55 protein-coding genes (1 of these 55 cut by a window edge) are annotated in these 55957 nt (G+C 65.1%); 15 read left to right on the top strand and 40 right to left on the bottom strand.

What is annotated here, in order from left to right; genetic code table 11:
• Nucleotides 1-457, top strand: partial view of an exodeoxyribonuclease III gene (gene xth / locus G8O24_RS31085; protein WP_188106075.1) — the 3' portion only. 341 nt of this gene lie to the left of the window's left edge; 457 of the gene's 798 nt are visible here — the last part of the coding sequence; its start codon lies off the left edge, out of view; the stop codon is at nucleotides 455-457.
• Nucleotides 458-603: 146 nt separating this feature from the next.
• Here the strand turns inward: xth and G8O24_RS31080 are convergent, their stop codons facing one another.
• From G8O24_RS31080 to G8O24_RS31070, 3 genes are all read right to left on the bottom strand, one after another.
• Nucleotides 604-1428: a tetratricopeptide repeat protein gene (locus tag G8O24_RS31080; RefSeq protein WP_188106074.1), complete on the bottom strand. Its 825-nt coding sequence runs from the start codon at nucleotides 1426-1428 to the stop codon at nucleotides 604-606.
• Entirely contained in the window at nucleotides 1415-3139 is a 1725-nt protein-coding gene (gene ilvD, locus G8O24_RS31075; protein WP_188106072.1) for a dihydroxy-acid dehydratase, read from the bottom strand. The genes G8O24_RS31080 and ilvD overlap by 14 nt, the downstream gene beginning before the upstream one ends.
• A gap of 410 nt (nucleotides 3140-3549) precedes the next feature.
• Nucleotides 3550-3900, bottom strand: coding sequence for a hypothetical protein (locus G8O24_RS31070; protein ID WP_188106070.1), 351 nt, complete (start codon nucleotides 3898-3900; stop codon nucleotides 3550-3552).
• Between the two features lie 170 nt (nucleotides 3901-4070).
• Here G8O24_RS31070 and G8O24_RS31065 point away from each other — a divergent pair, with 170 nt between their 5' ends.
• Nucleotides 4071-4349 (top strand): metal/formaldehyde-sensitive transcriptional repressor, encoded by a 279-nt coding sequence (locus G8O24_RS31065; protein ID WP_063706516.1) that lies wholly within the window; start codon nucleotides 4071-4073, stop codon nucleotides 4347-4349.
• A 4-nt stretch (nucleotides 4350-4353) separates the two neighbouring features.
• Nucleotides 4354-5424, top strand: coding sequence for a nickel/cobalt efflux transporter (locus G8O24_RS31060; RefSeq protein ID WP_188106068.1), 1071 nt, complete (start codon nucleotides 4354-4356; stop codon nucleotides 5422-5424).
• Nucleotides 5425-5443: 19 nt separating this feature from the next.
• On the opposite strand, the gene G8O24_RS31055 is transcribed toward G8O24_RS31060, so the two are convergent.
• The 10 genes from G8O24_RS31055 to G8O24_RS31010 all read right to left on the bottom strand — a co-directional run bounded on the left by G8O24_RS31055 (nucleotide 5444) and on the right by G8O24_RS31010 (nucleotide 12742).
• Nucleotides 5444-6223, bottom strand: a complete 780-nt coding sequence (locus tag G8O24_RS31055; RefSeq protein ID WP_188106066.1) for a CbtA family protein — start codon at nucleotides 6221-6223, stop codon at nucleotides 5444-5446.
• 10 nt (nucleotides 6224-6233) lie between these two features.
• The gene (locus G8O24_RS31050; protein ID WP_188106064.1) at nucleotides 6234-6440 is read right to left on the bottom strand and encodes a CbtB domain-containing protein; all 207 of its coding nucleotides are present in this window, start codon (nucleotides 6438-6440) and stop codon (nucleotides 6234-6236) included.
• On the bottom strand, nucleotides 6437-6733 hold the full coding sequence (locus tag G8O24_RS31045) for a hypothetical protein (RefSeq protein WP_188106062.1): 297 nt from the start codon (nucleotides 6731-6733) through the stop codon (nucleotides 6437-6439). The genes G8O24_RS31050 and G8O24_RS31045 overlap by 4 nt, the downstream gene beginning before the upstream one ends.
• A gap of 76 nt (nucleotides 6734-6809) precedes the next feature.
• Nucleotides 6810-7031, bottom strand: a complete 222-nt coding sequence (locus G8O24_RS31040; RefSeq protein ID WP_188106061.1) for a hypothetical protein — start codon at nucleotides 7029-7031, stop codon at nucleotides 6810-6812.
• 79 nt (nucleotides 7032-7110) lie between these two features.
• Nucleotides 7111-7368, bottom strand: a complete 258-nt coding sequence (locus tag G8O24_RS31035; RefSeq protein ID WP_188106058.1) for a hypothetical protein — start codon at nucleotides 7366-7368, stop codon at nucleotides 7111-7113.
• 38 nt (nucleotides 7369-7406) lie between these two features.
• Nucleotides 7407-8009 (bottom strand): cytochrome b, encoded by a 603-nt coding sequence (locus G8O24_RS31030; protein WP_188106057.1) that lies wholly within the window; start codon nucleotides 8007-8009, stop codon nucleotides 7407-7409.
• Entirely contained in the window at nucleotides 8009-8845 is an 837-nt protein-coding gene (locus G8O24_RS31025; RefSeq protein WP_188106055.1) for a fumarylacetoacetate hydrolase family protein, read from the bottom strand. The genes G8O24_RS31030 and G8O24_RS31025 overlap by 1 nt, the downstream gene beginning before the upstream one ends.
• A 25-nt stretch (nucleotides 8846-8870) precedes the next feature.
• On the bottom strand, nucleotides 8871-10178 hold the full coding sequence (locus tag G8O24_RS31020) for an MFS transporter (RefSeq protein WP_244646083.1): 1308 nt from the start codon (nucleotides 10176-10178) through the stop codon (nucleotides 8871-8873).
• Nucleotides 10179-10232: 54 nt separating this feature from the next.
• A complete protein-coding gene (mhpA, locus tag G8O24_RS31015) occupies nucleotides 10233-11804 on the bottom strand; it encodes a bifunctional 3-(3-hydroxy-phenyl)propionate/3-hydroxycinnamic acid hydroxylase MhpA (protein WP_311972556.1) in 1572 nt (523 codons plus the stop codon).
• A 41-nt stretch (nucleotides 11805-11845) separates the two neighbouring features.
• Nucleotides 11846-12742 carry a VOC family protein gene (locus G8O24_RS31010; RefSeq protein ID WP_188106050.1) on the bottom strand — a complete coding sequence of 299 codons (897 nt, stop codon included), beginning with the start codon at nucleotides 12740-12742 and terminating at the stop codon, nucleotides 11846-11848.
• Nucleotides 12743-12942: 200 nt separating this feature from the next.
• On the opposite strand from G8O24_RS31010, the gene G8O24_RS31005 reads away from it, so the two are divergent.
• The gene (locus G8O24_RS31005) at nucleotides 12943-13656 is read left to right on the top strand and encodes a GntR family transcriptional regulator (RefSeq protein WP_188106048.1); all 714 of its coding nucleotides are present in this window, start codon (nucleotides 12943-12945) and stop codon (nucleotides 13654-13656) included.
• Nucleotides 13657-13668: 12 nt separating this feature from the next.
• Here the strand turns inward: G8O24_RS31005 and G8O24_RS31000 are convergent, their stop codons facing one another.
• From G8O24_RS31000 to G8O24_RS30990, 3 genes are all read right to left on the bottom strand, one after another.
• On the bottom strand, nucleotides 13669-13881 hold the full coding sequence (locus G8O24_RS31000) for a hypothetical protein (protein WP_188106082.1): 213 nt from the start codon (nucleotides 13879-13881) through the stop codon (nucleotides 13669-13671).
• 229 nt (nucleotides 13882-14110) lie between these two features.
• Nucleotides 14111-14287: a hypothetical protein gene (locus tag G8O24_RS30995; protein ID WP_188106046.1), complete on the bottom strand. Its 177-nt coding sequence runs from the start codon at nucleotides 14285-14287 to the stop codon at nucleotides 14111-14113.
• Between the two features lie 105 nt (nucleotides 14288-14392).
• Nucleotides 14393-16129, bottom strand: a complete 1737-nt coding sequence (locus G8O24_RS30990; protein WP_188106044.1) for an adenylate/guanylate cyclase domain-containing protein — start codon at nucleotides 16127-16129, stop codon at nucleotides 14393-14395.
• 21 nt (nucleotides 16130-16150) lie between these two features.
• Here G8O24_RS30990 and G8O24_RS30985 point away from each other — a divergent pair, with 21 nt between their 5' ends.
• Entirely contained in the window at nucleotides 16151-16381 is a 231-nt protein-coding gene (locus tag G8O24_RS30985; protein WP_188106042.1) for a hypothetical protein, read from the top strand.
• Between the two features lie 74 nt (nucleotides 16382-16455).
• Entirely contained in the window at nucleotides 16456-18636 is a 2181-nt protein-coding gene (locus tag G8O24_RS30980) for a lytic transglycosylase domain-containing protein (protein WP_188106041.1), read from the top strand.
• Nucleotides 18637-18648: 12 nt separating this feature from the next.
• Here the strand turns inward: G8O24_RS30980 and G8O24_RS30975 are convergent, their stop codons facing one another.
• The 16 genes from G8O24_RS30975 to eno form a co-directional block, all read right to left on the bottom strand.
• Entirely contained in the window at nucleotides 18649-19620 is a 972-nt protein-coding gene (locus G8O24_RS30975) for a tripartite tricarboxylate transporter substrate binding protein BugD (RefSeq protein WP_188106039.1), read from the bottom strand.
• Between the two features lie 72 nt (nucleotides 19621-19692).
• Nucleotides 19693-20934, bottom strand: coding sequence for a threonine synthase (locus tag G8O24_RS30970; RefSeq protein ID WP_188106037.1), 1242 nt, complete (start codon nucleotides 20932-20934; stop codon nucleotides 19693-19695).
• A gap of 189 nt (nucleotides 20935-21123) precedes the next feature.
• Complete coding sequence (gene lpdA / locus G8O24_RS30965) at nucleotides 21124-22545, bottom strand: dihydrolipoyl dehydrogenase (RefSeq protein WP_188106035.1); 1422 nt, start codon at nucleotides 22543-22545, stop codon at nucleotides 21124-21126.
• Between the two features lie 118 nt (nucleotides 22546-22663).
• A complete protein-coding gene (locus G8O24_RS30960) occupies nucleotides 22664-24028 on the bottom strand; it encodes a pyruvate dehydrogenase complex dihydrolipoamide acetyltransferase (protein WP_188106033.1) in 1365 nt (454 codons plus the stop codon).
• Nucleotides 24029-24090: 62 nt separating this feature from the next.
• Nucleotides 24091-24543: a nucleoside deaminase gene (locus G8O24_RS30955; protein WP_188106031.1), complete on the bottom strand. Its 453-nt coding sequence runs from the start codon at nucleotides 24541-24543 to the stop codon at nucleotides 24091-24093.
• 2 nt (nucleotides 24544-24545) lie between these two features.
• Complete coding sequence (locus G8O24_RS30950) at nucleotides 24546-24848, bottom strand: DUF5076 domain-containing protein (RefSeq protein WP_188106029.1); 303 nt, start codon at nucleotides 24846-24848, stop codon at nucleotides 24546-24548.
• A gap of 3 nt (nucleotides 24849-24851) precedes the next feature.
• Nucleotides 24852-26234, bottom strand: a complete 1383-nt coding sequence (locus tag G8O24_RS30945) for a pyruvate dehydrogenase complex E1 component subunit beta (RefSeq protein ID WP_188106028.1) — start codon at nucleotides 26232-26234, stop codon at nucleotides 24852-24854.
• Between the two features lie 29 nt (nucleotides 26235-26263).
• Nucleotides 26264-27286 (bottom strand): pyruvate dehydrogenase (acetyl-transferring) E1 component subunit alpha, encoded by a 1023-nt coding sequence (pdhA, locus tag G8O24_RS30940; RefSeq protein WP_188106026.1) that lies wholly within the window; start codon nucleotides 27284-27286, stop codon nucleotides 26264-26266.
• A 170-nt stretch (nucleotides 27287-27456) separates the two neighbouring features.
• The gene (locus G8O24_RS30935) at nucleotides 27457-28854 is read right to left on the bottom strand and encodes a glycerophosphodiester phosphodiesterase family protein (protein ID WP_244646079.1); all 1398 of its coding nucleotides are present in this window, start codon (nucleotides 28852-28854) and stop codon (nucleotides 27457-27459) included.
• Between the two features lie 150 nt (nucleotides 28855-29004).
• Nucleotides 29005-30522 (bottom strand): aldehyde dehydrogenase, encoded by a 1518-nt coding sequence (gene adh, locus G8O24_RS30930; protein WP_188106024.1) that lies wholly within the window; start codon nucleotides 30520-30522, stop codon nucleotides 29005-29007.
• A gap of 314 nt (nucleotides 30523-30836) precedes the next feature.
• Nucleotides 30837-31796: a helix-turn-helix domain-containing protein gene (locus G8O24_RS30925; protein ID WP_188106022.1), complete on the bottom strand. Its 960-nt coding sequence runs from the start codon at nucleotides 31794-31796 to the stop codon at nucleotides 30837-30839.
• Between the two features lie 199 nt (nucleotides 31797-31995).
• Nucleotides 31996-32313, bottom strand: coding sequence for an FtsB family cell division protein (locus tag G8O24_RS30920; protein ID WP_188106020.1), 318 nt, complete (start codon nucleotides 32311-32313; stop codon nucleotides 31996-31998).
• Between the two features lie 106 nt (nucleotides 32314-32419).
• A complete protein-coding gene (locus G8O24_RS30915) occupies nucleotides 32420-32971 on the bottom strand; it encodes an NADPH-dependent FMN reductase (protein ID WP_188106019.1) in 552 nt (183 codons plus the stop codon).
• A 179-nt stretch (nucleotides 32972-33150) separates the two neighbouring features.
• Entirely contained in the window at nucleotides 33151-34146 is a 996-nt protein-coding gene (locus G8O24_RS30910; RefSeq protein WP_188106017.1) for an MBL fold metallo-hydrolase, read from the bottom strand.
• A 113-nt stretch (nucleotides 34147-34259) separates the two neighbouring features.
• Entirely contained in the window at nucleotides 34260-35399 is a 1140-nt protein-coding gene (locus tag G8O24_RS30905; RefSeq protein ID WP_188106015.1) for a zinc-binding dehydrogenase, read from the bottom strand.
• A gap of 51 nt (nucleotides 35400-35450) precedes the next feature.
• Entirely contained in the window at nucleotides 35451-36734 is a 1284-nt protein-coding gene (eno, locus tag G8O24_RS30900) for a phosphopyruvate hydratase (RefSeq protein WP_188106013.1), read from the bottom strand.
• Between the two features lie 112 nt (nucleotides 36735-36846).
• On the opposite strand from eno, the gene queF reads away from it, so the two are divergent.
• Entirely contained in the window at nucleotides 36847-37323 is a 477-nt protein-coding gene (queF, locus tag G8O24_RS30895) for a preQ(1) synthase (RefSeq protein WP_188106011.1), read from the top strand.
• Here the strand turns inward: queF and glsA are convergent.
• The 4 genes from glsA to G8O24_RS30875 form a co-directional block, all read right to left on the bottom strand.
• Nucleotides 37320-39194, bottom strand: a complete 1875-nt coding sequence (gene glsA / locus G8O24_RS30890) for a glutaminase A (RefSeq protein WP_188106009.1) — start codon at nucleotides 39192-39194, stop codon at nucleotides 37320-37322. The two genes, queF and glsA, sit on opposite strands and share 4 nt — an antisense overlap.
• Before the next feature lie 109 nt (nucleotides 39195-39303).
• Complete coding sequence (locus G8O24_RS30885) at nucleotides 39304-40515, bottom strand: MFS transporter (RefSeq protein ID WP_188106007.1); 1212 nt, start codon at nucleotides 40513-40515, stop codon at nucleotides 39304-39306.
• Entirely contained in the window at nucleotides 40515-41366 is an 852-nt protein-coding gene (gene kdsA, locus G8O24_RS30880; RefSeq protein ID WP_188106005.1) for a 3-deoxy-8-phosphooctulonate synthase, read from the bottom strand. The genes G8O24_RS30885 and kdsA overlap by 1 nt, the downstream gene beginning before the upstream one ends.
• 125 nt (nucleotides 41367-41491) lie before the next feature.
• Nucleotides 41492-41818: an NIPSNAP family protein gene (locus tag G8O24_RS30875; RefSeq protein ID WP_188106003.1), complete on the bottom strand. Its 327-nt coding sequence runs from the start codon at nucleotides 41816-41818 to the stop codon at nucleotides 41492-41494.
• Between the two features lie 194 nt (nucleotides 41819-42012).
• On the opposite strand from G8O24_RS30875, the gene G8O24_RS30870 reads away from it, so the two are divergent.
• From G8O24_RS30870 to G8O24_RS30860, 3 genes are all read left to right on the top strand, one after another.
• A complete protein-coding gene (locus G8O24_RS30870; RefSeq protein WP_188106001.1) occupies nucleotides 42013-42687 on the top strand; it encodes a response regulator transcription factor in 675 nt (224 codons plus the stop codon).
• Nucleotides 42684-44060, top strand: coding sequence for a sensor histidine kinase (locus G8O24_RS30865; RefSeq protein WP_188105999.1), 1377 nt, complete (start codon nucleotides 42684-42686; stop codon nucleotides 44058-44060). Before G8O24_RS30870 ends, G8O24_RS30865 begins: the two co-directional genes overlap by 4 nt.
• Nucleotides 44061-44163: 103 nt before the next feature.
• Nucleotides 44164-44799 carry a class I SAM-dependent methyltransferase gene (locus G8O24_RS30860; protein WP_188105997.1) on the top strand — a complete coding sequence of 212 codons (636 nt, stop codon included), beginning with the start codon at nucleotides 44164-44166 and terminating at the stop codon, nucleotides 44797-44799.
• Between the two features lie 33 nt (nucleotides 44800-44832).
• Here the strand turns inward: G8O24_RS30860 and pyrG are convergent, their stop codons facing one another.
• From pyrG to tpiA, 3 genes are all read right to left on the bottom strand, one after another.
• Nucleotides 44833-46464, bottom strand: coding sequence for a CTP synthase (gene pyrG / locus G8O24_RS30855; RefSeq protein WP_188105996.1), 1632 nt, complete (start codon nucleotides 46462-46464; stop codon nucleotides 44833-44835).
• Between the two features lie 167 nt (nucleotides 46465-46631).
• On the bottom strand, nucleotides 46632-47021 hold the full coding sequence (gene secG / locus G8O24_RS30850) for a preprotein translocase subunit SecG (protein WP_188105994.1): 390 nt from the start codon (nucleotides 47019-47021) through the stop codon (nucleotides 46632-46634).
• 159 nt (nucleotides 47022-47180) lie between these two features.
• Complete coding sequence (tpiA, locus tag G8O24_RS30845) at nucleotides 47181-47936, bottom strand: triose-phosphate isomerase (RefSeq protein ID WP_188105992.1); 756 nt, start codon at nucleotides 47934-47936, stop codon at nucleotides 47181-47183.
• 226 nt (nucleotides 47937-48162) lie between these two features.
• Here tpiA and G8O24_RS30840 point away from each other — a divergent pair, with 226 nt between their 5' ends.
• From G8O24_RS30840 to G8O24_RS30820, 5 genes are all read left to right on the top strand, one after another.
• The gene (locus tag G8O24_RS30840; RefSeq protein WP_188105990.1) at nucleotides 48163-50061 is read left to right on the top strand and encodes a SurA N-terminal domain-containing protein; all 1899 of its coding nucleotides are present in this window, start codon (nucleotides 48163-48165) and stop codon (nucleotides 50059-50061) included.
• Nucleotides 50062-50075: 14 nt separating this feature from the next.
• Nucleotides 50076-51089 (top strand): anthranilate phosphoribosyltransferase, encoded by a 1014-nt coding sequence (gene trpD, locus G8O24_RS30835; RefSeq protein WP_188105988.1) that lies wholly within the window; start codon nucleotides 50076-50078, stop codon nucleotides 51087-51089.
• A gap of 7 nt (nucleotides 51090-51096) precedes the next feature.
• A complete protein-coding gene (gene trpC / locus G8O24_RS30830; RefSeq protein WP_188105986.1) occupies nucleotides 51097-51918 on the top strand; it encodes an indole-3-glycerol phosphate synthase TrpC in 822 nt (273 codons plus the stop codon).
• A 16-nt stretch (nucleotides 51919-51934) separates the two neighbouring features.
• A complete protein-coding gene (gene moaC, locus G8O24_RS30825) occupies nucleotides 51935-52447 on the top strand; it encodes a cyclic pyranopterin monophosphate synthase MoaC (RefSeq protein WP_376708086.1) in 513 nt (170 codons plus the stop codon).
• Nucleotides 52448-52700: 253 nt separating this feature from the next.
• Nucleotides 52701-55457: a bifunctional diguanylate cyclase/phosphodiesterase gene (locus G8O24_RS30820; protein WP_188105982.1), complete on the top strand. Its 2757-nt coding sequence runs from the start codon at nucleotides 52701-52703 to the stop codon at nucleotides 55455-55457.
• Here G8O24_RS30820 and G8O24_RS30815 read toward each other — a convergent pair.
• Nucleotides 55454-55957: RNA polymerase sigma factor (locus G8O24_RS30815; protein WP_188105981.1), on the bottom strand; the 504-nt coding region annotated here is incomplete at its 5' end. The genes G8O24_RS30820 and G8O24_RS30815 overlap by 4 nt on opposite strands.

Below are 55957 nucleotides of genomic sequence, written 5' to 3'. Positions count from 1 at the left end.
CGGCAACCCTGTTGGCACCGAGAAATATCCCTACAAGCTCAAATGGATGTCGCGGCTTCTTGAGTATTCGAAGGAGCGTCTTAAGACCGAGGAGCCGCTGATCCTCGCAGGCGACTTCAACGTCATCCCGCATGCCCGCGACGTCCACAATCCCGCCGCCTGGACCGAAGACGCCCTGTTCAAGCCCGAAACGCGCGAAAGCTTCCAAGCCCTGCTCGGCCTCGGCCTGACCGATGCGCTGCGCGCCGTCACCGACGAGCCCGGGCTGTACACGTTCTGGGACTATCAGGCCGGCGCCTGGCAGAAGAACCAGGGCCTGCGCATCGACCATCTGCTGCTCTCGCCCCAGGCCAGCGACCGGCTCGCCAATGTCGGCATCGACAGCTATGTGCGGGCCTGGGAGAAGCCCTCGGATCACGTGCCGGTTTGGGCGGATCTGGATCTGGAGGCGGCGTAGGCTATACGCGGAGTTGGGTGCGGCAGTGGCGACTGCCGTAGGGTGGGCAAAGCGAAGCGTGCCCACGACTAGTTCCGATTGGAAAGAGATGGTGGGCACGGCGCAAGTGCGCCTTTGCCCACCCTACAAGATCGAGGTCGCCGCGCTTAGTCGCGGCGCCCCTGGACCCACTGCTCCAGCATTTGCAGGCACATGGCGCGGTCGTCGACCGAGGCCTTGGCGAAGGCGCGGTTGTAGTTTTCCTTGATCCAGATCTCGTCGGCGCTGGCGCTGTCGCGCGCCAGGGTCAGCCACATCAGGCCGCGCGCAGCCTGCCGCGGCAGGCGATCGCCGTTGAACAGCATCTGGCCGAGCAGCGCCTGGGCCTCGTGCTGGCCCTTCTGGGCGGCGAGGCCGAGCCAGCGCGCGCCATAGCGGAAATCCTCGCGCGAGGCATCCGGCGTCTTCAGATAGAGCCGGGCCAGATCGTACTGGGCGTCCGCATTGCCGAAATAGGAGGCCGCATAGGAGAACATCTCACGCGCCCTGTCAGGGTCCGGCTTGATCTTCGAGTTCGGGATGCCGTTGAGATAATAGCGGCCGAGCGCGACGAAGGCGTTGGCCACGACCTGCGCCTGCGGCGTCGAAGGCAGATCCTCGGCATGCGCGTTGGCGATGCGGCTGAAATATTCGAAGGCGCGCACGTCGTCCCGGGCCACACCATCGCCATTGGCGTACATGCGGCCGAGCATCCATTGCGCGACCGGGTGGCCCCCCTCGGCGGCATATTCCAGGGCGCTGACCGAGGTTTCCTGCGTCACCACCGGCGGCGCCGCCTTGCGCACCGTGCCGGAAGCACCGGGCAGAGTGGTCACGACGGGGATGGTCGCATCCTTCGGGTTGACGGGCGCGCCGTCGAAGGCGAGCGCCGGCGCGGCCAGCGCGGTAGCCCCCAACACAAACGCAACGATGGCACGCCTAGATGTCCGCATAGCACTGTTTCTCGTGCGCGCCGCCCGGATGGGTCACTGCCCCCCCGACCGCTGGTCCAACCTGCTGAGCATATTTCCAGAGCGCACCTGACGTATGGTTCGTCGCGCGAGCGCTCCATTTGGTCTTGCGCTGAGCCAGCTCAGCGTCACTCAATTTTACGTTAAGGGTACCGGCGTCGGCGTCGATCTCGATGACGTCGCCGTCCTCCAGGAGCCCGATCGGGCCGCCGACCGCAGCCTCCGGCCCGACATGGCCGATGCAGAAGCCGCGAGTGGCGCCGGAGAAGCGGCCGTCGGTGATGAGCGCAATCTTGCCGCCCATGCCCTGGCCGGTCAGCGCCGCGGTGGTCTGGAGCATTTCCCGCATGCCGGGGCCGCCCCTGGGGCCCTCGTAGCGGATCACGATGACTTCGCCTTCCCGATAGGTGCGGTTCTGGACCGCCGCGAACGCGTCCTCCTCCCGGTCAAAGCACCTGGCCGGACCGGTAAACTTGAGGTTGGACATGCCCGCGACTTTCACGATCGCACCTTCTGGCGCCAAATTGCCCTTCAGACCGACCACACCGCCCGTAACGGTGATGGGCTTGTCTGCCGGGTGCACCACGTCCTGGTGCGGATTCCATTTCACGCTCTTGAGGTTTTCGGCGATCGTTCGACCGGTGACCGTAATGCAGTCGCCGTGGAGAAATCCGTTGTCGAGCAGCGTCTTCATCAGAAGCGGAATGCCGCCAACTTCAAACATGTCTTTGGCGACATAACGGCCGCCCGGCTTCAAATCCGCGACATAAGGTGTCTTTTTGAAGATTTCGGCGACGTCGAACAGGTCGAACTTGATTCCGGCCTCGTGCGCGATCGCCGGCAGGTGCAGCGCAGCATTGGTCGAGCCACCGGACGCGGCAACCACGGCGGCAGCATTCTCCAGCGCCTTGCGGGTGACGATGTCGCGCGGCCGCAGGTTGGATGCGATCAGCTCCATCACCTTCTCGCCCGCAGTCATGCAGAAGGCATCGCGGATTTCGTACGGTGCCGGAGCACCGGCGGAGTAAGGCAGCGCCAGGCCGATAGCCTCGGAAACCGTCGCCATGGTGTTGGCCGTGAACTGCGCACCGCAGGCGCCCGCCGAGGGACACGCCACGCGCTCGATCTCGTCGAGGTCCTCGTCAGACATGGTGCCGACCGAGTGCTTGCCGACGGCCTCGAACATGTCCTGCACCGTGACCTGCTGGCCGCGGAAATTGCCGGGGAGGATCGAGCCGCCATAGATGAAGATCGAGGGCACGTTGAGGCGGACCATCGCCATCATCATGCCCGGCAGCGACTTGTCGCAACCGGCGAGCCCGACCAGCGCGTCGTAGGCGTGGCCACGCACGGTCAGCTCGACGGAGTCGGCGATGCATTCGCGCGACGGCAGCGACGAGCGCATGCCGTCATGGCCCATGGCGATGCCGTCGGTGACGGTGATGGTGCAGAATTCACGCGGCGTGCCGCCGGCGGATGCGACGCCCTTCTTCACCGCCTGCGCCTGGCGCATCAGCGCGATGTTGCAGGGTGCGGCCTCGTTCCAGCACGAGGCGACACCGACGAAGGGCTGGTGGATCTGCTCGGTGGTCAGACCCATGGCGTAGAAGTAGGAGCGATGCGGCGCGCGCGCAGGACCTTCCGTCACGTGACGGCTCGGCAGCCTCTGCTTGATGTTGGCCTTGGCGTCCATCGCGACCCGTTTCCTAAAGGTCCAGTTTCCCGGCTAACCCTTGTCAGTTCAGGAAACATCAGACCCAAGATTTGAATCGACCTTGGGATTTCCCGTCGCCTGCAAGGGACCAGCCCAGCCCCTGAAACATGACAGCAATTTTATTCATGGTCGGGTGTGGCCAAAAAGCGGCGCTGATGCGAACCACCGGTGATGAAGGTTAAATCCACCGTGAGTGTTGCCGTGGCAGCACAATCGTTACCGGGAAGACACGGGGTCGCCTACTGTAATACCTGCGCGAAGATGACAGGCCACAATCTGAGATTTCCAGGCATGGGGCGTACGACTGATTTTCCGATCGCGACAGCGAAACGCGACTGAGTCGGCGCTGCCGCGCGCGCCGCCACGGCGCGCAAACCAGCTTATGATTTTCAGAAGCCGCAATCGCGATATTGCTTGCTCGCCAGGCGGAAATGCGAGCCGACCTCGACGAAATCCACGTCGATGCATTGATGGCCGCGCCGAACCTCGGTGAGACCTTCGCAGCGGAGATATTCGATGTTGATACGCCAGCGCTTCTCGGCCGGAGAATAGGTCGCGAAGTCGTGCTGGGCACTGGCCGGTCCCTTGCACATGCCTGCGATGTACTGGCGGATTTCAGGAGGCAGGCTGCCGATATGCTCGGGATTCCAGGGATCGTCCCTGGACGGGGAGCTCCCCCGCGAATCCGCCGGCACTGCGCTCGCGACCAGAAGCGAGACGCCGAGAATGAATGCGCGCATCAACATCTTTGGCACCTCGCTTTGGGGAGGGCTGCGCTGAGATTAGTCCATTTCAGGCGCCGAGCAGCAACCAAAATTGATTCGCTGCTCCACCTCCGGTTACCGGCAGCGCCGGGATGCATCATCAGGCGCGCATTGACTCATATAGGGTACCCCCCTATCTTACCTGCATGTCGCACACCATCAAGCACAAGTCGAAGCTCATCGGCCGCGTCCGGCGCATCAAGGGGCAGCTCGAGGCCGTCGAACGCGCGCTGGAATCGGAGATCGGCTGCGCCGACGTGCTGATGCTGGTGGCTTCGGTGAAGGGCGCGATCAGCGGTCTCACCACCGAGCTCCTGGAAGACCACATCCGTCATCATGTCGTGGACCCCGCGCACGAGAAGGATCCGGAGAAGGCCAAGGGCGCCGCCGACCTCATCGACGTCGTCCGAACCTATTTGAAGTGAAGAGATGACCGACCTGTCGCACCTGCTCCAGCAGAGCAGCGCACATGCATGGCTGTTCGTGCCGAGCGCCATCCTGCTCGGCGCGTTGCATGGTCTGGAGCCCGGACACTCCAAGACCATGATGGCGGCGTTCATCATCGCCATCAGGGGAACGGTGCTGCAGGCCGTGCTGCTCGGCCTGTCGGCGACCGTCTCCCATACCGCTGTTGTCTGGGCGGTCGCGCTCGCGGGACTGTATTTCGGCCGTGAACTATCGGGCGAACGCAGCGAAGCCTGGCTGCAATTGGTGTCGGCCCTCATCATCGTCGGCATCGCCGGCTGGATGGTCTGGCGGACCTGGCGGGATCAGAACCACGCGCATGACCACGACCATCATCACGACGAACCACGCTCCGTTTCCCTCGCCGGCGCGTCGTTCGCGCTGGAGGTTTTCGAGGACGGCGTGCCGCCGCGCTGGCGGATCCGGAGCGAGACGGGCGCGCTTCCCCCGGCCGGCAACATCGCGGTGACCACGATTCGCGAGGACGGCACCGAGCAGAGCTTTGCGTTCGTCGCCCGCGACGGATACCTCGAAAGCATCGACGAGATTCCCGAGCCGCACGCGTTCAAGGCGCGCGTCGCCTTTGCGGGCGCCTCGACCGAACTCGTGTTTACGGAACACGCGCACGATGATGTCCACGTCGATCTCGGCGACGAGGATGACGCCCACGCGCGCGCCCACGCCGCCGACATTCGCAAGCGCTTCGCGGGCCGCCGCGTGACGACGACGCAGATCGTCCTGTTCGGCCTCACCGGCGGGCTGATCCCCTGCCCCGCGGCAATCACCGTGCTGCTGCTCTGCCTTCAATTGAAGCAGTTCAGTCTCGGCTTCGTGCTGGTGCTCTCCTTCGGCATCGGGCTTGCGATCACGATGGTCTCGGCCGGCGTGCTCGCAGCGCTGAGCCTGCGCCATGTCGAACGGCACTGGGGCGGCTTCAGCCGCTACGCCCACCGCGCCCCCTATGTCTCGGCAGCCTTGATCGTCTTCGTCGGCCTCTACACCGGATGGACGGGGCTGCACGAACTGATGTCGTGATGCCCTGCGGCTTGTTGCTTCACGTCCGCAGCGTCGCGCCGCGATCGAACCGCGCGAACACCGCACTGGTCAGCCCGCCGAGCAGGGTCCAGAACACCAGGCTTGTCACCGTCACCGCGGTGACGAACTGATGCATCAAGGACGACGGCACGTTGGTCTCGATGTTGGCGATTTCAGGCGCGCCGATCAGATGCGGCAGCGTCAGCAGGATCACGCCTGAGATCGCCGCCGGCACCGTGCGGCGGAAGACGATCAGAGCAAGCCCTCCTGAGGTCGCCAGCACGGCGGCCAGCCACCAGATCTGGCGCGACAGCAGCGGCGCGGAGGGCACGCCCGGCAGCTCGGGCGGCAGGCCGAGGCCGGGCGCCAGCGTGAAGACGGCAAAGCCCGCAAGGCCCCAGAGCAGACCTTCATGCCAGGACACGCTCGCGCCGGTGGCGCCGCTGCGCACGGCGAAGAAGCCGGCGAGCAGAAGTGCGAAGCCGATCGCGGTCAGGATATTGGCGGCGGCGGTGTAGGCGTTGCGCTCAAAGCCGTCGCGCGGCTCCCATGCCCCGACACCATGGTCGTGGTCGCCGTGGTCGTGCGCGGCATGGTCATGGTTGGCGTGGTCATGCCCGGCGGCGGCCGGCTGCGCGGCCACGGCAGCATCATGCGGGTGCATCTGCGCTGCCTTCTCGAAGACTTCCGCCTTCAGGATCAGGGGGACGGTGCCGAACTGCTGGACGACAGTGACGAGAAGACCGACGATGAAACCCGAAATGACCGACGCGAAGACGATCGCGCGAAACGTGCTCATGCCATCCGTATCAGTGGCAGGGAAACGCGTTCGAATGGCGGACGTCGTGGGCGGCATTGTGGACGACGTCGATGTGGGAGAAGCCGACCATGCCGACGACGAACACGCCGAGCACCATCGCCATCACGGCCTGCGACAGCCGTCCCACCTGCCCGGCGGAGACCGGAAGCGTGACCTGAGCCGAAACCTGGATATCGGCGAGCTGGGACTGGCTCATGTTCTATTCTCCATTGGCGATTTGGCGTCTTCTAGCAGCTTCCGGGCGATGTCGCGACTGGTAAGATGCAGACTTGTCCCGGGCAAAATGTCTCTGCGGACGATCTTGGCGCCGGCGGCGGCCCGAAAGGCGGCCTCGAACCGCTGGAAATAGGCAAGGCAGGCCTCCGGCGACGGCTCGGTGTCGAGCAATGTCCGGAAGGCGCCCCGGTGCACGGCGCAGATCGCGCCGTGGCCGGTGACGGGAAACACCAGCGAGGCGATGTCCTCGCGCCAATAGGCATCCTCGTTCAAGCTGTCGCGCCCCCGGAGCACAATGCCCGTGGCGGCGATCCTATCACGGCTGTCGATGGATTCCTGCAAGGCCCGATCAGGCCGGGCCCCGCTCTGCGCGTGTCCTGATCACGGCGCGCTCGCCGGCATCGACGAGCTGGCCGATGCCGGTGCGCCCCGAGAATGCGCAGCGGATGATGTTCTCGGCGACCGACCTGCGGAAGCCATGGTCCTCGCCATGGGGACGATGACGGCAGACCCGGTCCAGCGCCAGCTTCATGTTGATCCGTGTGCGGGTGTCGAAATGTTCGCTGATCATGCGTGCGATCTCGATGCGTTGTGTCGAGGCGGAAACGCACGACGAAGGACCGGGTTCCAGAACGGAGTAGCGCGACGCCTCAGGTTCGACCACGCGGACGCTGCGCCTGAACCCACGCCGCGGTCACCTCATGCGGGGGAATGTCCAGCCGCTTGATCGGTAACAATTGCCCTGACGCCGAGACGATCGCGGTCTCTTCGCGCCTGCAGCGCGGGCACACGAACCGAACCTCGTGCGGCTGCGCCGACCAGCTCGAGCGCTTCACATTGGCGGCCATCGGCCACGCCTCGCAATGCGAGCACGACACCAGAAACCGACCGGGATCAAGCATACCCATTCCATAGGACTCCGCGTCCTGCCGCCCTCCTCTAATGATTAATCCATGTGAATCGTTCCGGTGTCGGAGCACCGACGTGCTCCGCGCTCGCTATTCCCAGACCGGGGCCACATCCGCGCCAGTGTTCCATCTCGCACGACCAGCGCATGCCAGAACGTCGCCGCGATGTGCAGGGCCACGACGGCATAGACCAGCCAGGCCAGCGTGTCGTGCGCGACCTCGCCGGCATGAGCCGTCTGCGGATTGTCGGCCACCAGGCGCGGCCAGCTGAACGTCCAGAAATATTTCAGCGAATAGCCGCCGGCCGCGGAGAACGCGTAGCCGGTGAGCGGCATCGCGAACAGGATGAGATAGAGCGCGAGATGATTGAGCCGTGCGGCGAACCGCACCAGCGCACCGAGCGAGGCCGGCTCGACCGGTGCCCTCGTCGTCGCGCGCACCATCAGCCGCAGCACCGACAGGAACAGCACGGTCATGCCGAGCGATTTGTGCACCTCCAGCAGTTCGCGCCGTGGCGAGGTGCCCGGCGGCTGGAGACCGCAATAGAAGCCGATCAGCATGGCCGCGATGAAGAGCACCGCCGTTGCCCAGTGAATTGCGCGCAGCAGCGGCGGATAAGCCGTCGTGACTTCCGATGACATCAGGCTTCGTCGGCAATCCCGTTGCGAAGCAGGCCGACCTTGTCGATCTCGACCTCGACGATATCGCCGGCCTTCATCCAGAGCGGCGGAGTTCGCCTGGAGCCGATGCCTCCAGGCGTGCCGGTCGCGATGACGTCGCCAGGCTCGAGGCGGGTGAACTGCGAGCAATATTCGATCTGGCGCGGAATATCGAAGATCATCTGGTCGATCGTGGTGTCCTGCACCACCTCGCCGTTGAGCCGGGTTTGCAGGCGCAAGCGTCCGACATCGCCGACCTCGTCGGGCGTGACCAAATATGGGCCGAAGCCGCCGGTCGATGGAAAATTCTTGCCCGGCGTGAACTGATGGGTGTGCCGCTGATAATCGCGCACGCTGCCCTCGTTGTAGCAGGCATAGCCGGCAATGTGGCCCCAAGCCTCGCTCTTCTTGATGTAACGGCCGGGTTTGCCGATGATGATCGCGAGCTCACCCTCGAAGTCGAGCTGGGTCGAGACCTTCGGGCGGATGATGTCGGTGAGATGGCCGGTCTGGCTGTTGGCGAAGCGACCGAACACGGTCGGGTTCTCGACCTCGGTGCGGCCGGTCTCCTTGCGATGGTTTTCGTAGTTCAGACCGATGCAGAGGATCTTGTCCGGGTTCGGAATGACAGGCAGGAATTTGATCTTCGCCAGCGGATGACGCTTGGCGCCGGCGGTTGATTTGGCCGCCTCGGCAAGCGCGCCCGCCGCAATCGCCGATTTCAGGTCGGGATAGCGATTCCCAAGATCGGCCACGCTGTCGCCCTCCACCAGACCCCACGAGGCGGCGTTGTCGATTTCAAAGCTAGCGAATTTCATGTGGCGTCCTTGCGTTAGGGGTCGATCAGGTCGACGTGGCGGGAAGAATAGTAGCTGAGGATGATGGCGATGAGGTCTTCGCAAAACGCGCGATGGTCCGCTCCGGGAAGATGAGTGCGAACGCGGCAACCGCACCGACGATGAGAATGCCGGCGGTGAACGTCATGGCATGGGCATAGCCAAGCGCGCTGTTGCTACCCGCCTCGCCCACGATCCAACCGGTCAACGCATTCGAGAACAGCGCGGAGGCTGCATTTCCGGAATAAATCACGACGATCAGCCGGCCGCGCTGGGCCGCCGGCGCCACGGCGCCCAGCGCCACCGGGCCGAAGATCGTGGTCAGGCTCGGCGCGGCGAAGGCGATGGCCACACAGGCGAGCTGGAGCGCGCCCGAGGTTACGATGCTGAGCAGCAGTGCGCAGCCTGCGATCAGCAGCGCCAGCCCCGAAGCGTTGCCGAGACACGCGCGGAGACTCCAGCCCCGACGCTGAAGCACTTGCGTGATCCAGGAACCGCTGAGCAGCAGCGGCGACTGGAACATGTAGATGGCCGAGATGATCCAGCCGACATCGGTCGGCTTGTAGCCGAGCCCGAGTTGGAGGAACGGCGGCAGCCATGTCGCTGATATGCCGACGATCCAGTACGACATGGTCGACATGATGATGACGCCGATCACCGTCGGATCGCACCACAGCAGCCGCGCCGGCACGTTCGGCGACGCCGCAGGCGCATCCTGGCCAGCGCTCGCCGCGGCGTAGGGTCCCTCACCGCCGATGACGCTCCAGGCGATCATCCAGGCGATGCCGAGCAGGCCGCAAACCAGAAAGCCCGTGCGCCAGCCATGATTAAGGATCACATAGGTCAGCAGCGGGCCGCCGGCCAGAAGCCCGACGCTGATCCCCTGCAGAACCACCGCGCTCGGGACACTGCGCTTGTCGGCGGGAAACCAGTTGTAGCAGGCGTGCAAGGCCGTCGGCAGGCCCGGCCCCTCACCCGCGCCGAGCAGAATCCGGCACACGACCAGCACCGCGACGGAGCCCGAGAAGAACACCGGAAGCTGCGTCGCCGACCAGATGGCGGCGAGCAGCATCAGGATCCACTTCACGGGAAAGCGGCCGACGACGAACAACCCGACCGCCATGCCGGAAAGCGAGAACAGCAGAAAGAAGCTACTGCCGATCAGACCGAACTCCTTCGGGCTGAGCGACAGCTCCTTCATCATCGGCACCGCCGAGAGGCCGAAGACCAGCTTGTCGAAGAAGTTGATTGTCTGAAACAGAAACAGCATGACGAGAACCGCGTAGGCGCGCGCAGGCACCGTGGGACCCGTCATCAAGCTCGCCGATGATGGCATCATTTCCCCCGTTGAGTTTTATCGTTGTTGTGTTCATCGCAGCCGGGCCTCGAGACCAGACAGCATCGCCATGAGCCCGGCTTCGTCCGCTGCAACGCCGTAGACGTAATGATCAGGGCGCACGATCGCGGCCGCACAGGCGTGTCGTGCGAACCAAGCCGTCACCACGTCGCTCTCTTCCCGCAGAACGTCCGGCCCCTGATCGTGATCCGCCTTCGCGATGGCGATCAGGCGCAAGCCCATCTCCGCTGCGCGTGCCGCGATGGCGCGCGATCGGGCCAGGGCGCTGTTGCCCTTCAGCACCAGCCGCCAACCGGCCCCGCAGGCCGTGTCGAGCAATTGCCGGCCGCCGGAGGTCCGTATCCAAGGCTGGGGAAACAGCGTGCCGTTGGCGGCGTGCGAAGTGTCGGCGCGCAGGCCGCAGCTGAGCGGCGGCACGATCTCCTGGCGGGTGATGGTGCGCGGCACGCCGCCGCCTTCGGCGAGGATGCGAGCATCGCGCGTAGCGGCCGCTTCCGGATCGCGCTCGCAGATGACGTGGCCGATCGCCTTGATCCGCATCGTCAGCTCACGGACGTGAGCGCTGCGCTCTTCTTGATAGGTGTCGAGCAGCGCCGCCCCTGACTCTCCGCGCAAGACGCGCGCGAGCTTCCAGACCAGATTGGCGACATCGCGAACGCCCTGGCACATGCCCTGGCCGATGAACGGTGGCTGCTGGTGGGCGGCATCTCCGGCGAGGAAGACGCGCCCCTCGCGCCATTTGCTGGCGACGAGGGCATGAAAGCGATAGCTTGCCGCCCGCCACAGCGTCGCATCGTCAGGCGTGAGCCAGCGCGCCAGCAGCCGCCAAACCTGCTCGGGCTGCTCCATCGCGCGCGGATCCTCGCCGGGCAGCAGCATGATCTCGAAGCGCCGATGCGAGCCGGGTCCGACGATATAGGTGGTCGGCCGTGACGGATCGCAGAACTGCACTGCCGTGCGCGGCAGCTTGGCAAGTCCTGCATCATTGATCCTGAGGTCAATCACGAGCCAGGGCTCGTCGAAGACCAGATCGTCAAAATTGATCCCGAGCTGGCGGCGGATGGTGCTCGATGCGCCGTCGCAGGCGATGACATGGTCCGCGGTGACGTTGCGCGCTCCCCGGTCGCCGCTCAGTTCGAGCGTCACGCCATCAGGTGTCTGGCTGAGCTGGCGCAGCTCGGTGCCGAGCTCCACCACGACCGACGGCCAGGAGCGCGCGTGCGCGCGCAAAATCTCCTCGACCGGCGGCTGGGTGAACACCATGGTCGGGGTGTAGCCGAGCGGATAAGGCTCGCTCACCATGTCGATACGGCGGATCAACTGGCCGCGCGCGCCGAAATGTTCCGAAGCTGGAAACGGTGCGATATGCGGAGCGAGCTGGCCGGCAATGCCGAGATTGTCGAACAGGCGCAGGATCTCGTGATCGAGCGCAATCGCGCGCGGCTTGTCGTAGACCGCGCGGTCGCGGTCGACAGCCAGCGTCCGGATGCCTTGCGCGCCCAGCAGGCTGGCGGCGACGGCGCCTGACGGGCCGAAGCCGACGATGGCAACCTGGTACTCGTTCGCACTGGTCGATCCGGACACTGACCTCGAGACCTCGTTTACATGGTGATGAACGGTCGTGCTCACGTCCCGGCGTAGCGAACAGACAGTTGCGAGGCCTTGACGTGGTCCGCCTTGGGCGGCGCGATGCCCCATTGATCGGTACGGCCCGGCGGCCAGACCCAATGATCCGGGCCGCGCACGACGTAGCTGTCATCGACCTGCAGCACCTCGGCGGTGTATTCGATCACCGTCCCTACGGGATCGATGAAGTACGAGAACACATTGTCGCCGGGGCCGTGGCGGCCGACGCCCCAGGCAATCGGAAAGCCGTTGTCGATCATGCGTCCCGAGCCGCGCATCACCGCCTCCAGGCTCGGCATCAGGAAAGCGACGTGATTGAGGCCGTTGACCCTGGCGTCGGCAATCACGACTGCATGGTGGTCGCTGTTGCAGCGGACGAACGCCATCGTCTTCGAACGATCCGTGAGCCGAAAGCCGAGCGCCCGCTCGTAGAAGGTGGCGGAGCGATCGACATTCGTGCTGTTGAGATTGACGTGGGCCAGCCGCTCGGGCCGATCGCCTTGCGGTGGCTCCGGCACCTGAGTGATGTCGCCGTGAACGAAACGAAGGATGCCGCCTTCCGGCGCGCGAATGGCCATCATCACGCCGCCATCGGGCGCGTCGTTCGGCGTGGGACCGCGGATCAGTTCGGCGCCTTCGGCAACCGCGCCGGCAGCGACGGACGCAAGATCACCGACGCTCGCGACACGAAAGGTCACGGCGCCAAGCTCCGGCAGCTCGCTCTGATAGAGGGCCAGGACGTGATGATCGCTGCCGGTCGCGCGCAAATAAGCGACGCCGGCCGCTCGCGTGACGAGCGAAAGGCCCCAGACATCGCAATAGAACCTCACGGAGCGATCCAGGTCCGGTGTGCCGAGATCGACGCTGCGCAGCGCTACCACCGGAAACCGGGCCATGAAGCATTCCTCCGTCAGGCCACGATCCGATCGAACGGCGTGGCTGTCTTGGATCGCGACCGCACTTTCACGGCCAGCACCGTTCTTTTATTACACAAAACTGATACTGCAACATAAATTTATACATTTTTTGAAATCGTGATCAGATGTATATGATGACTGTCGTAAGCAGAATGAACAATGGAGGCTGAGCGGTGGAGATGACGGCGGCGTCGCCCTTGCCCGTGCCATCGACGCAGGCGAGCCATGTCTATGATCGGCTGCGCGAAGACCTGTTGTCTGGACGCCTCGCCCCGTCTCGCAAGCTGCAAATGCGGTTTCTGACGGAGACCTATCAGACCGGTCAAACGCCGCTGCGCGAGGCGCTTAACCGGTTGACCGCCGACGGACTGGTCGAGGTCCGCGAACAGCGCGGCTTCTACGTCAAGGACGTCAGCCGTGCCGAGCTCGCCGAGTTGACCAAGACTCGCTGCTGGGTCGAGGCGCTGGCGCTACGCGAGTCCATGGCAGCGTCGACGCCAGCCTGGGAGGAACAGCTCGTCCTGGCCCAACATCGGCTGAGCCGCGTGCCACGCTCGCTGAGCGCCACGGAGTTTGAGGACAATCCCGAATGGGAAAGGCTGCACCGCATCTACCATCGCACCCTGATCGGCCATTGTGGCTCGCAATCATTGATCGCGTTCTGCGGCCAGCTTGCCGACCAGCTCTACCGCTACCGTCGGCTATCGATCAGCAAGGCCTTTCCCTCGCGTCATGTCGGTGACGAGCACGCGGCCATCATGGAGGCCGTGTTGAGCGGCAATGCCGATCTGGCGGTGAAGCTACTCACGGCGCACTATCAGCGAACGGCCGACGTCATCCTTCAGGATGAGGCCATTTTCCCTGAATTGCGGGACAAGGCCGAACAGACCTAGCGCCCATCGTCTTCAATGCGCGCCCTTGAGCGTGCAGGAGGTGGTGCAGGTGACGGTGTTGCCATGGTCGCACGACTTGCAGGCGGCGACGCACTGGTTCATGTCGCGGGGATTGTAGGCGCTGTAGCTGCGCATCGGGCACAGCGGGGTCGAGCCGGTGACATCCTGCTCCTGGTTGCAGGCCGCCGTCATGAGCGCAAACATGATGACCGCAAGAAGACGCATGGCAAGAAGGCGCATGGGACGTGACCATCGCAGGAGCAACGTTGGCGGGGAACGTTGCATGGCAACCTTGCCCCAGGCATTCCCATCGCAGGGGACCGCAACGCGCGAATCCCCGCTGCCATCAAGGATGCGGCTCAAGCGTTAACAACGGATTGCGACCGCACGACCTCTCGCAAGGACACGGATGCTGAGCATCGTGCCTTGTTGGTGGCCGCGCCTGGTGCCGGCGTCAGGCGGCCGCCTTGGTCGCGATCGCCCGGCGCATGTCCACCGCGAGCTGGCGATACTGCTCCGAAAGCTTCAGGTAGAATTCGCGCTTGGTGCCGTCGGTGGCGAGCTTGGCAATCAGCTCGCATTCGGCGGTGAGCGTCTCGAACCGCTCCAGCCTGTCCTCGAGTTGTGTCATCGGCGTGTCCCCATTAAACGCCTCAAGGCAGCAAACCTAAGCCCGGAAAATGGGTCACGGCGAACATCGTTATGAGGTAGAATCAATTATTCCCGGCGGGGACAGTTATTTGCTGTCCATCCGCCAGGCGCCGTCCCAACCGGCCGCCGGCGGACTGGCCCCGAACGCGGCGATGCGCGCGAGCATCGTGCGCACGGGACCATCGCCCGGGCTGCTCTCCAGCGCGGCGTTGAACGCGGCACGCGCGTCGTCGAAGCGGCCGGCGCGATAGGCGGCAAGGCCTTCGGCATAGTGCTTTCGCAGGCCCTGCTGGGCCGCGCTCAGCGCCCCTGCTCTGCCCATCACCTCGAAGATCGCTTGCGGCGTGCTCTGGCCGGCCACGACAAGACGATCGATCTCGCGCAGCTCGAGCTTCGAGCCGATGGCGTCCGCCGTCGCCTGCGCGATCAGGATTCGAGTACCGTAGACCTTGTTGGCCAGTTCGAGCCGAGAGGCGAGGTTGACGGCATCGCCCATCACCGTAAAGCTCATCATCAGCTCGGAGCCGATGCTGCCGGTCAGGACTTCGCCGGTGGCGATGCCGATGCGCAGATCGCACGGCACCGGCATGGCGCGAATGCCCAGCAGGTCAGGCAACTGCTTCTGGAGCGCGGGCACCTGCTCGGCCATGTCGACGGCGGACAGCCCTGCCAGCGGCGCCTGCTCGTCCTCCTCGACGAAGGGCGGGCCCCAATAGGACATGATGGCGTCGCCGATATATTTGTCGATGACGCCGCGGTTGTTGCGGATCGGCGCGGACATCACCGTGAAGTAGTGGTTCATCACCTTGACGAGGCCGCGCGGGGTCATGCCCTCGCTCATCGCCGTGAAGCCGCTCATGTCGCAGAACATGATGGTCATCACCCGGCGCTGGCCGTCGATAGCGACCTCGGGCCGGTCGATCAGGCCCTGGACCACCTTCGGATCGATATAGCGGCCGAAGGTCTCGCGAATGCGCTCGTTGTGGCGCAGCTGTTCGATCATGCGGTTGAAGGCGGCGGCGAGCTCGCCGATCTCGTCCTGGGTCGAGACGGCAATGGTCTTGTCGAAACGCCCCGCCTCGACTTCCCTGGTGCCGGCGAGCAATAGGCGCACCGGCCGTGTGATGCCGCCGGAGACCAGTAGCGCAAAGGCAAATCCGACGATCGCCGCGAGCACGGTGACGATGCCGGAGACGATGATGGCCTGACGTTGGTGGCCGAGCACCGTCGACGTGCTGACATAGACCTGCTTGAGCATGTCGGCGCGGATCGCATCGATTCTCCGGTTGAACAGATCACGCGTGGCATCGATGTGTTCGAGTGTCCCGCGCGTCTCCGCCATCTGCTTGGCGTCCACCTGCTTGAGCAGTCTGGCGTGATCTTCGTTCATGTCGCGGCGCAGCTCGCTGACCGCGGTGTCGATGCGGGTGTCGATCCGCGCCAGCGCGGCGTTGTCCGAGGGCGTCCGGGTGTCGTCGATGATCGCGTTGATCAGCTTTTGCGCGCCCGACGTCTCCTCCTCGATCTTCCGGTCGGCCTCCTCGAACTCCTTCAGGCGCGCCGCATAGGCCTCCTCGTCCGAGGAGTCCTGCATCTTCATCATGACCATGCGCCGCAGCGCCACCGATCGCTCCAGCGAGCGAATATTGGCGCGCGCCAGGTCGCCATAGGCCGGGATGTAACGGTTGGTCAGCTCGTCCAGGAGAACCCCGACCTGGCTCGACATCACCATCGACAGGATCGAGGTGATCAGCATCAGGACGATCAATCCGAGGGCGATGCCGACGATTTTGCGCCGGATCGACTGATTGAAAAGCGGCATGGGCGCGGGGCAAAGGCTGCAATGAAGATCTATGGAACTCAATACACCGGATTTTCGCCGGGGAACACGCTCAAGCCGGCGATCAGTGGCGCCGAGGGCCGCCCGCCACCGTCGCGCGAGACCCATTCGTTAACAAAGATTAAGAGCCGCGTTCTATCCCCCGTTGCACAGGTTCCCGCGCTCCATCCGTATTTTGCCGCATTGTTGCGGCAGCGTCAGGAATGCGAAACGATGGCGTGTCACCGTTTTTGAAGTCGATTTGATTCTCGGGCCGCAGACGGATTGCGGACTTTGGTTTGTACTGGTTTCGCAGGGGGGACCACGGAATGAACCAGTGCCTACGCTCGCTCGCGTGTGTCGTTGCCATGGCCGCATTGGCGCTCCTTCCCACGGAGCTGGCAGCGAAGAGCAAGTCATCATCAGCACCGAAGAAAACGCACGAGGCCAAAGCGGGCAAGCATCGGCACGCCGCGGCCGGCAAGCACGGCAAACATGCCGAGGCCAAACGCAAGTCGAAGAAGCAGGACGACGAGCCCGCGGACAAGCCGGCACCACCGCCACTGACCGGCGACCTCGCCGCGCTGAAGGACGCGATCGACCTCGCGCGCAAGGGCAAGACCGACGATGCGACGGCGGCGCGCGATCGCATCGCCGATCCGGCCGGACAGAAGCTTGCCGACTGGTTCATGCTGCGCCACTCCGAGAGCACCGCGCCCTTCAAACGCTACGCCGCCTTCCTCGCCGCCAATCCGGATTGGCCGAGCAGCTCCCTGCTCCGCCGCCGTGCCGAGGCGCGGCTGTGGCAGGAGAAGAGCGACGCGGCCACCGTCCATGCCTTCACCATGGACCAGCCGACCAGCGCCAAGGGCAATTTCGCGCTCGCCCGCGTGCTGCTCGCCGAGGGCGACAGCGACCGGGCCGCGCGCCTCGTCCGCGCCGCCTGGCGCTCGGAGGAATTATCCGAGCGCAGCGAGGAGGATTCCTACGAAGCGTTCCACGATTTGCTGCGGCCTGAGGATCATCGCGCCCGCATGGACAAGCGCCTCGGCGCCAAGGACTATGCCGGCGCACGGCGCGCCGCCAAACGCCTCGGCGAGGACGCACTCGCGATCGTCAAGGCCTGCGCCGCCGTCAATGGCAAGGAGAACAAGGCCAAGGATTATCTCGACGACGTCGCGGCGGACGCGCGCCGCGACCTCGGCTACGTCCTGTGCCGCGCGCAATGGCACCTGCAGAAGGATCGCATCGACGATGCGGCCGAGGTGATCCTGGCTGCTGCTCCCGACACGATGGCGGCGCAGGACACCGACGCGTGGTGGCGCGAGCGCCGCCTGCTTGCGCGAAGGCTGCTCGACCAGGGCAAATTCCAGACCGCCTACGACGTCGTATGGGCTGCGGCAGTACCCGCGATGGAGGTCTATCGCGTCGACTATCACTTCATGTGCGGCTGGATCGCGCTGCGCTACCTCGACGATCCCAAGACCGCGATCATGCACTTCGCGTCCATCGACGAGGGCTCGCCCAATCCGCTGGCGCTGTCGCGAGGCCATTACTGGCGCGGCCGTGCGGCCGAGGCGATGGGGGCCGCAGCCGATGCGCAAGCGAGCTACCAGGCCGCCGCGCGCTATCCGACCGCCTATTACGGCCAGCTCGCCCGTGCAAGGCTCGGCCTCGAGGGCATCGAGCTGCGCGCGCCCTCGCCCGGGCTGGCCGCGGCCGATACGCCGGCCGCGGACGAGCGCGTGCGCGCCGCCGACATGCTGTACGCCATCGGCGAGCGCGATACCGTGTACTATTACGCCGAGGATTTCGCCAAGGAGAGCACCGACGTCGCGGCGCTGGCGGCGTTCGCCGAACTCGCCGGACAGCGCAACGATGCGCGCGTGATGTTAGAGGTCGGCAAATCGGCGCTGGCGCACGGGCTTGCGCTCGACCATTACGCCTTCCCCACCATCGGCATCCCCGAGCACAAGCAGGTCGCGCCCGCGATCGAGACCAGCGTGATCTATTCGGTGGCGCGCACCGAGAGCTCGTTCAACCAGCGCGACAAGTCGTCAGCCAATGCCGTCGGCCTGATGCAGGTGACGCCGGAAGCGGGCCGCGACACCGCCAAGCGCTTCGGCGTGACCTATGACTGGGACAAGATGGTCTCCGACCCGGTCTACAACACGCAGATGGGCGCGGCCGAACTCAGCGCACTGCTGTCGGAATATCGCGGCAACCAGATCATGACCTTCGCCGGCTACAATGCCGGCCGCGGCCGTGTGCGCGAATGGGTGCAGGCGCATGGCGATCCCAGAGACCCCAAGATCGATCCGGTCGACTGGGTCGAGCGCATCCCGCTGTCGGAGACGCGCAACTACGTCCAGCGCGTGATGGAGAACGTGCTGGTCTACCGCGCACGGTTCGAGGGCAGCGGCGCGGTCGCCGGGAAGACCGACCAGCGCGTGGTGACGCAGGATGCCAGCGCCAAGGCGCTGCCGGTGGGGTTCAGGGGAGCGGAGTGAGGGCGGACCGGTTCACTCCACCGTAATCTTCGCCGCCTTGATGATCGGCCACCACTTTGCGATCTCGGCTTTCTGCCTGATGCCGAGCGCCTCTGGCGTGAGCTGATCCTGCGGCGTCATTTCCAGGCCCTGGCTTTCGAGCTGCTTCTTCACGGCGGGATCGTTCAGCGCCTCCACGGCAGCCGCATTGAGTTTCGTCACGATCTCCTTCGGCGTGCCCTTCGGCACCCACATGCCGGACCACAGCGTCATGTTGAAGCCCTTCAGCCCGGCCTCGTCGGCGGTCGGGATATCGGGCGCCGAGGCGAGGCGCTTGTCGTCGGTGACGGCATAGGCGCGGATGGTGCCGGCACGGACCTGGTTGATGGAGTTGGAGGTCTGGTCGATGATGAGGTCGATCTGGCCGGCGATGAGGTCGTTCAGCGCCGGCGCGGTGCCGCGATATGGCACATATTGCAGCTTGATGCCGGAGACGCTCTCGAAATAGACGCCGGCGATATGGCTGCCAGATCCTGCACCGGCCGTACCCGCCGTCGGCGGCGTGGGGCGCGACTTCAGCCAGTCCAGCAGCTGCTTCAGCGAGGTCGCGGGCACCGCGTTCTTGCTGACCACGATCATCGGGTTGCTCGGCAGCAGCACCACCGGTTCGAGATCGGCGACGAGATCGTAATTGAACTTGTAGACCGCGCCGTTGGCGACGTGGGTGCCGAGATGGCCGAACGAGATGGTGTAGCCGTCAGGCGGCGAATGTACGGCGCGTCCCACCCCGATCGAACCGCCGGCGCCGGTGACATTCTCGATCACCAGCGGCTGGCCGAGCGAGACGCGCATCCGCTCGGCGAGCACGCGCGCCATCGCGTCGGACGGGCCGCCGGCCGCGAACGGAACGATGATGGTGATGGGATGCGAGGGGTAATCGTCGGCGCGCGCCGCGCCGGTGAGAGCGAGAATGCCGATCAGCCCAGCCTGAATGGCCTTTTTCATTGCGATCTCCCAACGACGTATTCTCGTTTTTCTTCGCCTCTCCCCGCCTGCGGGGAGAGGGAGAAGGATACGTCAGAACTGCGCGTAGTCGATCGGCTTGTGGCGATCGAGCGTGCGGGTGACCGGCGGCAGCGGGTATTTCAGGCCGGTGGCGCAGTTGAACAGCATCACGCGGTCAGTCTTGGCGACGCGGCCATCGGCGAGGCTTTGCTTGTAGGCGGCATAGGTCGCGGCGCCCTCCGGGCACAGCAGCAGTCCCTCCTCGCGCGCGACCTCGTTCAACGCCGACGAGATCCTGTCGTCGTCGACCGCAATCGCAAACCCCTTGCTCTCGCGCACGGCGCGCAGAATGAGAAAATCGCCGATGGCCTGCGGCACGCGGATGCCCGAGGCGATGGTGTGGGCGTCCTCCCAGCGCACCGCATGCTCGGTGCCGGCCTCATAGGCGCGCACCATCGGCGCGCAACCGGAGGCCTGCACCGCGACCATGCGCGGGCGCTTCGAGCCGATGAAGCCGATCTTCTCGAGTTCGTCGAACGCCTTCCACATGCCGATCAGGCCGGTGCCGCCGCCGGTCGGATAGAAGATCACGTCGGGCACGTCCCAGTTCAGTTGCTCGGCAAGCTCGAGGCCCATCGTCTTCTTGCCCTCGATGCGGTACGGCTCCTTCAAGGTCGAGGTATCGAACCAGCCGACTTTCGCCTTGCCCTCGCCGACGATCTTGCCGCAATCATCGATATAGCCGTTCACGCGATAGACCGTGGCGCCCTGCAGCTCGATCTCGCTGACATTCACCTCCGGCGTGTCGGCCGGGCAGAAGATCGTGGTCTTGATGCCGCAGGAGGTCGCATACGCCGCGAGCGCCGCACCGGCATTGCCGTTGGTCGGCATCGCCATGTGCTTGATGCCGAGCGCCTTGCCCATCGACACCGCCATCACGAGGCCGCGCGCCTTGAACGAGCCGGTCGGCAGCCGTCCCTCGTCCTTGACGATGATCTCGCCGCCGCCGAGCTTCGCAGCCAGCTTGGGCAGCCGGATCAGCGGCGTCGTGACCTCGCCGAGCGAGACGATGTCCCTGCATTTGCGCACCGGCAAGAGCTCGCGATAGCGCCACATGTCGGCGGGGCGCTGAGCCAGCGCATCCTTGGTCAGCGCCTTTTTCACGCCGGGAAGATCGTAGCGCACCAGCAGCGGCTTGCCGGCCTTGGAGAGGTTGTGGACCTGGTCGGCGGCGTAATGATCCCCCTCCATCGCGCATTCGAGATGCGTGACGAAGGTCGGGCGTTCGATGGTCAGGTTGTCGTTGTCGTGCATGGGTTCTTTCTTCTTGTTGTTCTGTGTCAAGTATCTGACCCGTCACCCTGAGGCGCTTTTCATGCGGCGCGCCGCATGAAAAGTCTCGAAGGGCGACGAGCCCGGCTGCTGCGGCTGGGCCGTTCATCCTTCGAGGCTCGCCGAAGGGGCGAGCACCTCAGGATGACGGGACTGCTGCCAGCGCGCGCCTCAAATATTCAGCACCCGGCCATACGCATCCAGCACGGCCTCCTTCATCATCTCCGACAGGGTCGGATGCGGGAACACGGTGTGCATCAGCTCTTCTTCCGTCGTCTCCAGATTCATGGCGACGACGTAGCCCTGGATCAATTCCGTGACCTCGGCGCCGACCATGTGGGCCCCTAACAGCTGGCCGGTCTTCTTGTCGAAGATCACCTTGACCAGGCCCTGGTCCTCGCCGAGCGCAATCGCCTTGCCGTTGCCGACGAAGGGGAAGCGGCCGACGCGAATCTCGCGGCCGCTCTCTTTCGCCTTGGCTTCGGTGAGGCCGACCGAGGCGACCTGCGGATGGCAATAGGTGCAGCCCGGGATCATCAGCTTGTCCATGGGATGCGGATGCAGGCCCTTGATCGCCTCGATGCAGATCACGCCCTCATGCTCGGCCTTGTGGGCCAGCATCGGCGGCCCCGCGACGTCGCCGATGGCATAGATGCCGGGGACGTTGGTCTTGCCGTAGCCGTCGATCACGATGCAGCCGCGGTCGGTCTTGACGCCGAGCTTTTCCAGGCCGAGATTCTCGATATTGCCGACGACGCCGACCGCCGAGATCACGCGCTCGAACTCGGTGGTGACAGGCTTGCCCTTGCCGTCGTCGATGGTGGCGACGACGCTGTCGGCCTTCTTCTCGAGCTTCGTGACCTTGGTCGAGGACATGATCTTGATGCCCTGCTTCTCCAGCCGCTTGCGGGCAAGGCCCGCGATCTCGGCATCCTCGACGGGCAGGATCTGCGGCAGCACCTCGACCACGGTGACGTCGGAGCCCATGGTGTGGAAGAACGAGGCGAACTCGATGCCGATCGCGCCGGAGCCGACCACCAGCAGCGATTTCGGCATCCGCTCCGGGACCATCGCTTCGAAATAGGTCCAGATCAGCTTCTTGTCGGGCTCGAGCCCCGGCAGCACGCGCGGCCGCGCGCCGGTGGCGACGATGATGTGTTTGGCCTGATAAGCCCCCTCACCCAGCGAGCCCTTGGGGCCCTCGACGTCGGACTTCTTCACGGTGATCTTCCCGGGCGCGTCGATCGAGGCGGCGCCCCAGATCACGCTGACCTTGTTCTTCTTCATCAGGAAGCCGACGCCGTCATTCAGCCGCTTGGAGACGCCGCGCGAGCGCTGCACCACCGCCTTCGGATCGAACGAGACCTTTTCAGCCGACAGGCCGTAGTCTCCGGCGTGCTGCATGTAGTGGTAAATCTCGGCGGAACGTAACAGCGCCTTGGTCGGGATGCAGCCCCAGTTCAGGCAGATGCCGCCGAGATAGGATTTCTCCACGATCGCGGTCTTGAAGCCGAGCTGGGCTGCGCGGATCGCGGTGACATAGCCGCCGGGGCCGGAGCCGATGATGATGACGTCGAAGGATGTGTCGGCCATTGCGGCTCCCCGAAGCTCGTAGGGTGGGCAAAGCGAAGCGTGCCCACCGCCTTCTCAAAGAAACGAGGTGGGCACGGCGCGATGCGCCTTTGCCCACCCTACGAAGTCGTTGCCCGCCTCACACCATCATCATGACGGGGTTTTCGATCAGCTGCTTGAACGCGCCGATCAGCTCGGCGCCGAGCGCGCCGTCGATGGCGCGGTGATCGCAGGACAGGGTCACGCTCATCATGTGCGCGATCTCGATCTTGCCGCCGCGCACGACGGGCCGCTCCTCGCTGGTGCCGACCGCGAGGATGGTCGCATGCGGCGGGTTGATCACGGCGGTAAAGTGGCTGATGCCGTACATGCCGAGGTTCGAGACGGCGGTGGTGCCGCCCTGATATTCCTCCGGCTTCAGCTTGCGCGAGCGGGCGCGCGCGGCAAAGTCCTTCATCTCGTTGGAGATGGTCGAGAGCGTCTTGGTCTCGGCCTTGCGGATGATCGGCGTGATCAGGCCGCCCGGCATCGCCACGGCGACGCCGACGTCGGAATGGTGGTGCTTGACCATGCCGCTTTCGGTCCAGCTAACGTTGCAATTCGGGATCTTCTGCAGCGCAACCGCCATCGCCTTGATGACGAAGTCGTTGACCGAGATCTTGTAGAGCGGCTTCTTCTCCTTGTCCTTGGGAGCAGCCGCATTGATCTCCTCGCGCGCGGCGAGCAGCTTGCCGATGTCGCAGTCGATGGTGAGATAAAAGTGCGGGACGTTCTGGATGGAGGCGGTCAGGCGCTGCGCGATGGTGCGGCGCATGCCGTCATGCGGGACGATGTCATAGGAGCCCGGCTCGAACAGCGACAGGATCTGCTTGTCCGACATGGTCGGTGCGATCGAAGGCGCGCCCGCGGGAGGCGCGGCAGCGGGTGCCTTGAGGCCCTTGCCGGACTTGGCCTGCTCGACGTCGCGCGCGACCACACGACCATGTGGGCCGGTGCCGGTGACCATGCCGACATCGATGCCGGCTTCCTTGGCAAGACGTCGCGCCAGAGGCGATGAAAACACGCGGCCGGTATGTCCGTTGCTCTGCGCAGCCGGTGCAGCAGCTTGCGGCGCCGGAGCGGCGGCAGGTGCCGGTGCAGCCTTGGGTGCAGCAGGCGCAGCAGCCGGCGCCGCAGCGGGAGCCTCAGTCGCCTTCTCGGCGGGCTTGGGCGGTGCGGCGGAAGCGCTGGGCTTGGCGCTGCCCGCGGCTTTCACGTCCTCGCCTTCGCCGGCAAGCACCGCGATCACGTCATTGACCGGGACATCCTGCGTGCCCTCGGGCACCAGGATCTTGGCGATCGTGCCCTCGTCGATGGCCTCGACCTCCATGGTGGCCTTGTCGGTCTCGATCTCGGCGATGACGTCGCCTGACTTGACCTTGTCGCCTTCCTTCTTCAGCCACTTGGCGAGGTTGCCCTTCTCCATCGTCGGCGAAAGAGCTGGCATCAGGATGTTGATGGGCATGCTGACCTCACGAAGAACTTCTCAAAACGTCGTCTCCGACAATGAAGACGAACTGACCAGTTTTAGTTGCCGATGTCGCCTTGCCAGAGGCGCTCATTGGCAGGGATGGAACGCCAATTCTTCATCATGGTGATGGAGCGATCGTCGGCAAGATCGATCCAGGGAATCCCGAACTTGTCGAGAATGTCCTTGGAGCCCTCGAAGGTGACGGACTCGCCGATCACAACGAGCTTGACCTTGAACAGGCCGAGCGCGCCGGCACACATCGAGCATGGCGACAGCGTGGTGTACATGACGGTGTCGTGGAACGAGATCGCGCCGGCCTCGCGCAGGCAGCTCATCTCGCCGTGCAGGATCGGATTGTTCTCCTGCACGCGGTTGTTATGGCCACGGGCGATGATCTTGTCGCCGCGCGTCAGCACGGCGCCGATCGGCAGGCCACCTTGCGCGATCGAGGCCTCCGCTTCGCGGATCGCCTCCAGCATGAAATCGTAATGGTGTTGTTCGATTGCCATACTCAGTGCCCCTTCCCGCGCGGCGTGGTGATGCCAGTGTCGGTCGGACGCTCGATCTCGGCCTGGAACATGTCGAGGATCCGGTTCAATGCGTCCTCCTCGGTATATTCGCTCTCGCGCGCATAGGCGCGCGCGGCGTGGCGGGCGAGATCGACCAGCAGCAGACCCCACATGTCGGGCTCCTCGAAGGCGCGCTGGAACGCCATCGACAGCCCGCCATCCAGCACGAACACGCGCAGGATCTCGACCGCGTCATCGCGGGTCATGACGTCGGGCGGCAGCGGCTGCTCCTTGGGGCCTGCCATGGCCTACCTGTAGCAGACGGCTTTGGCGGCCTCGACGACCTCCGCCGCCGACGGCAGCGCCAGCTTCTCCAGGTTCGCAGCGTAAGGCATCGGCACGTCCTTGCCGGACACGCGCGCGACCGGCGCATCCAGATAATCGAACGCGTTCTCCATGATCCGCGCGGCGATCTCGGCGCCGACGCCGCTCTGGGCCCAGCCCTCTTCCACCGTGACGGCGCGCCCGGTTTTCTTGACCGAGTTGATGATGGTCTCGGTGTCCATCGGCCGCAGCGTGCGCAGGTCGATCACCTCGGCCTCGATGCCCTCCTTGGCGAGCTCGTCGGCGGCCTTGAGCGCATAGGTCATGCCGTTCGACCAGGAGATGATGCTCACATGCGAACCGGCACGGGCGATGCGCGCCTTGCCGATCGGAACGATGAAATCGTCGAGCTTCGGCACCTCACCGGTGTGACCGTAGAGCACCTCGTTCTCGAGGAAGATCACGGGATTGGGATCGCGGATCGCGGCCTTGAGCAGGCCCTTGTAATCGGCGGCCGAGAACGGCGCGACCACCTTGAGGCCCGGGACGTTCGAGTACCAGGCCGAGTAATCCTGGCTGTGCTGGGCGGCGACGCGTGCGGCGGCGCCGTTGGGGCCGCGGAACACGATCGAGCAGCCCATCTGGCCGCCTGACATGTAGAGCGTCTTGGCCGCGGAGTTGATGATCTGGTCGATCGCCTGCATGGCGAAGTTGAAGGTCATGAACTCGACGACCGGCTTCAGCCCGGTCATGGCAGCGCCGACGCCGACGCCGGCAAAGCCGTGCTCCGTGATCGGGGTGTCGATCACGCGCCTCGCGCCGAACTCCTGCAGCAACCCTTGCGTGACCTTGTAGGCGCCCTGATATTCGGCGACCTCTTCGCCCATCACGAACACGTCAGGATCGCGGCGCATCTCCTCGGCCATAGCGTCGCGCAGCGCTTCGCGGATGGTCTGGGTGATCATCTCGGTGCCGGCAGGCACTTCCGGATCGGGCTCGGCGACAGCCTGCGGCGCCGGTGCAGCCTTCGGCGCGGGCACTTCAGCCTTGGCAGCGGCCGGCGGCGCAGACTCCGCAGCCTTCGCGGCCGGCGCGGGCGCTTTCGCCAGATCAGCGGCACTCTCGCCGTCGGCCAAAATGGTGGCGATCGGCGTGTTCACGGCAACGTCGGCGGTGCCCTCGGGGATCAGGATCTTGCCGAGCGTGCCCTCGTCGGTCGCCTCGACTTCCATGGTGGCCTTGTCGGTCTCGATCTCGGCGATGACGTCGCCGGACTTGATCGTCTCGCCCTCTTTTTTCAGCCATTTGGCGAGGTTGCCCTTTTCCATCGTGGGCGACAACGCGGGCATCAGCACTTGAATTGGCATATCTACTCCAAGGAAAGCTTGCGCGCGTTTTAGCGATAGACGTCGGTCCAGAGCTCGGCGGCATCCGGCTCGGGATCATGCTGGGCAAAATCGGCGGAGGCGTTGACGATGTCGCGCACCTCGGCGTCGATCGCCTTGAGGTCGGCCTCGCTCACCTTGGCGGCAAGCAACCGGTTACGCACCTGCTCGATCGGATCCTGGTCGTGACGAACCTTCTCCACCTCCTCGCGCGTGCGGTACTTGGCCGGGTCGGACATCGAGTGGCCGCGATAGCGGTAGGTCTGCATCTCCAGGATGAAGGGACCCTTGCCGGCGCGGCACCAGGCGGCCGCCTCGTCGCCCGCGGCCTTGACGGCGCGGACATCCATGCCGTCGACCTGCTTGCCGGGGATGTTGAAGGACACGCCGCGCCTGGAGAAATCCTGCTGCGCCGACGCGCGCGAGACCGAAGTGCCCATGGCGTAGCGGTTGTTCTCGATGACGTAGATCACCGGCAGCTTCCAGAGCTCCGCCATGTTGAAGCTCTCATACACCTGGCCCTGGTTGGCCGCGCCGTCGCCGAAATAGGTGACGCTGACATTGCCATTGCTGCGATAATTGTTGGCGAACGCAAGACCGGTGCCGAGCGAGACCTGCGCGCCGACGATGCCGTGGCCGCCATAAAAGTGCTTCTCCTTGCTGAACATGTGCATGGAGCCGCCCTTGCCCTTGGAATAGCCGCCGCGGCGTCCCGTGAGCTCGGCCATGACGCCGTTGGCGTCCATGCCGGTGGCCAGCATATGGCCGTGGTCGCGATAGCCGGTGATGACCTGATCGCCCTCCTTCAGGGCCATCTGCATGCCGACCACCACGGCCTCCTGGCCGATATAGAGATGGCAGAAGCCGCCGATCGCGCCCATGCCGTAGAGCTGGCCGGCCTTCTCCTCGAATCGCCTGATCAGGAGCATGTCGCGGAGCGCCTTCAGCTCCTGCTCTCTCGTGAATTCCGGAGGCGAACCGCCGTCGGTTTTGTCTTGTGGGCTGCTTGCGGCGGCTTTCTTGGGGGCGGCCATGAGAATTCCGGGTCAGAGAAAACTAAGCCCTCTCTAACCCAACTCATCAGCGTGTGAAAGCACCGCCGTGGCATGGCACGACTTTCATTATGCCGCACTGCAACGTGGCCCGAAATTTTGCAAAACCTTTAGGCTTGATCAGGCAACATTCGGCGCCCCCGATGCTCACCTCACCAGCCGAGCTCGCGCAGATATGCCGCGCGGGCGGCAACGCCGGTATGCGTGAAGTCGGTGAAGACCCCATCGACACCGAGCCGGAAGAATTTGAGATATTCCTGGGCGGGATCGGCGCGGTAGTCGGCGGCCAGATACTTCCTCTCGTTGCGGAACGTGAAGACGTGGACGAACAGGCCGAGCCGGTGCGCGTCGGCGATCAGGCTGGTCGCGTCCTGCGTCGAAGCTTCCGGCGTCGATCCCTTGTAGGGCGTGCCGTCGGCATTGGCGTCCTTCCATGGTGCGATCTTGAGCGGAACGATATAGGCCTTCCACGGACCGATGCCGTCGGCATAGGTCTTGATCTTGGCGAGGCCCTCGGGCGTCAGCATCGCATCATACAGGCGCGCGTCACCTGCAACCGTCCAGTCGAACGGACGTGAATTGGTGATGTTGTTGAGCAGGACCTTGCCGGTCCTGAAGTCGATGCCGTTGCCGTCAATGAGCTGGACCTGCCGGGTCTGAAGACCATGGCTGCGCATGTATTTCAGGCTGCCGGGCTCGAAGCTCTGAACCAGGATGGGAGCATCCTTGGAATTGAGGCCGTTATCCCCAATGATCTTGATGAGGGCATCCTCGAGCGGGTGGCTGCCCGGCGCGCCGCAGCCATTGGCGATCGCCTGGGCGTTGTTCCAAGTCGGGTTCTTGGTCTCCGGATAGACCAGGATGGGACGCCCCGTCTCCTTGCTCTTCGCCTTGGCGATGTCGAGGATGTCCTGGAAGCTGATGACAGGAAATTTGCCGTTGAAAACCTTCGGCCGTTCGTTGGCCGCGTCATAGGTGGTGCCGCCGATCCACGCCTTCAGCTCGGCCATGGTGAAGTCGGTGATCGACCAGTCGCCCGTGTGATCCTCGCCGTCGACGATCAGCGACTTCAGCACCGATTTGGGATCGGAGGGATCGGTGAGATCCGTAAGGTAGTCCGCAGGCACGCCCGCGGCAGAAGGCGCCTTGACGCGCACCCCTGATCCCGTGCGCTTGCGGGCGGCGACCGCCGGGTTGGTCTTCGCGACTTCGGCGACATTGGTGTTGTCGGCCAGCCAGGGGTTGTGGCGCGCAACCAGGAGGCAATCCTTGGTGAGGTGCAGATCTTCTTCGAGGGCGTCGGTTCCCAGCGCCGCGGCGAGGTCGTAGGACGGCTCGGTCTCTTCCGGCACCAGTCCCGGCACGCCGCGATGTCCGAGGATCAGCGGCGCCTTGCCGTCGACGGTCAGGAAGGGTTTTGCCCCTGACGGGGCCGACTGCGCAGCGGCGATCGACGGCGCAATCAATGCCGCGGCCGCCGCACACAGCAGCGTCGCTCCGACACGTATGTTCCGCAAGGCACGCATCTTCCGCAAGAAATGGTTCGTCATGGCCGCGCCTCCGTCTCTGCCTGGCATCGCAGCGTTGCGATCAAGCTGCCCGTCTTGTCTCAATTCTCTGACAGAGCGATGACGGCGGCGGCAGACATGCGCAGGCGGCGCCACGATGACGCCGCCTTCTTTTCGATCAAAATCCGCCGATCAGAAGAAGCCGAGCTTCTTCGGGCTATAGCTGACCAGGAGGTTCTTGGTCTGCTGATAGTGATCGAGCATCATCTTGTGGGTCTCGCGCCCGACGCCCGACTGCTTGTAGCCGCCGAAGGCCGCATGGGCGGGATAGGCGTGATAGCAGTTGGTCCAGACCCGGCCGGCCTCGATCGCCCGGCCAAAGCGGTAGCAACGGTTGGCGTCACGGCTCCAGACGCCGGCCCCCAAACCGTAGAGCGTGTCGTTGGCGATCGCGAGCGCCTCGTCGTCGGTCTTGAAGGTCGTGACCGAGACGACGGGGCCGAAGATCTCCTCCTGGAAGATCCGCATCTTGTTGTTGCCCTCGAACACCGTCGGCTGGACATAGAAGCCGCCGGAGAGATCGCCACCGAGCTCGGCGCGTCCGCCGCCGGCCAGCACCTTGGCCCCCTCCTGCTTGCCGATGTCGATATAGGACAGGATTTTTGTGAGCTGCTCGCTGGAAGCCTGCGCGCCGATCATGGTGGTGGCGTCGCGCGGGTCCCCCTGCTTGATCGCGGCAACACGCTTCAGCGCCCGCTCCATGAAGCGATCGTAGATATCCGCATGCACGAGGGCCCGGCTCGGACAGGTGCAGACCTCGCCCTGGTTCAGCGCGAACATGACGAAGCCCTCGATCGCCTTGTCGAAGAAATCGTCGTCCTCGGCGGTGACGTCCTTGAAGAAGATGTTCGGCGACTTGCCGCCGAGCTCCAGCGTCACCGGGATCAGGTTCTGGCTGGCATATTGCATGATCAGCCGGCCCGTCGTGGTTTCGCCGGTGAAGGCAATCTTGGCGATGCGCGGGCTGGATGCCAGCGGTTTGCCGGCCTCGAGACCGAAACCGTTGACGATGTTGAGCACGCCTGATGGCAGGAGATCGCCGATGATCTCGGCCCAGACCATGATCGAGGCCGGCGTCTGCTCGGCCGGCTTGAGCACGACGCAATTGCCGGCGGCAAGCGCCGGCGCAAGCTTCCAGCACGCCATCAGCAGCGGGAAGTTCCAGGGGATGATCTGGCCGACCACGCCGAGCGGTTCGTGAAAATGATAGGCGATGGTGTCGTGATCGATCTCGCCGATCGAGCCTTCCTGCGCGCGCACCACGCCGGCGAAATAGCGGAAGTGATCGATCGCGAGCGGGATGTCGGCGACGCGGGTCTCGCGGATCGGCTTGCCGTTGTCCCAGGTCTCGGCGATCGCGAGGCGTTCCAGATTCTCTTCCATGCGGTCGGCGATGCGATTGAGGATCGCGGCACGCTCGGCAACGCTGGTGCGGCCCCAAGCGCCCTTGGCGGCATGCGCCGCATCGAGGGCCGCTTCGACGTCCTGCGCGTCGGAGCGCGCGATCTTGCAGACGATCTGGCCGTTCACCGGCGAGGCATTGTCGAAATATTTGCCCGAAATCGGCGCGACGAACTTGCCGCCGATGAAGTTGTCATAGCGTTCGGCGAAGGGGACTTTGGTGACGCTGAGGAATTCCACCTTGTTCATTGATCACTCCCGATGTTGATGTTTTCGCAAATCGTCGTGTGTTCACGACTTGCGCAGACGATCTCGCGGGGGATGATTTCTGTCAGCCCTGGGGGATGCGATGGCGACGCGGACCTGTCGCAGAACTGCGACAGTCGCGGGCGAGGCAAGAGCGGGATGGAGCGCTTGCTGCCTCCCCACCGTCATTGCGAGCGAGGCGAAGCAATCCAGGCTGCCTCTACGGCGAGACTCTGGACTGCTTCGTCGCATCGGCGCAAAATTGCTACGCAATTTTGTCGCGAGCTCCTCGCAATGACGGCGGAGAGGTCTGTGCCCTAGTGCTTCAGCGCGAACTGCTTCAGCTTCCGGTGCAGCGTGGCGCGGCTGACGCCGAGGGCCTTGGCGGCGGCCGAAACATTGCCGCCGGCGCGAAGCAGCGCCCGCTGCACCACCGCACGCTGTCCGCCGGCCAGATGGTCCCGCGCAACATCGCCGCCGAGCAGGTCTGCCGCGGGAACCGGCTGCAGCGCCCGGCCTGGCGCGATCCCGAATCCCGCCCTCGCCGACCGGCTCGCACCGATGACGAGATCATCCGCATCGACCGCGACGAGGCCGATGGATTGGCCGTCCGGTCCTGGCGTCAGCACGATGCGCGCGTTAGCGAAGGCCCGGCGAAACAGATCGGCCTCGATGCGCCTCGCCGCCTCACCGGCCGCCAGCGCGATCAGGCTGGAGAAGGCATCGGTGCGGTCGGCGCGGCAGGAGGAGACGTCGAGCACGCCGACAAAGGCCGCCTCGTGGTCGTAGATCGGAACGGCGGTACAGCTCAGCAGCGTGTTGCGGGTGAAGAAATGCTGGTCGCGATCGATCGTCAGCGGTCGCTGCTCGACGACGCAGGTGCCGATGCCGTTGGTGCCCTCGTGCTCCTCGCTCCAGAGCGCGCCGGTCCAGAGGCCCCAGGACTGGAAGGTGGTGTCGTCGGCCGGCGTGCCGCGCCGGTCGACCGGCACGCCCTCGCCGTCTGCGAGCAGCACGCAACAGCCGCTCGCGCCGACCGCCTGATAGAGCCGATCCATGGCCCCTTGCGCGGCGGCCAGCAGCGGTGCGACGCGCTCGCGCGCCTGTCGCAGTTCGGCTTCACTCAGCCGCTGGGGCAGGCCGCGGCCGGCTGGGTCGAGATGATGCAATCGCGAGGAACGGCGCCACGAAGCCACGAGCGCGGACCGTGCCGCCTGGCCTGACGCGATAGCGGCTTCGACACGAGCCGCGTGATGCCGGGGCATCGACCCATCCATCACCATTTCCTCCGGAAAGCAGTCTAGGCGGGCGCCTCGACGACCCGATTGATCTCCGTCAAGCTTCGGCGGCACGGCGCCCGAACAAGCAATCTCCCCTCGTCCCGCCGCCGTCAAGGCGGCGAAATGGCCACGGCTCTACGACCTTCGGAATAGTCGGGGCGGCTTTCGCCGCCTGTTTCGAATGCGGCCGGAAGCGTTAGTTCTGTGGGATCATCCGAACGAGATCGTGCGGATTGACGTAGTCGAGCTGGAACCGGGCCCGCTCGTCCAGCATATCGGGATCGATCTTCTCGGTGCGCAGCAGCGACACGCGCTGCTCGCTCCGGACGCGCTCCCGCTTGAGCTGGGCGAGCTCGCTGGTCAGCGCGATGATCTCCTGGTCGAGCTCCTGGCGGGCATTGAGGCCGTATTTGCCGGTGTAGGCGTTGACGCCGAAATAGCCGACGATGGCGGCCGCCATCGCATAGAGGGCAAGGCCGGTCAGGATCGATTTGAGGCGGGCGCGAGAGACCATTTTGGCAAGATGGGCCAGCTTGGTTAAGGGAGTATTGACGCCCCTTCCAGGTCGTTGTCATTCCGGGGCGCGCGGAGCGCGAGCCCGGAATGACGAAATGAGCGGCTCAGCCGTGATGCTTGGCGACGTGCGCCGCGAAGGCGTCGATATAGGCCTGCAGCACGCCCTTCAGCGAGTCCTTGGTCAAATTGCCCTCGGCATCGAAGGCGTCGCCGACCGCGTTCAGATAGGCCTCCGGCTGCTGCAGGATCGGGCCGGAAATACCGGGCAGGATGTTCTGCAGCGTCTTGGCCGCGCTGACGCCGCCGAGCGGGCCCGGCGAGTTCGAGATGATGCCGACCGGCTTGCCGTTGAACGAGCTCTTGCCATAGGGCCGCGATGCGACGTCGATGGCGTTCTTCAGCACGCCCGGGATGGCGCGGTTGTACTCCGGCGTGACGAAGATGACGCCGTCGGACTTCTGCAGTTTCTCGCGGAAGGCCAGCCAGTCGGCCGGCGGCGCGCCCTCGAGGTCCTGGTTGAAGAACGAGATGCCCGCAGGCGTGATGACCTCGAGCTTGAGAGAGCTGGGTGCGAGCTTGGCGAGCGCATTGGCGATCTTCAGCGAGAAGCTGTCCTTGCGCAGGCTGCCGGCGATCACGACGATGTTGTAGGCCATGGTTTGTCCTTGAAACCTTGAGGGAAAGTGCCGGCGGCACTTAAGCGATCCGGGCGGTTCAATGCAAGTGCATGGACCGGACCAATTTGGAAACGCTAGGTTTCCTGGGAGCAGATGGTCGCCCAGAACAATCGGGCCGCCAAGGCGGCCCGATTTCTCCTGCGAATCTGGACATCAGCTCAGATCGTCGGATTCCACGCCGACGGGATCAGGCGATATTTCGCCCCGTCCTTCTCGACATGGCCGACCGAGGGGAACGTGAAGTGGAAGCCGATCACGGTCGCCTTCTCCGCCGCCGCCATGTCGTAGAATTTGTGGCGCGTCGCCTGCGCCATCGCACCGTCGGCGTCGAAGGCCACATGCCAGTCCGGATTGCGCAGGAACAGCTCCGGAATGTTGGTGACGTCCGACTGGATCAGCACCTTCTTGTCGCCCGAGGCGACCGCGAAGGAGGTGTGGCCGGGCGTGTGACCGGGCGTCGCGATCGAGGTAATGCCTGATACGACCTCCTTGCCCCATTCGTACTTCGTCACCTTGGATTCGAGACCGGCGAAGGTCTTCTTCACGTTGGCGAAGTAGTTCTTCATCATGTCTCCGGAGGCCCTCCCCGCGTTCTCCTCGCTGGTCCAGAACTCCCAATCCTTCACCGGCACCATGATCTCGGCATTCGGGAACGCCATCGCGCCGTCGGCCAGGCGGATGCCGTTGGTGTGGTCCGGATGCAGATGCGACAGCAGCACGATGTCGATGCTCTTCGCGTCGACGCCGGCGGCCTGCAGGTTTTGCAGGGTGCGGCCGACCGCGCCCTTGCTGGGCTCGAGATTGGCGACGCCGTTGCCGGCGTCGATCAGCACGAGCTTGGAACCGGTGTTGATCAGCTGCGGATTGAACGGCACCGTCACCATGCCCTTCGGCATGTAGGCGGCGTCGGCAGCGGCGAGCGCCTCCTCCTTGGGAACGTTGACGACGAATTTGTCAGGCATCGGGAAGCTGCGCGCACCGTCATTGATCGAGGTGCACTCGAAGCTGCCGACCTTGTAGCGGTAGAAGCCCGGCGCCTGGGCGCCGGCTTGCGGCACTGCGGCATTTGCCGTGAACGGCCGCAGGCCAGTCACGGCAGCGACGCCGACTGCTGCTGCGCCTGCGAGCAAATGGCGGCGATTGAGATCGGTCATGAAGTGTCCCCTTCTGAGCGCGCGCTTGCGGTTTTTCCGCTTTCAACGCGGCGGAATAATCTCCCGCTCGGCTCAGAAGGCAAGACGTCTTTTGGGTGATCTGCGCTCGCAGATCACGACAATTTATTCGGATTGATCAGGAATTTTTCGCCGGTGGCGCGTTTGGCGTACACCGCGATGTTGGCGGGATCGAGCGTCTCCTGCAGCGACACCACCTTGGTGTAGTGGCTGGCGAAGGTCGTCTTCAATTCACTCACGACGCGCTGACGCAGCCGTCCGATATCGGCAGGTCCGATCTTCTGCAGGAACGGCGTGAGCAGCCAGCCGCCGACGCCCCAGGCCATGCCGAAGCCGCGCGGCAGTTCGATCGGGCGAGTGTCGAGCCCGCCATAGACATAGACCTGCTTGTGCACGCTGGAGCCGTAACGGCTGTATTCCTTGGCGGTCTTGTTGATCGCGATTTCCATGCAATTGAGGATGTCGCCGGCGAGCTTGCCGCCGCCGATGGCGTCGAAGGCGATGGTGGCGCCGGTCTCGACCAGCGCATTGGTGAGATCGTCGAGAAAGCTCGGCACGCTGGAATCGACGACGTATTTCGCGCCGATCTTCTTCAGGATCTCCGCCTGCTCCTTGCTGCGCACGATGTTGACGAGCGGGATGCCGTCCTTGATGCAGATCTTGTTCAGCATCTGGCCGAGATTGGAGGCGGCCGCGGTGTGCACCAGGGCCTTGTGGCCTTCGCGCCGCATCGTCTCGGTCATGCCGAGCGCGGTGAGCGGATTGACGAACCAGGAGGCCCCCTCCGCCGCACTGGTGCCCTCGGGCAATGGCTGGCAGTCCCTCGCCTTCAGGGTGCGGTACTGCGCGTACATGGCCCCGCCGATCATGGCGACGGTCTTGCCCATCAGCGCCTTCGCAGCGTCCGACGCGCCGGTCCTGATGACGACGCCGGCGCCCTCATTGCCGACAGGCAGGGACTGGTCGATCCGCGCGCCCATGGCGCGCATCGCACCATCAGGTACCTTCGCGGTGATAACAGGCGAATCCTTCGTGCCTGAGGCCTTGGCCGTGCTCATGTCGGCGGCGCCGACGAGCAGGCCGAGGTCGGACGGGTTGATCGGCGCCGCTTCGATGCGGACGACGACCTCGTCGTCCGCCGGCTCGGGGGTCGGCACGTCCACGAGCGAGATCTCGAGCTCTCCGCTCTTCTTGATCAGCGAACGCAGTTGCAGTCCGGTCTTGCCGTCGCTCATGTCGATCCTCCCCTGTCCTCGTTTCTCGCGCTCTCGCGCGGTGACGCTGGCTTAGGCCAGCGCCTTCAGTGCCGCCTTGCCGCCGTACAACGCCTGCTTGCCGAGCTGCTGCTCGATACGCAGCAGCTGATTGTATTTGGCGGTGCGATCGGACCGCGCAAGGGAGCCGGTCTTGATCTGACCGCAATTGGTGGCGACCGCGAGGTCGGCGATGGTGGAATCCTCGGTCTCGCCGGAGCGGTGCGACATGACGGAGGTGTAGCCGTTCTTGTGCGCCATCTCGACGGCGGCGAGCGTCTCGGTCAGCGTGCCGATCTGGTTGACCTTGATCAGGATCGAATTGGCGCGGCCGGCCTTGATGCCTTCGGCAAGGCGCTTGACGTTGGTGACGAAGAGGTCGTCGCCGACCAGCTGGCACTTCTTGCCGATCAGGTCGGTGAGCTCCTTCCAGCCATCCATGTCGTCTTCCGACATGCCGTCCTCGATGGTGACGATCGGATAGCGCGAGACGAGGTCCGCCAGATACTTGGCCTGCTCGGAGATCGAGCGGGTCTTGCCCTCGCCTTCATAGACGTACTTGCCGTCCTTGAAGAACTCGGTCGAGGCGCAGTCGAGGCCGAGCACGATGTCGGCGCCCGCCTTGAAGCCGGCCTTGCCGATCGCGTTCATGACGAACTCCAGCGCGGCATCCGCCGACGGCAGGTTCGGGGCGAAGCCGCCCTCGTCGCCGACATTGGTGTTGTGGCCGGCCTTCTTCAGCTCGGACTTCAGCGTGTGGAAGACTTCCGCGCCGTAGCGCAGGCCCTCGGCAAAGGAGGACGCGCCGACGGGCAGGATCATGAACTCCTGGAAGTCGATCGGGTTGTCGGCATGCACGCCGCCATTGATGATGTTCATCATCGGCACCGGCAGGAGGCGCGCCGAGGTGCCGCCGACGTAACGATAGAGCGGCATGTCGAGCGAGTTCGCCGCCGCCTTGGCGCAGGCGAGCGAGACGCCGAGGATGGCGTTGGCGCCGAGCCGGCTCTTGTTCGCCGTGCCGTCGAGGTCGATCATGATCTGGTCGATCTGGGCCTGCTGCTCGACGTCGAGGCCGCTCAGGGCCTCGAAGATCTCGCCGTTGACGGCGCCGACCGCCTTGGTCACGCCCTTGCCGAGATAACGGGCCTTGTCGCCGTCGCGCAGTTCCACCGCCTCATGGGCTCCGGTCGAGGCACCGGACGGCACCGCAGCGCGGCCAAGCGCGCCATCCTCCAGCACGACGTCGACCTCGACGGTGGGATTGCCGCGGCTATCGAGGATTTCGCGTCCGATGATGTCGATGATGGCGGTCATGGGGGCCTCTTTTCGGGGAACAAACGGGGCGGTTCGCGGGTGCTTCTACCGCAATGCATCGAGGCGGAAAAGGCCGGGTGACGGCCGCCCGATGATTGGCTATGAGGGCCGCATGTCGAAAAAGCCCAGCAAATCGAAGACCTCGCCCAGCCTGCAACTCGGTCGCGCCGTGGAATGGCCAGATAGCCCTGAGAAAGCTCAGCTGGACCGCGTGCCCAATCCGCAAGGAGGGACCGATTACCTCGTCCGTTTCACCGTGCCGGAATTCACCTCGCTCTGCCCGGTCACGGGACAACCCGATTTCGCCCATCTGATGATCGACTACGCGCCCGGCCAGTGGCTGCTGGAGTCGAAATCGCTGAAACTCTACATCGCGAGCTTCCGCAACCACGGCGCCTTCCACGAGGACTGCACCGTGATGATCGGCAAGCGCATCGCTGATGAGATCAAGCCGAAATGGCTGCGCATCGGCGGCTACTGGTATCCGCGTGGCGGCATCCCGATCGACGTGTTCTGGCAGACCGGACGGGTGCCGAAGGGCCTGTGGGTGCCGGAGCAAGGCGTCGCGCCGTATCGCGGCCGCGGCTAGTAGGCGCTGAGCAGATCGACCTTGGCATTGGCCGCAACCAGCCGCCGGGCCAGTATGGCGGCGAGGTTGCGCATGATCTTGAGCGCAGTCCCGGGATGCAGGCGGCGATAATCCGCAAAGCTGTCGAGCGGCAGTTCGAGGCAGGTCACGGGCGTATCCGCAACGACATCGGCACTGCGGCTTCGCTCCAAGATCGCCATCTCGCCGAATTCCATGCCGGGGCCGAGAGAGGCGAGCCGCACGCCGCTCGGCAGCTTGACGCTCACCATGCCGCTCTGGAGAAAGAACAACGAATTGGCGGGCTCGCCCGCGGCGATGATGCGCTGGCCAGCACCGTAGCGACGCATCGTCGACAGTTTGACGATTGCGGCCATCTCGTCCGCGTCGAGGTCGGCGAGCAGCGCCTGCTCACCGATATGCGCGCTCTCCCTGACGTCGGTGAAGCCGCCAAAACGGTAAATCAGCTGATCCTCGGCCCATTCGATCGCATCATCCAGCAGTGTAAATCGCCGCAGCCGGCGCAGATCCGTCGTGCACGCTGCGACGCCAGCCCAGACCACGGACGCCGCCTCCACGCCCGACAAAATCGTCGTGACCCCGGCGTTACCGAGTGCAGACAGTGTCTCGCCGAGAAGCTCCGCACCCGCCGCGGTTATGTCGGGGACGCGGCGGAAATCGATGATGAGCAGCGGTGCATTGGGCGGCTCATTGGCGAGCTTGCGGCTCACGTAATCGATGGTGCCGAAATTCATCGCGCCGACAAGCTCGATCACACGGATGTCGCTGTGATGCTCGTCGAGGATCTGCTGCTCGTGCGGTTGGCGGCTGCGGCGCGAGGAGATCCCGTAGATGTCGTAGTCCGCCATGATGCTGGTGCGGACGTCGGCATTACGGTTGAGCATGTGCAGATCGAAGCGCGCTGACAGGGCCTCGCAGACCTTCAGACCGCGCACGCTGTTGAAGTGGGCGTCGAGCAGTGGAGAGAAGGTGCCGAGCCCAAGCTGCGACGGCAGCGCCGCGACAATCCCGCCCCCCACGCCGCTCTTGGCGGGAATCCCGACGCGATAGGTCCATTCACCGGCATAATCGTACATGCCGGAACTTGTCATGACCGACAAGGTGCGTGCGACGATATGCGGTGTAATCACCTGGACGCCGGTCACCGGATTGATCCCGCGATTGGCGAGGGTGGCCGCCATCACCGCGAGGTCGCGCGCCGTCACCAGAATTGCGCATTGGCGGAAATAGACGTCGAGCACCGCATCGACGTCGTCAGGGAGCACCGCGTAATTTCGCAGCAGCCAGGCGATGGCCCGGTTGCGGTTGCCGGTCGCGGTCTCCGAGGCGTGCACGGCCTCGTCGACGCCGAGCTCGCGCCCGGCGAACTGGCTGAGCTTGCGACGGACGCGCTCGAATGCCCCTTTCCCGTCGACCTCGAAGATTAGGCCCGAGCAGGCTATGGCCCCGGCATTGACCATCGGGTTGAAGGGCCGGTTATCGTTCGTGAGCCGAATTGAATTGAAGGCCTCGCCGCTCGGCTCGACGCCGATGGTGGCCGCGACGCGCTCCTCGCCAACCATCTCCAGGGCCAGCGCGAAGACGAACGCCTTGGAAACCGACTGGATCGTGAATGGGACCGCGCTATCCCCGACTTCGTAGACGTGGCCGTCGATGGTCACGAGCGCGACTCCGAAATGATCCGGGTTGGCGCGCTTCAGCTCGGGGATGTAGTCGGCGAGCGCGCCGGAATGATCGGCTCTGAACTCTTCGTAGCAGTCGACCAGAAAACGCCGCAGAGGCGGCTTGGTCTCATAGCCAGTCGGTCGGGTCACACCTGCTGAAGTCGGCGAACGGATGAGCTGGGCGTCCACAATCTCGCACCCTGGATTTTGCCCAGTTTCCAAGCAATCTACGTGCCATGTATACACGAGCATGCCGCGACACGGTGACGCCGAAGCTGCACGTCTGTTCGCCCGCTGCTCAGCCCCTCGCATCCCCAGGCGCGCGCGGCCTGAGGAATCGCGCGCAGACGAGACCGAGCACCACCATGATCGCGGCACTCGCAAGCAACGTCGGCACCTTGCCGCCATGCTGAAGCCCAAGACCATAGGCGATCGGGCCGACGGTCTGTCCCATGAAGAAGAAAAACGAGTGCAGCGACATCGCCGTCGCCCGCGCCCCGATCGACAGCTCGCTGGCGAACACCTGCAGGCAGCCATGGATCATGTAGAAGCCCCAGCCCATCGCCAGCAGACTGAGGAATTGCAGCTTCCAGCCGGGACCAAAGGCCAGCAGCGCGAGCTGCAGCGCCACGATGCTGCCGCCGGCGATCATCATGCCCTTGACGCCGAGCCGCGGCAGCATGCGCGAGACCGCGAGGGTGTAGAACAGCCCCCCGACCGCAAAACCCGCGATCACGATGCCTGCGATCGACAATGATTTTTCGCCGAGATCGAACAGGAACGCCGCGATGAAGGGAAACAGGCCAAACACGCAGCAGCCCTCGACGAACACGGCGGAGTAACAGTAGCGCGTGTTGGGATTGGCGAAGATGGTGCGGTAGCCCTGCCGAAGTGTCTTCAAATCCGTTTTCGGCGCCGGCGTCAGCGCGGCGCCGCGAAAGCCCGCGGCAACCGCGATGGCCGCGATCAGGCCGAGCGCGCCAAGGATGACGAGCACGCCGCGCCAGCCAATGAAATCGCCGATGATCCCGCTCGCGGACGCGCCGAGCAGATTGCCGGTCATCGAGCCCGCCATCGTACGCCCGATCGCGACCTGGCGCTTGGCGGGCGCGACGAGATCGGCGGTCAGGCCAAGCGCGACGGGAAACACGCCGCCGGAGGCGATGCCGGCCAGGATGCGGGTCGCAAACAGCCCTGAGAACGTGCTCGCAAGCGCGCCGAGAATGCAGGCGACACCAAGCAGCGCCAGGCATAGCGTCATCAACCGCGCCTTGCCGAACAGATCGGCGGCCGCGCCGATCGCCGGCTGCACCAGCGCATAGATCAGGGCGAAGCCGGCAGCGATGCTCGCGGCCGTCGTGATGCTGATCGAGAAATCCTCCGCGACGTGCGGCAGCACGGGATCGAGCGCCCGCGTCGACAAGGCCGCCGAGAATCCGGCGAGCGCGATGATGTTGATCGCGGGCGGAAACTTCTGCTCTTGGAGCGGCCTGGTCACAGGCTGGTGCATCAGCGCGCGGTGCTTTTCGTCACCGCATCGAACGCCATCAGCGTACGGAGCAGTCCCTCGAACTCGCGCAGCGGGACCATGTTCGGTCCGTCCGACGGCGCGCGATCCGGATCGGGATGGGTCTCGACGAACACTCCGGCGACACCGACGGCGACCGCCGCGCGCGCCAGCACCGGCACGAATTCGCGCTCGCCGCCGGAGGAGGCCCCCTTCCCGCCCGGCTGCTGCACCGAATGGGTGGCATCGAAGATGACCGGCGCGCCGGTCGTGCGCGCCATGATCGGCAGCGAACGCATGTCGGAGACCAGCGTGTTGTAGCCGAAGGAGGCGCCGCGCTCGGTGACGAGCACGTTGGCATTGCCCGCGCTCGTGATCTTGGCGACCACGTTGGCCATGTCCCAGGGCGCCAGAAACTGGCCCTTCTTGACGTTGACGACCTTGCCGGTCGCGGCTGCGGCCAGCAACAGATCGGTCTGCCGGCACAGGAAGGCCGGGATCTGCAAGACGTCCACCGCTTGCGCCACCTCGGCGCATTGCGCCGCGTCGTGCACGTCGGTCAGAACAGGCAGGCCCAGCGAGGAACGGATTTCGGCGAAGATCGGCAGCGACTGCGCAAGGCCGAGGCCGCGCGCCGCCGAGGCGCTGGTACGGTTGGCCTTGTCGAACGAGGTCTTGTAGACGAGGCCGATCTTCAGCCGTGCGGCAATCTCCTTCAGCGCGGAGGCGACCTCCAGCGCATGCTGGCGGCTTTCGAGCTGGCAGGGTCCTGCAATGATCGAGATCGGCAGATCGTTGCCGAATCTGACAGTGCCGACGGTGACGACCGGCGCCGCTGAAGTCGAAGAGTTCAAGGCAAATCCCTCGTTTCGCCGCGACCATAGCGGCGATGAGGGGCGGATCAACCCGATTCGGCCCCGAGCGATCGGAATATCAGGGTTGCGCGGGGGCCCCCGCGGCAACCCCTATCCGAACGCCGCTACTTGACCGACGAAAAGGCTGTCGGCGTCAGCAACTGGCTGACGATGTTGCCGACGATCTGGCCATCCGCTTCACTCTCGGCGCGGGCGTTCATCCAGTCCGGGTCGGTCATGAACTTGCCCCACTTCGCCTCGCGATCGGCAAGGGACTCCCAGGCCAGAAAATAGGTCAGTTCCTGGTTGGATTCGCCGATCAGCGTGGTGAAGAAACCGGCCTGCTTGATGCCGTGCTTTTCCCACAGCTTCAGCGTCACCGTCTCGAACCGCTTCAGCAGCGCCGGCAAGCGGCCCGGCAGACAACGGTAGACGCGCATTTCGTAGATCATTCTCGTTTCCTCCCTGGACAGGCGAGGCGGTTATAGCCACCGGTCACCACGCTGTCTTGAGCCCTGCCCGATCGCCCCCGCGGCGTTTCACGCATGGCTCGACAGCTTCCGGCAAGCTGCCGCACCCGGTTCCCGCAATGCTGCCGCAATGATGCGCCGCTAGAACGGTTCAGGTGTGACCGAGGTGCCGGACCGTGCGGATATTGCTCGTCGAGGATGAGGCGGAGATGGCCGCGGCGCTTTCGTCGGCGCTGAAGCGCTACGACATGGTGGTGGACCACGCCCCCACGCTTGCGGACGCCGAAGAGGCGATTTGCGCCGACGTCCATGTCGCGATCCTGCTCGACCGCCAGCTTCCGGACGGCGACGGCCTGAAGCTGATCCCGAAACTGCGGGCGCGCGCCGATGGCGTGCCGATCATCGTCCTGACCGCGCGCGGCGAGCTTGCCGACCGCATCGCCGGGCTCGACAGCGGTGCGGACGATTATCTGGCCAAGCCGTTCGCCGTCGAGGAATTGCTGGCGCGGCTGCGCGCGGTGCTGCGACGGCCCGCGGGCCTGTCCCCTGACGTCATCCGTGCCGGCCGGCTCGTCTTCGACCTCGGCCATCGCGAGGCCAGCATCGACGGCCAGCCGTTCGAACTGCCACGCCGCGAGCTGCTGGTGCTCGAAGCCCTGATCCGCCGGATGGGTCGCACGGTGCTGCGCACGGCGCTGGAGGAAGCCGTCTACAATTTCGACGACGAGATCCAGTCGAACGCGCTGGACACGCATATCTCGCGGCTGCGTCGCAAGCTGGCCGATGCAAATGCAGGCGTCGAGATCCACGGCATTCGCGGCGTCGGCTATCTCCTGAAGAAGCTGCCATGAGCAAGCACGACGATCCCTATTGCCTGCGCTCGCGGTTGAGCTGGCGCCTGCTTGCGCTCCAGGCCGCACTGCTGCTGGCGCTGGTGGCCGTCGTCGTCGGCGCGCTGTGCGCGTCGGGCTTCGCGCTTACCGAGCGCGACGAGGACCGTGTGATCGATGTCGTGCAGCGCGCACTCGCGCGCAACGCCGAGGGCGGCCTGACCCTGCGCGCGACGCCCGAGCTAAAGCAATTGCGGGGCGAGACACCGGACCTCTGGTTTCTGGTTCGTGACCGGCAAGGACATTCCCTCGCCGAGGGCGCCGTGCCGGCAGAATTCGCCGCAATCGGCGGCGGCCTCGATCAGATCAGCCAGGCGCGTCTCGGTTGGCAGATGTTGGAGGACGATCCGCGCAAGCCGGCGGCGCGGCTGAAGCGTGTCGATACCGATGCCGGCAACGTACAGATCATCACGGCGACGCAAGGCAGGCTCACCGGCACCAAGGCGCTGCTCATGACCTCGCTGGCATTTCTCGGCATCGCCCTTCCCGGCCTGCTCGTGATGGGCACCGCGACCCTCATCGCGACGCCGATGATCGTGCAGCGTGCCTTCAGGGGGCTGGACACGACCGCCGACCAGGCGCGGCGCATCGACATCCACCAGCGCGGCGCGCGGCTGTCGGTGGAGCAGGTTCCGCTCGAGGTCGTGCCGCTGGTGACCGCGGTGAACGACGCGCTGGCGCGGCTGGACCAAGGCTATATCAGGCACAAGCGCTTCGTCGCCGACGCCGCGCACGAGCTGCGCACGCCGATCGCGATTCTGAACACGCGGCTGGAATCACTTCCCTCGGGGCCGGACAAGACCCGACTGCTGGAAGACGCCGCGCGGCTGGCCACGCTCGCCGAGCAATTGCTGGACATCCAGCGGCTCGACCGCTGCGGCCAACCCTTTGCGCGCGTCGACCTGATCGCGATCGCGCGAAACGTGGCCGCCGACCTCGCGCCGCTGGCGATCGCCGCCGGCTACGAGCTGGCGCTCGACGCGGCGGCGGCGCCGATCGAGACGATCGGCGATGCAGCCGCACTGGAGCGCGCGCTGACCAATCTCGTGCAGAACGCGATCCAGCACGGCCCCCGCCGCGGCGTGATCGGCATTCGCGTGAGCAGGCCGGCCTGCATCGAAGTCACCGATGAAGGCGCCGGTATTCCTCCTGATCAGCGCGAGCAGATCTTCGAGCCGTTCTATCGGCTCACCCCGCTCGACCGCGGCGCCGGCCTCGGACTCAACATGGTGCGCGAGATCGTGCTGCTGCATGGCGGCCAGGTCGCGGTCACCGACGGAGCGGACGGCGGCACCTGCTTCAGAATGACGCTGCCGCCAAGCCTCTCGAGCTGACGCAATCTGCATGCGCGGCGCATCGCGCAATGCTGTCGCAATCCACTCCCGCGACTGTGAATCGGCCTCACCCCGAGGCGGCGATCGAGATGCCGGAGTGCGCATGCCCAACGATTTTCTCTCCTTCTTCCTGTCCTGGATGTCATCCCCGCGCCGGGTCGGCGCCATCGCGCCATCGGGCGCGGCGCTGGCAGATCTGATCACGCGCGAGATCACCGAGAAGACCGGCCCGATCCTGGAGCTCGGCCCAGGCACCGGTGCATTCACCTACAAGCTCTTGAAGCGCGGCGTCCGGCCACAGGATCTCACGCTGATCGAGTACGGCTCTGACTTCATGAAGCTGTTGCAGATGCGTTTTCCCGGCGCGCGCGTGCTCTGGATGGACGCCGCACGGCTGGCCGCGGAGCGCCTCTATGACGGCGCGCCCGTCGGCGCGGTGGTGAGCGGGCTGCCGCTGCTCAACATGTCGACACGCAAGGTGATCTCGATCGTCAGCGGCGCGTTCAGCTATGTCCGCCCCGGCGGCGCGTTCTACCAGTTCACCTACGGCATGAACTGTCCGATCCCGCGGCCGGTGCTCGACCGGCTCGGCCTGCGCGCCACGCTGGTGGACCGGGCTTTCCTGAACGTGCCGCCGGCTGCCGTCTACAAGCTGACGCGGCGGCCGCAGATGACGCTGATCGCGGGATCGGTTGCGCCGGCGCCATCCGCACGTCTCGCACTCGAACAGACGATTTGAGGAGGGCGCCCGGCCCCTCGGGCGGTGAGCCGGTTACACCAGCCGGCTCTGCTTCGCCGCCGCCTCGATGAACGAGGCGAACAGCGGGTGCGGCTCGAACGGCCGCGACTTCAGTTCGGGGTGGAACTGGACGCCGATGAACCAGGGATGATCCTCGTACTCGACGATCTCGGGCAGCACGCCGTCCGGAGAGAGACCGGAGAACTTCAGGCCGTGCTGCTCGAGGCGGTCCTTGTAGGCGGTGTTGACCTCGTAGCGGTGACGGTGCCGCTCGGAAATCTCGGTCGCGCCGCCATAGACCTGCGAGACACGGCTGCCGCGATTGAGCGCGGCGGGATAAGCGCCGAGCCGCATCGTGCCGCCGAGATCGCCGGCCTGCGAGCGCTTCTCGAGCTCGTTGCCGCGCAGCCATTCCGTCATCAGGCCGACCAGGGGTTCCTTGGTCGGGCCGAACTCGGTGGAGTTTGCCTCCTCGATGCCGACGAGGTTTCGCGCCGCCTCGATGACCGCCATCTGCATGCCGAAGCAGATGCCGAAATAAGGCACGTCGCGCTCGCGCGCGAACTGCGCCGCCTTGATCTTGCCTTCGGCGCCGCGCTGGCCGAAGCCGCCGGGCACCAGGATGCCGTTGACGTGCTCGAGGAACGGCGCCGGATCTTCCTTCTCGAAGATCTCGCTCTCGATCCAGTCGAGATTGACCTTCACCTTGTTGGCGATGCCGCCATGCGAGAGCGCCTCGATCAGCGACTTGTACGCATCCTTCATGCCGGTGTACTTGCCGACGATGGCGATGGTGACGTTGCCCTCGGGATTGCGGATGCGCTCGTTGATCTGCTGCCAGCTCTGCAGCACCGGCGGAATCCGCGAGCCGATGCCGAAGGCGGCGAGCACCTCGTCGTCGAGGCCGGCATTGTGATAGGCCTCGGGCACGGCGTAGATGTTGTCGACGTCGCGCGCCTCGATCACGGCGCTTTCGCGCACGTTGCAGAACAGGCCGAGCTTGCGCCGCTCCTCCTTCGGGATCTCGCGATCGGTACGGCAGAGCAGGATGTCCGGCTGAATGCCGATCGAGCGCAGCTCTTTCACCGAGTGCTGCGTCGGCTTGGTTTTCAGTTCGCCCGCGCTCGGAATGTAGGGCAGCAGCGTCAGATGGATATAGACCGCGTGATCGCGCGGCAGCTCGTTCTTGAGCTGGCGGATCGCCTCGAAGAACGGCAGGCCCTCGATGTCGCCGACGGTGCCGCCGATCTCGACCAGCACGAAGTCGTAATCGTCGTTGCCGGAGAGGACGAATTCCTTGATCGCGTTGGTGACGTGCGGCACCACCTGGATGGTCGCGCCGAGATAGTCGCCGCGGCGTTCCTTGGTGATGATGTCCTGATAGATGCGCCCCGTCGTGATGTTGTCCTGCTTGGTCGCAGGCCGCCCGGTGAAGCGCTCGTAGTGGCCGAGGTCGAGATCGGTCTCCGCGCCGTCATCGGTCACGAACACTTCGCCGTGCTGATACGGCGACATCGTTCCGGGATCGAGGTTGAGATAGGGATCGAGCTTGCGGAGGCGGACCTTGTAGCCCCGGGCCTGCAGCAGGGCACCGAGTGCCGCTGAAGCCAGACCCTTGCCGAGCGAAGAAACCACGCCGCCGGTGATGAATATGTACCGCGCCATGGGACCTAACCTCTAATCCCCAAAACCCGATTCGCCAAAGCGATTCGTATTCCGCCCGAAAGAATCTGCGGGCCTGTGGGTGAGCCAAAAACTAAGTGTGGTGACAGTGCCTTGATGGGGATTGTTGATGCAGGGCGGTAGCCACCACCCTGCATGGCCCCCCTGCTTTATTGCGAGCGAGGCACCTGCGGGCCGCTCGGCGCTGCCGGCGCCTGCTGCTGCTCGTCCGCCTTCTTCAGCGTGTCCAGAATACCGCCCGACGTCGGCGCGGTGATCGGATTGCCGCCGGCCGGCTGGGTTTGCGACGCCGGCTGGCCGATGATCGAGGACGGCGCGCGGTTGTAGCCGGCATACCAGGACAGGAACAGGCTGGTCAGGAAGAAGCCGGCAGCGAGGATTGCCGTGGTGCGCGACAACAGATTCGCGGTGCCGCGGCTCGACATGAAGCCGGCGCCGCCGCCCATGCCGAGGCCGCCGCCTTCCGACTTCTGGAGCAGGACGGCACCGATCATGACAGCAACGATCATGAGGTGGATGACGATGACAACGGTCTGCATAGTATCCTTCCGTCACAAGCGGGCGGCGCCTGGCGGCGGCCGATCGCGCTTCGCGGGTTTTCCTGAAGTTGCGCGGTGTTACACGATCAGAGGGGGCATTGCCACCCCCGATCGGCCCCGGATCAAAGCTTTGACTTCGCTAGGGGCAGCCCTCGTCAGCTAAGGGCAGCCCTTGGCAATCGCAAGGAAATCGGCCGCTTTCAGGCTCGCGCCGCCAACCAGCGCACCGTTGACGTTGTTCACCGCCATCAACTCGGCCGCGTTCGACGGCTTGACCGAGCCGCCGTAGAGGATCCGCATCCTGGTACCATCCGTCTTGAACCTGGAGGTCAGAAGTTCCCGGATAAAGCCATGAATTTGCTCGACATCCTTGGCCGTGGGGGTCAGCCCCGTGCCGATCGCCCAGACCGGCTCATAAGCCACGACCAGATTGGTAGCCGTGGAGCTATCAGGCAGCGAGCCGTCGAGCTGGCCGCGGAGGATGTCGAGGGTCTGGCCGGCATCGCGCTGGCCTTGCGTCTCGCCGATGCAGACGATGGCGACCACCCCGGCCCGCCACGCCGCCTCCGCCTTCTGCCGGACCAGCGCGTCGCCCTCGCCGTGGTCGGCGCGGCGTTCGGAATGACCAACGATGATGGCGGTCGCGCCGGCGTCAGCGAGCATTTCGGCCGCGATGTCACCAGTATGGGCGCCGGAGGCCTTGGGATGGCAATCCTGGGCCCCCACGGCGACCTTCTTGCCGCGCGCCTTGTCGGCAAAGGCTGCGATCAGCGTCGCCGGCGGGCAGACCAGCAGATCGGCCTTGCCTGCGACCTCTGCCGCTCCGTTGAGCATGGCGTCAAATTCGGCGGCCGCGGCCTTGAGGCCATTCATTTTCCAGTTGCCGGCGATCAGGGGGCGGATGGCATCGGTCATGGCAATGTCCAGCAGATTGAGGTTTCGCGCATGCGCTAGCAGAGGCGCCCGGGCAGTTCCAGAGACCCGGAGCCCTTAACCGCAACTTCGAGGGCTGGACCGGGGCGAGGTTGCGGGGGGAAAGCCGCCACTTTATGATGGCATATCAATTTGGTGACGCGCTTTTGCGGAATCTGCATTAAGACGCGCTCCCGTTCCCCTCCTTAATCAAGACAAGTTGGACCAAATGCTTCGAGGAATGCGCAAGGCCTCATCAAACTGGGTCGGCAAGACCATCATGGCCGTGGTGATGGGCGTGCTGATCATCAGCTTTGGCATCTGGGGCATCGCCGACATTTTCCGGGGCTTTGGCCAATCCACGGTCGCCAAGGTCGGCCACACCGAGATTTCACTGAACGAGTTCCGCCAGATCTACACCGATCGCCTGCAGCAGATCGGCCGCCAGTTCGGCCGGCCGCTGACGCCCGATCAGGCGCGCGCGTTCGGCCTTGACCGCCAAGTGCTGCAGCAGACCATCGCGGAAGCCGCCCTCGACGAAAACGCGCGCCAGCTCGGACTCGGCCAGTCCGACGAGCAGGTCCGCCAGCTCATCATGAACGACCCGAACTTCAAGGGCGTCGACGGCAAGTTCGATCCGAACCGCTTCCAGGGGCTGATCCGCAATTTCGGCTATACCGAGCAGCGTTACGTGGCCGAGCAGCGCAAGGTGGCGCTGCGCCGGCAGATCACCGGCACGATCGGCGCCGGCCTCGAGCCGCCGAAGACCATGCTCGAGGTCGCGACACGCTTCCAGAACGAGCAACGCGCGATCGAGTTCGTCAGGCTCGACGCCGCGCAGGCAGGCACCATCGAGCCGCCCTCGCCCGAGGCCCTCGCCGCCTATTTCGAGGATCACAAGGTCCAGTTCCGCGCTCCCGAATACCGCAAGATCGTGTTCGCCGTGATCTCGCCTGATGACATCGCCAAGTGGACCGACGTCTCCGACGATGAGGCCAAAAAGTTGTTCGATCAGCGCAAGGACCAGCTCGGCACGCCCGAGAAGCGCCAGATCCACCAGATCGTGTTTCCGAACCTCGCCGAAGCGCAGGCCGCACGCGAGCGCCTGGTCGGTGGCCTGTCCTTCGAGGACCTCGGCAAGGAACGCGGGCTGAGCGCCTCCGACGTCGACCTCGGGCTCGTCGCCAAATCCTCGCTCGAATCCGCGGTCGGCAATGCCGCCTTCGCCCTTCCGGTTGGCGAAATCAGCCAGCCGATCCAGGGCCCGATTGGCGTCTCGATCGTCAAGGTCGACAAGATCGAGCCGGGCGTCGAAGCGAACTACGCCAGCCTCGCCCCCGCCATCAAGCGCGAGATCGCCATCGGACGCGCGCGCACCAAGGTCGGCGAGCTCCGCGACAAGATGGAGGATGAACGCGGCGCCGGCACCAGCGTCGCCGACGCCGCGCAGAAGCTCGGGCTCACCGCCGTGACCGTCGATGCGGTCGACCGCTCCGGCCGGGCGCCGAACGGACAAACGGTCGACAACATTCCGCAAGGCCTCGACGTGGTCTCGCAAGCCTTCAACAGCGACGTCGGCGTCGACAACGACCCGATCTCGTTCAAGGGCGGTTACGTCTGGTACGACGTGCTCGCAATCACGCCGTCGCGCGACCGCAATCTCGACGAGGTCCGTGACCAGGTCGAGGCGCGTTGGCGCCAGGACCAGATCGCCAACAAGCTGAAGGCGAAGGCGACCGAGATGGTGCAGAAGCTAGAGGCGGGCGGCAAGCTCGCCGACGAGGCCTCTGCGATCAACGCCAAGGTCGAGACCGCAAGCGGCTTCAAGCGCGACGACTCCCCGGCCGGCGTGCCCGCGAACATCGTTGCGGCCGCCTTCCGCACCGCCAAGGACGGCGTCGGACAGGCGCCCGTGACCGGCGGCAGCGAAGTGATCGTCTATCGCGTCACCGACGTCGTCGATCCCGCGGTCGACACCGCCTCCGACGCCGTCAAGAAGCTGAAGGACAGCATCGACCGCTCGCTGACCGACGAGCAGGTTGCCTCCTATGTCACCAAGCTCGAAGCCGACATCGGGACCAGCATCAATCAGGCCGCCTTCGCGCAAGTGACCGGCGCGAACCAGTGAGTTGAAAGCACGCGATGGACGACCTGAAATCGATCATTGGAAAAGTGGCGACCGGCGCCAGCCTGTCGCGCGAGGAAGCCGCGTCCGCCTTCGACGCCGTGATGTCCGGCGAGGCCACGCCCTCGCAGATGGGCGGCCTGTTGATGGCGCTGCGCGTGCGCGGCGAGACCGTGGAGGAGATCACCGGCGCGGTCACGGCGATGCGCTCGAAGATGCTGACGGTCGAGGCGCCCGCGGACGCCGTCGACATCGTCGGCACCGGCGGTGACGGCTCCGGCTCCGTCAACGTCTCGACCTGCGCCTCGTTCATCGTCTCGGGCGCCGGCCTGCCGGTCGCCAAGCACGGCAATCGCGCGCTGTCGTCGCGCTCCGGCGCCGCCGACGTGCTGACCTCGCTCGGCGTGAAGATCGACCTCAAGCCCGAGCAGGTCGGGCGCTGCATCCGCGAATGCGGCATCGGCTTCATGTTCGCCCCCGCGCATCACCCTGCGATGAAGAACGTCGGCCCGACCCGGGTCGAGCTCGCCACCCGCACGATCTTCAACCTGCTCGGCCCCTTGTCCAACCCGGCCGGCGTGAAGCGGCAGATGGTCGGCGTATTCTCCAGACAATGGGTGCAGCCGCTGGCGCAGGTGCTGAAGAATCTCGGCTCCGAATCCGCCTGGGTGGTGCACGGCTCCGACGGCCTCGACGAGATCACCCTCACCGGCCCGACCTTCGTCTCGGCGCTCCACAACGACGAGATCAGGAGTTTCGAGGTGACGCCCGAAGACGCCGGCCTGCCGCGGTGCGAACCCGGTGCCCTCAAGGGCGGTGATGCCGACGCCAACGCGATGGCGTTGCAAAACGTCCTCGACGGCAAGCCGAGCCCCTATCGCGACGTCGCGCTGATCAACGCCGCCGCCGCGCTGGTCGTCGCCGGACGCGCCAAGGACCTGAGGGAAGGCGTCGCAATCGGCGCAAAATCGCTCGACAGCGGCGCGGCAAGCGCGCGGCTGAAGCACCTGATCGCGGTCTCGAACAGCTGAGCCTGTCATGTCTGATATCCTGACCAAGATCGAGGCCTACAAGCGCGAGGAGATCGCGGCCGCCAAGCGCGCCCAGCCGCTCTCGGCGGTCGAGGCACAGGCCAAGGCGCAAGGCGCGCCGCGCGGCTTCGTACGCGCCATCAAGGCCAAACACACCAATGGCGATTATGCCCTGATCGCCGAGGTGAAGAAGGCCTCGCCCTCCAAGGGGCTGATCCGCGCCGATTTCGATCCGCCTGCTCTTGCCAGGGCCTATGAGGCGGGCGGCGCGGCCTGCCTGTCGATCCTGACCGACGCGCCCTCGTTTCAGGGCCATCTTGATTTCATGGTGGCGGCGCGCGCGGCGACCTCGCTGCCCGTGCTGCGCAAGGACTTTCTGTTCGATACCTATCAGGTGGTCGAGGCGCGCGCGCATGGCGCCGACTGCATTCTCATCATCATGGCCGCGCTCGATGACGCCACCGCCAGGGACCTCGAGGACGCCGCGATCGCCTATGGCATGGATGTGCTGATCGAGATTCACGATCGCGCCGAACTCGACCGGGCGCTGAAGCTGCGGTCGCCGATGATCGGCGTCAACAATCGCAACTTGCGTACGTTCGAGACGACGCTGGCGACCAGCGAGATGCTGGCGCCGCTGATCCCCAGCGAGAGGCTGATGGTCGGCGAGAGCGGCATCTTCACGCCGGAGGACCTTGCCCGGCTCGAACGCGTCGGCATGTCGACCTTCCTGGTCGGCGAGAGCCTGATGCGGCAGGCCGACGTCACTGCGGCGACGCGCACGCTGCTCGCGCGCAAGACCAATGCGCGCGCCACGGGCACGCGCTGACGTGGCGCGCAAGGATGTGGCGCGCAAGCCTGCGAAGAGCAAGGCTGGAAGGGCCAGCCCTGCCCTCACCCATATCGGCGCCTCCGGCGAGGCGCGGATGGTCGACGTCTCCGACAAGGCCGCAACCGAGCGGCTCGCCGTCGCCGAAGGCCGCGTCGTCATGGCGAAGGCGACGCTCGACCTGATCGTCTCCGGCAACGCCAAGAAGGGCGACGTGCTCGGCACCGCGCGCATCGCCGGAATCATGGCGGCGAAACGTACCTCCGAGCTGATCCCGCTCTGTCATCCACTGGCGCTGTCGAAGGTCACGGTCGAGATCGAGCCCGACGCGAAGCTGCCGGGCTGCGTGGTCCGTGCCAGCGTCAAGGTGACCGGCCCAACCGGCGTCGAGATGGAGGCGCTGACAGCGGTCTCGGTCGCCTGCCTCACCATCTACGACATGATCAAGGCGGTCGAGCGCGGCGTGCGCATCGAGGGCATTCATCTCGTCGAGAAGCTGGGAGGCAAGTCGGGCTACTATCGGGCGTAACAATATCCTCCAGCCCGTTACACGGTTAAGGGCCGGTTGACGCCGCTGCGGCGAACAAGCGCGGAGCCCCCATCGCCAATATCACTGGGTCAAGCACGCGCGCCCTCCGCCATGCACATTGATTGCATTTGAGTGCTGCGGTTCATGCCGCATTAACCGCGCTTCCTAACGCCGCCTCCACATCAATCCCGTAAACCGACGGATGTTACGTGGGTCGGGAATTGACCCTGACGTGTGCGCGGCAACGATCGACATGATGACAAGATACGGCAGTCGCCTCCTTGACCAGGCCTTCGTGCGCGGCGGACCGATCCGCTGGCTGGTGGTGGGCGGCACGCTCTTGATCGCCGCGATCGCGGTCGGCGCGGTGCTGATGGCTCAGAACTTTCGCGAGCGCGCGCTGCGCAACGCCAGCCGCGAGTTGGAAAACACCGCACTGCTGCTTGCCCATCATTTCGATCAGCAATTGCAGGACTTCGCTGTCATCCAGAAGGATTTCGTCGATTACGTGCGCGCCAACGGCATCACCACTGCCGAGGAGTACCGTCGGCGACTTGGCGGCGAGGACGTGCACCGGATGTTGCGCTCGAAGATCGACGCGCTGCCTTACATGGGCGGCGTCAATGTCGTCGATGCCACCGGCAATCTGATCAACTCCTCGACGGCGTGGCCGGCGCCGAAGATCAACGTCGCCGATCGCGCCTATTTCCGCAGCTTCCGTTACGATCCGCAATCGCCCGATCTGCTGATCGAGCCGGTCCACAGCCGCATCTCCGGAGCCTGGACCATCCTGATCGTGCGCAGGATCATGGGCCCGCACGGGGAGTTCATGGGCGTCGTCGGGCGCGGCATCGAGCCGGCCAATTTCGAAAAATTCTTCGAGTCCGTCATGCTCGGCGAAGGTTCCACGATCTCGATGCTGCACCGGGACGGCACCTTGCTTGCCCGCTTCCCGCATTCCGCCGAGCTGATGGGACGCAATTTCAGGAACGGCTCGTTCGAGCAGCAGCGGGTCTTCGCACTCGATCACTTCGCCGGCCGCTTCGTCAGCCCCGTCGACGGCGAGGACCGGCTGATCTCGGTGCACGCCCTGCCCCATTTCCCGATCGTGATGATGGCAACGACCACGCGCGCCGCGGCCCTCGCCGACTGGCGCGAGCAGATCGGCATTCTGATTTCGGTCGCCGGCGCCTCCGCGCTTGCGATCGCCGGCGTGCTGATCGCCATCGTGCGCAAGCTCCTGGAGCAGCACCGCATGTCCCGGGAACGGCTGACGCTGGAGAAGCTGCGCCTCGACCGCGCCGTGAACAACATGACCCAGGGCCTGCTGCTGTTCGACGCAGAGCGGCGCCTCGTGGTCTGCAACCAGCGCTACATCGAAATGTACGGCTTGTCGGCCGAGATCGTGAAGCCCGGTTGCAGCTTCCGGGACATCATCGTGCACCGCAAGGCCACCGGCTCGTACACGGGCGACGTCGACCGCTATGTCGCGCGCGTGCTGCGCGACATCCACGTGCGCAACTCCATGGTCATCGACACGGGCGACGGCCGCTCGATCCAGATCGTCAACGAACCTCTCGGCGATGGCGGCTGGGTCGCCACCCACGAAGACATCACCGAGCGCCGTCGAATCGAGGAGCGCATTACCCATCTCGCCCACTACGACGCGCTGACCGACCTGCCGAACCGCGCCATGTTCCACGAACATCTGCGCGAGCAGCTGGCCACCATCGCCGACGGCGAAGAGCTTGCCGTGCACTACATCGACATCGACGAATTCAAGGGCGTCAACGACGCGCTCGGCCATCTCGTCGGCGACGAACTGCTGAAATCGGTGGCGAACAGCCTCCGCCGCTGCGCAGGCCCGACCGATTTCGTGGCGCGGCTCGGTGGCGATGAATTCGCGATCGTGCAGAGCGCCGTGACCTCGCAGGATCAGGTCGGCGAGCTCGTCGCGCGCGTGTTCACGGCGATCCGTGCGCCGATCGACTGCATGGGCCATCACCTCACCACCGACGCCAGCATCGGCATCGCCCTGGCGCCGGAACACGGCAACGCGCTGGACCAGCTCCTGAAGAACGCTGATATGGCGATGTACGCCGCCAAATCGGCGGGACGTCGCACCTATCGCTTCTTCGAGCCGGAAATGGACGCCAAGGTGCGCGAGCGTCGCCAACTCGAGAGCGATCTGCGCCACGCCATCGCCCAAAGCGGACTTGAAGGTGGACTTGGAGGCGGCCTCGAAGGCGGCCTCGAAGTGTATTACCAGCCCTGCCTCAGCCTCAAGGACGACCGCATCACCGGTTGCGAAGCACTGGTGCGCTGGCGTCATCCCGAACGCGGCATGGTCTCGCCCGCCGAGTTCATCCCGATTGCGGAGGATACCGGGCTGATCAACGAGATCGGCGAATGGGTGCTGACAACCGCCTGCCGCGACGCGGCCGCCTGGCCCGACGACATCCGCCTCGCCGTCAACGTCTCGCCGGTACAGTTCAAGAGCGGAACGCTGGCGCTGAAGATCATGGCGGCGCTGGCCGCTTCCAACCTGCCGGCGAGCCGCCTGGAGCTCGAAATCACCGAGGCCGTGCTGATCCGCGACGACGACACCGCGCTTGCGATCCTGCACCAGCTCCGGGCCATCGGCGTCCGCATCGCGCTCGACGATTTCGGCACCGGCTACTCCTCGCTGAGCTATCTGCACCGCTTCCCGTTCGACAAGATCAAGATCGACCGCTGCTTCGTCAGCGACATCGCCGGCCCCGACGGCTCGGCCAGCATCGTGCAGGCCGTCGTCAACCTCGCCAGCGCCCGCCGCATGGCGACCACGGCGGAGGGCGTCGAGACCGAAGAGCAGCAGCGCCTGCTCCGCACGCTCGGCTGTTCCGAGATGCAAGGCTATCTGTTCAGCGCCGCAAAGCCGGCCGACAAAGTCGTGGAGCTGTTCGCGCTCCATCGCAGCCGCCTCGCCCAGCGCGACATCGGCAAGACGCGACGCCGCGAGGCAAGCTAGATCGGCGTCCGATTGTCGGCGCAGCGGCATTCCCAGAAGCTTTCCTCGAGACACACGACGCAGGTCCGTTCCAGCCGCTGCTTCAGGGCGTGCCGCGCCCGGTGCAGACGAACGGTCAGATTGTTCACGGTCACACCCAGATCGGCTGCAACCACTTCCCGCGGCTCACCGCCGAGATCGACCCTTCTGATGACTTCGGCATGCTCGGGCTTGAGCAGGGAAAGGTGGGTATGAAGACATTCGCAGACCACGGCATCTGCCGCCACATCCTGGTCGGCCGCAAGACGATCATTAAGCTCATGCGGAAAAGGCATCTCCCGCGTCTTGCTCTTCGATATCTGCCTGTGAAAGTCGGCGATGGTGGTCGCCAGGACCCTGCTCAGCCAGCCTCGAACCGAGTCCGCATCACGAATGTCGCGAGACCGCTCCAGTGCGCGCAACATGAACGCCTGGAGTACCTCCTCCGCTTCCGCCTTCGCGCCAAAGCGCCGTTGCAGATA

Source organism: Bradyrhizobium campsiandrae, assembly GCF_014529705.1.
GTDB classification, from domain to species: Bacteria; Pseudomonadota; Alphaproteobacteria; order Rhizobiales; family Xanthobacteraceae; genus Bradyrhizobium; species Bradyrhizobium campsiandrae.
Note: the sequence above shows the minus strand (reverse complement) of the source record. Positions and strands in the feature narration are given on the sequence as shown.

Excerpts from the sequence above, each read along its gene's own strand:
- pyrG (WP_188105996.1), bottom strand. The coding sequence starts at position 46,464 with ATGGCGCGGTACATATTCATCACCGGCGGCGTGGTTTCTTCGCTCGGC.
- G8O24_RS31060 (WP_188106068.1), top strand. The coding sequence starts at position 4,354 with ATGACCGACCTGTCGCACCTGCTCCAGCAGAGCAGCGCACATGCATGG.
- G8O24_RS30860 (WP_188105997.1), top strand. The coding sequence starts at position 44,164 with ATGCCCAACGATTTTCTCTCCTTCTTCCTGTCCTGGATGTCATCCCCG.
- G8O24_RS30980 (WP_188106041.1), top strand. The coding sequence starts at position 16,456 with ATGAACCAGTGCCTACGCTCGCTCGCGTGTGTCGTTGCCATGGCCGCA.
- G8O24_RS30915 (WP_188106019.1), bottom strand. The coding sequence starts at position 32,971 with ATGGCCTACAACATCGTCGTGATCGCCGGCAGCCTGCGCAAGGACAGC.
- G8O24_RS30820 (WP_188105982.1), top strand. The coding sequence starts at position 52,701 with ATGATGACAAGATACGGCAGTCGCCTCCTTGACCAGGCCTTCGTGCGC.
- G8O24_RS31020 (WP_244646083.1), bottom strand. The coding sequence starts at position 10,178 with ATGACGGGTCCCACGGTGCCTGCGCGCGCCTACGCGGTTCTCGTCATG.
- queF (WP_188106011.1), top strand. The coding sequence starts at position 36,847 with ATGTCGAAAAAGCCCAGCAAATCGAAGACCTCGCCCAGCCTGCAACTC.
- G8O24_RS30865 (WP_188105999.1), top strand. The coding sequence starts at position 42,684 with ATGAGCAAGCACGACGATCCCTATTGCCTGCGCTCGCGGTTGAGCTGG.
- G8O24_RS30970 (WP_188106037.1), bottom strand. The coding sequence starts at position 20,934 with ATGCACGACAACGACAACCTGACCATCGAACGCCCGACCTTCGTCACG.
- G8O24_RS30885 (WP_188106007.1), bottom strand. The coding sequence starts at position 40,515 with ATGCACCAGCCTGTGACCAGGCCGCTCCAAGAGCAGAAGTTTCCGCCC.
- G8O24_RS30840 (WP_188105990.1), top strand. The coding sequence starts at position 48,163 with ATGCTTCGAGGAATGCGCAAGGCCTCATCAAACTGGGTCGGCAAGACC.
- G8O24_RS30975 (WP_188106039.1), bottom strand. The coding sequence starts at position 19,620 with ATGAAAAAGGCCATTCAGGCTGGGCTGATCGGCATTCTCGCTCTCACC.
- trpC (WP_188105986.1), top strand. The coding sequence starts at position 51,097 with ATGTCTGATATCCTGACCAAGATCGAGGCCTACAAGCGCGAGGAGATC.
- G8O24_RS31030 (WP_188106057.1), bottom strand. The coding sequence starts at position 8,009 with ATGTCATCGGAAGTCACGACGGCTTATCCGCCGCTGCTGCGCGCAATT.
- G8O24_RS30910 (WP_188106017.1), bottom strand. The coding sequence starts at position 34,146 with ATGACCGATCTCAATCGCCGCCATTTGCTCGCAGGCGCAGCAGCAGTC.
- G8O24_RS31000 (WP_188106082.1), bottom strand. The coding sequence starts at position 13,881 with ATGCGTCTTCTTGCGGTCATCATGTTTGCGCTCATGACGGCGGCCTGC.
- G8O24_RS30995 (WP_188106046.1), bottom strand. The coding sequence starts at position 14,287 with ATGACACAACTCGAGGACAGGCTGGAGCGGTTCGAGACGCTCACCGCC.
- G8O24_RS30985 (WP_188106042.1), top strand. The coding sequence starts at position 16,151 with ATGAAGATCTATGGAACTCAATACACCGGATTTTCGCCGGGGAACACG.
- G8O24_RS30935 (WP_244646079.1), bottom strand. The coding sequence starts at position 28,854 with ATGACGAACCATTTCTTGCGGAAGATGCGTGCCTTGCGGAACATACGT.
- G8O24_RS31070 (WP_188106070.1), bottom strand. The coding sequence starts at position 3,900 with ATGCGCGCATTCATTCTCGGCGTCTCGCTTCTGGTCGCGAGCGCAGTG.
- adh (WP_188106024.1), bottom strand. The coding sequence starts at position 30,522 with ATGAACAAGGTGGAATTCCTCAGCGTCACCAAAGTCCCCTTCGCCGAA.
- trpD (WP_188105988.1), top strand. The coding sequence starts at position 50,076 with ATGGACGACCTGAAATCGATCATTGGAAAAGTGGCGACCGGCGCCAGC.
- G8O24_RS31080 (WP_188106074.1), bottom strand. The coding sequence starts at position 1,428 with ATGCGGACATCTAGGCGTGCCATCGTTGCGTTTGTGTTGGGGGCTACC.
- G8O24_RS31065 (WP_063706516.1), top strand. The coding sequence starts at position 4,071 with ATGTCGCACACCATCAAGCACAAGTCGAAGCTCATCGGCCGCGTCCGG.
- lpdA (WP_188106035.1), bottom strand. The coding sequence starts at position 22,545 with ATGGCCGACACATCCTTCGACGTCATCATCATCGGCTCCGGCCCCGGC.
- G8O24_RS31005 (WP_188106048.1), top strand. The coding sequence starts at position 12,943 with ATGACGGCGGCGTCGCCCTTGCCCGTGCCATCGACGCAGGCGAGCCAT.
- G8O24_RS30960 (WP_188106033.1), bottom strand. The coding sequence starts at position 24,028 with ATGCCCATCAACATCCTGATGCCAGCTCTTTCGCCGACGATGGAGAAG.
- ilvD (WP_188106072.1), bottom strand. The coding sequence starts at position 3,139 with ATGGACGCCAAGGCCAACATCAAGCAGAGGCTGCCGAGCCGTCACGTG.
- G8O24_RS31040 (WP_188106061.1), bottom strand. The coding sequence starts at position 7,031 with ATGATCAGCGAACATTTCGACACCCGCACACGGATCAACATGAAGCTG.
- G8O24_RS30905 (WP_188106015.1), bottom strand. The coding sequence starts at position 35,399 with ATGAGCGACGGCAAGACCGGACTGCAACTGCGTTCGCTGATCAAGAAG.
- G8O24_RS31025 (WP_188106055.1), bottom strand. The coding sequence starts at position 8,845 with ATGAAATTCGCTAGCTTTGAAATCGACAACGCCGCCTCGTGGGGTCTG.
- G8O24_RS31010 (WP_188106050.1), bottom strand. The coding sequence starts at position 12,742 with ATGGCCCGGTTTCCGGTGGTAGCGCTGCGCAGCGTCGATCTCGGCACA.
- G8O24_RS30990 (WP_188106044.1), bottom strand. The coding sequence starts at position 16,129 with ATGCCGCTTTTCAATCAGTCGATCCGGCGCAAAATCGTCGGCATCGCC.
- G8O24_RS30945 (WP_188106028.1), bottom strand. The coding sequence starts at position 26,234 with ATGCCAATTCAAGTGCTGATGCCCGCGTTGTCGCCCACGATGGAAAAG.
- G8O24_RS31050 (WP_188106064.1), bottom strand. The coding sequence starts at position 6,440 with ATGAGCCAGTCCCAGCTCGCCGATATCCAGGTTTCGGCTCAGGTCACG.
- G8O24_RS30925 (WP_188106022.1), bottom strand. The coding sequence starts at position 31,796 with ATGGATGGGTCGATGCCCCGGCATCACGCGGCTCGTGTCGAAGCCGCT.
- G8O24_RS31055 (WP_188106066.1), bottom strand. The coding sequence starts at position 6,223 with ATGAGCACGTTTCGCGCGATCGTCTTCGCGTCGGTCATTTCGGGTTTC.
- G8O24_RS31035 (WP_188106058.1), bottom strand. The coding sequence starts at position 7,368 with ATGGGTATGCTTGATCCCGGTCGGTTTCTGGTGTCGTGCTCGCATTGC.
- eno (WP_188106013.1), bottom strand. The coding sequence starts at position 36,734 with ATGACCGCCATCATCGACATCATCGGACGCGAAATCCTCGATAGCCGC.
- pdhA (WP_188106026.1), bottom strand. The coding sequence starts at position 27,286 with ATGGCCGCCCCCAAGAAAGCCGCCGCAAGCAGCCCACAAGACAAAACC.
- tpiA (WP_188105992.1), bottom strand. The coding sequence starts at position 47,936 with ATGACCGATGCCATCCGCCCCCTGATCGCCGGCAACTGGAAAATGAAT.
- G8O24_RS30875 (WP_188106003.1), bottom strand. The coding sequence starts at position 41,818 with ATGATCTACGAAATGCGCGTCTACCGTTGTCTGCCGGGCCGCTTGCCG.
- G8O24_RS30920 (WP_188106020.1), bottom strand. The coding sequence starts at position 32,313 with ATGGTCTCTCGCGCCCGCCTCAAATCGATCCTGACCGGCCTTGCCCTC.
- secG (WP_188105994.1), bottom strand. The coding sequence starts at position 47,021 with ATGCAGACCGTTGTCATCGTCATCCACCTCATGATCGTTGCTGTCATG.
- G8O24_RS30955 (WP_188106031.1), bottom strand. The coding sequence starts at position 24,543 with ATGGCAATCGAACAACACCATTACGATTTCATGCTGGAGGCGATCCGC.
- G8O24_RS30950 (WP_188106029.1), bottom strand. The coding sequence starts at position 24,848 with ATGGCAGGCCCCAAGGAGCAGCCGCTGCCGCCCGACGTCATGACCCGC.